Source organism: Myxococcales bacterium (genome assembly GCA_016706225.1).
Lineage (GTDB): Bacteria > Myxococcota_A > Polyangia > Polyangiales > Polyangiaceae > JADJKB01.
The window spans coordinates 804899-857266 of the sequence record JADJKB010000008.1; the positions used below are offsets into that span (position 1 = coordinate 804899).

General features: G+C 67.6%; 44 protein-coding genes and 2 tRNA genes (1 of these 46 running past the window's edge). 24 read left to right on the top strand and 22 right to left on the bottom strand.

The features are described 5' to 3' along the window. From clpP to IPI67_17520, 4 genes are all read left to right on the top strand, one after another. Positions 1-468, top strand: the 3' portion of a protein-coding gene (clpP, locus tag IPI67_17505) for an ATP-dependent Clp endopeptidase proteolytic subunit ClpP (protein ID MBK7581990.1). Its footprint begins 189 nt before the window's first position; the window shows 468 of its 657 coding nt (coding positions 190-657); its start codon lies off the left edge, out of view; its stop codon occupies positions 466-468. A gap of 154 nt (positions 469-622) precedes the next feature. After that, positions 623-1885 (top strand): ATP-dependent Clp protease ATP-binding subunit ClpX, encoded by a 1263-nt coding sequence (clpX, locus tag IPI67_17510; GenBank protein MBK7581991.1) that lies wholly within the window; start codon positions 623-625, stop codon positions 1883-1885. 87 nt (positions 1886-1972) lie between these two features. Next, positions 1973-4465, top strand: a complete 2493-nt coding sequence (gene lon / locus IPI67_17515) for an endopeptidase La (protein MBK7581992.1) — start codon at positions 1973-1975, stop codon at positions 4463-4465. A gap of 61 nt (positions 4466-4526) precedes the next feature. Further along, the gene (locus tag IPI67_17520; GenBank protein MBK7581993.1) at positions 4527-4910 is read left to right on the top strand and encodes a hypothetical protein; all 384 of its coding nucleotides are present in this window, start codon (positions 4527-4529) and stop codon (positions 4908-4910) included. On the opposite strand, the gene IPI67_17525 is transcribed toward IPI67_17520, so the two are convergent. Further along, a complete protein-coding gene (locus IPI67_17525; protein ID MBK7581994.1) occupies positions 4907-6988 on the bottom strand; it encodes a S9 family peptidase in 2082 nt (693 codons plus the stop codon). The two genes, IPI67_17520 and IPI67_17525, sit on opposite strands and share 4 nt — an antisense overlap. A 39-nt stretch (positions 6989-7027) precedes the next feature. Beyond that, on the bottom strand, positions 7028-8260 hold the full coding sequence (locus tag IPI67_17530; protein ID MBK7581995.1) for an MFS transporter: 1233 nt from the start codon (positions 8258-8260) through the stop codon (positions 7028-7030). A gap of 76 nt (positions 8261-8336) precedes the next feature. On the opposite strand from IPI67_17530, the gene IPI67_17535 reads away from it, so the two are divergent. Beyond that, complete coding sequence (locus tag IPI67_17535) at positions 8337-9101, top strand: hypothetical protein (protein ID MBK7581996.1); 765 nt, start codon at positions 8337-8339, stop codon at positions 9099-9101. A gap of 124 nt (positions 9102-9225) precedes the next feature. Here the strand turns inward: IPI67_17535 and IPI67_17540 are convergent, their stop codons facing one another. Then, positions 9226-10848 carry a DUF4114 domain-containing protein gene (locus IPI67_17540; protein MBK7581997.1) on the bottom strand — a complete coding sequence of 541 codons (1623 nt, stop codon included), beginning with the start codon at positions 10846-10848 and terminating at the stop codon, positions 9226-9228. A gap of 139 nt (positions 10849-10987) precedes the next feature. Here IPI67_17540 and IPI67_17545 point away from each other — a divergent pair, with 139 nt between their 5' ends. After that, positions 10988-12229 (top strand): metal-dependent hydrolase, encoded by a 1242-nt coding sequence (locus tag IPI67_17545; GenBank protein ID MBK7581998.1) that lies wholly within the window; start codon positions 10988-10990, stop codon positions 12227-12229. A gap of 16 nt (positions 12230-12245) precedes the next feature. Here IPI67_17545 and IPI67_17550 read toward each other — a convergent pair whose 3' ends face one another. Both IPI67_17550 and IPI67_17555 read right to left on the bottom strand, forming a co-directional pair. Then, positions 12246-14600 carry a hypothetical protein gene (locus IPI67_17550; GenBank protein ID MBK7581999.1) on the bottom strand — a complete coding sequence of 785 codons (2355 nt, stop codon included), beginning with the start codon at positions 14598-14600 and terminating at the stop codon, positions 12246-12248. A gap of 12 nt (positions 14601-14612) precedes the next feature. Further along, positions 14613-16820: a glycosyltransferase gene (locus IPI67_17555; GenBank protein ID MBK7582000.1), complete on the bottom strand. Its 2208-nt coding sequence runs from the start codon at positions 16818-16820 to the stop codon at positions 14613-14615. A 121-nt stretch (positions 16821-16941) separates the two neighbouring features. Between IPI67_17555 and IPI67_17560 the strand changes: the two genes are divergently transcribed. From IPI67_17560 to IPI67_17570, 3 genes are all read left to right on the top strand, one after another. Next, complete coding sequence (locus IPI67_17560; protein ID MBK7582001.1) at positions 16942-18297, top strand: AgmX/PglI C-terminal domain-containing protein; 1356 nt, start codon at positions 16942-16944, stop codon at positions 18295-18297. Between the two features lie 239 nt (positions 18298-18536). Continuing rightward, positions 18537-18908, top strand: coding sequence for a nucleotidyltransferase domain-containing protein (locus tag IPI67_17565; GenBank protein MBK7582002.1), 372 nt, complete (start codon positions 18537-18539; stop codon positions 18906-18908). Continuing rightward, positions 18905-19411, top strand: coding sequence for a hypothetical protein (locus IPI67_17570; protein ID MBK7582003.1), 507 nt, complete (start codon positions 18905-18907; stop codon positions 19409-19411). Before IPI67_17565 ends, IPI67_17570 begins: the two co-directional genes overlap by 4 nt. 431 nt (positions 19412-19842) lie before the next feature. Here IPI67_17570 and IPI67_17575 read toward each other — a convergent pair. After that, a tRNA-Val gene (locus tag IPI67_17575) sits at positions 19843-19914 on the bottom strand. Between the two features lie 63 nt (positions 19915-19977). On the opposite strand from IPI67_17575, the gene IPI67_17580 reads away from it, so the two are divergent. Together IPI67_17580 and IPI67_17585 are read left to right on the top strand one after the other, a co-directional pair. Then, positions 19978-22455, top strand: coding sequence for a VCBS repeat-containing protein (locus IPI67_17580; protein MBK7582004.1), 2478 nt, complete (start codon positions 19978-19980; stop codon positions 22453-22455). Positions 22456-22462: 7 nt separating this feature from the next. After that, positions 22463-23173 carry a phosphatase PAP2 family protein gene (locus tag IPI67_17585; GenBank protein ID MBK7582005.1) on the top strand — a complete coding sequence of 237 codons (711 nt, stop codon included), beginning with the start codon at positions 22463-22465 and terminating at the stop codon, positions 23171-23173. A gap of 25 nt (positions 23174-23198) precedes the next feature. On the opposite strand, the gene IPI67_17590 is transcribed toward IPI67_17585, so the two are convergent. The 4 genes from IPI67_17590 to IPI67_17605 form a co-directional block, all read right to left on the bottom strand. Beyond that, a complete protein-coding gene (locus tag IPI67_17590; protein ID MBK7582006.1) occupies positions 23199-24602 on the bottom strand; it encodes an MBL fold metallo-hydrolase in 1404 nt (467 codons plus the stop codon). A gap of 91 nt (positions 24603-24693) precedes the next feature. Then, the gene (locus tag IPI67_17595) at positions 24694-24939 is read right to left on the bottom strand and encodes a hypothetical protein (GenBank protein MBK7582007.1); all 246 of its coding nucleotides are present in this window, start codon (positions 24937-24939) and stop codon (positions 24694-24696) included. 90 nt (positions 24940-25029) lie between these two features. Further along, positions 25030-25494 carry a hypothetical protein gene (locus IPI67_17600; GenBank protein MBK7582008.1) on the bottom strand — a complete coding sequence of 155 codons (465 nt, stop codon included), beginning with the start codon at positions 25492-25494 and terminating at the stop codon, positions 25030-25032. A 3-nt stretch (positions 25495-25497) separates the two neighbouring features. After that, positions 25498-25986, bottom strand: a complete 489-nt coding sequence (locus IPI67_17605; GenBank protein ID MBK7582009.1) for a hypothetical protein — start codon at positions 25984-25986, stop codon at positions 25498-25500. 153 nt (positions 25987-26139) lie between these two features. On the opposite strand from IPI67_17605, the gene IPI67_17610 reads away from it, so the two are divergent. After that, a tRNA-Asp gene (locus IPI67_17610) sits at positions 26140-26213 on the top strand. 233 nt (positions 26214-26446) lie between these two features. Here IPI67_17610 and IPI67_17615 read toward each other — a convergent pair. Further along, on the bottom strand, positions 26447-27493 hold the full coding sequence (locus IPI67_17615) for a hypothetical protein (protein MBK7582010.1): 1047 nt from the start codon (positions 27491-27493) through the stop codon (positions 26447-26449). A gap of 47 nt (positions 27494-27540) precedes the next feature. Beyond that, positions 27541-28089, bottom strand: a complete 549-nt coding sequence (locus tag IPI67_17620) for a hypothetical protein (GenBank protein ID MBK7582011.1) — start codon at positions 28087-28089, stop codon at positions 27541-27543. Positions 28090-28205: 116 nt separating this feature from the next. Between IPI67_17620 and IPI67_17625 the strand changes: the two genes are divergently transcribed. After that, a complete protein-coding gene (locus IPI67_17625) occupies positions 28206-28751 on the top strand; it encodes a hypothetical protein (protein MBK7582012.1) in 546 nt (181 codons plus the stop codon). A 44-nt stretch (positions 28752-28795) separates the two neighbouring features. Here IPI67_17625 and IPI67_17630 read toward each other — a convergent pair whose 3' ends face one another. Further along, on the bottom strand, positions 28796-29395 hold the full coding sequence (locus IPI67_17630; GenBank protein MBK7582013.1) for a DUF4352 domain-containing protein: 600 nt from the start codon (positions 29393-29395) through the stop codon (positions 28796-28798). Between the two features lie 123 nt (positions 29396-29518). Then, positions 29519-30859: a hypothetical protein gene (locus IPI67_17635; GenBank protein ID MBK7582014.1), complete on the bottom strand. Its 1341-nt coding sequence runs from the start codon at positions 30857-30859 to the stop codon at positions 29519-29521. Between the two features lie 79 nt (positions 30860-30938). On the opposite strand from IPI67_17635, the gene IPI67_17640 reads away from it, so the two are divergent. Beyond that, positions 30939-32150 (top strand): hypothetical protein, encoded by a 1212-nt coding sequence (locus IPI67_17640; protein MBK7582015.1) that lies wholly within the window; start codon positions 30939-30941, stop codon positions 32148-32150. A gap of 78 nt (positions 32151-32228) precedes the next feature. Next, a complete protein-coding gene (locus IPI67_17645; GenBank protein ID MBK7582016.1) occupies positions 32229-33062 on the top strand; it encodes a hypothetical protein in 834 nt (277 codons plus the stop codon). On the opposite strand, the gene IPI67_17650 is transcribed toward IPI67_17645, so the two are convergent. Beyond that, entirely contained in the window at positions 33056-35278 is a 2223-nt protein-coding gene (locus tag IPI67_17650) for a hypothetical protein (GenBank protein ID MBK7582017.1), read from the bottom strand. The two genes, IPI67_17645 and IPI67_17650, sit on opposite strands and share 7 nt — an antisense overlap. A 90-nt stretch (positions 35279-35368) precedes the next feature. Beyond that, positions 35369-36715: a hypothetical protein gene (locus IPI67_17655; protein ID MBK7582018.1), complete on the bottom strand. Its 1347-nt coding sequence runs from the start codon at positions 36713-36715 to the stop codon at positions 35369-35371. A 278-nt stretch (positions 36716-36993) separates the two neighbouring features. Between IPI67_17655 and IPI67_17660 the strand changes: the two genes are divergently transcribed. From IPI67_17660 to IPI67_17675, 4 genes are all read left to right on the top strand, one after another. Beyond that, positions 36994-37893 (top strand): hypothetical protein, encoded by a 900-nt coding sequence (locus tag IPI67_17660; GenBank protein MBK7582019.1) that lies wholly within the window; start codon positions 36994-36996, stop codon positions 37891-37893. Then, positions 37890-39083 carry a hypothetical protein gene (locus IPI67_17665; protein MBK7582020.1) on the top strand — a complete coding sequence of 398 codons (1194 nt, stop codon included), beginning with the start codon at positions 37890-37892 and terminating at the stop codon, positions 39081-39083. The genes IPI67_17660 and IPI67_17665 overlap by 4 nt, the downstream gene beginning before the upstream one ends. A gap of 129 nt (positions 39084-39212) precedes the next feature. After that, on the top strand, positions 39213-39854 hold the full coding sequence (locus IPI67_17670) for a CDGSH iron-sulfur domain-containing protein (GenBank protein ID MBK7582021.1): 642 nt from the start codon (positions 39213-39215) through the stop codon (positions 39852-39854). Positions 39855-39900: 46 nt separating this feature from the next. Further along, a complete protein-coding gene (locus tag IPI67_17675) occupies positions 39901-40575 on the top strand; it encodes a dienelactone hydrolase family protein (GenBank protein ID MBK7582022.1) in 675 nt (224 codons plus the stop codon). A gap of 4 nt (positions 40576-40579) precedes the next feature. On the opposite strand, the gene IPI67_17680 is transcribed toward IPI67_17675, so the two are convergent. Then, a complete protein-coding gene (locus IPI67_17680) occupies positions 40580-41050 on the bottom strand; it encodes a glucosaminidase domain-containing protein (GenBank protein MBK7582023.1) in 471 nt (156 codons plus the stop codon). 1392 nt (positions 41051-42442) lie between these two features. Here IPI67_17680 and IPI67_17685 point away from each other — a divergent pair. Then, positions 42443-43588, top strand: a complete 1146-nt coding sequence (locus tag IPI67_17685) for a hypothetical protein (protein ID MBK7582024.1) — start codon at positions 42443-42445, stop codon at positions 43586-43588. Next, on the top strand, positions 43585-43827 hold the full coding sequence (locus IPI67_17690; protein ID MBK7582025.1) for a hypothetical protein: 243 nt from the start codon (positions 43585-43587) through the stop codon (positions 43825-43827). The genes IPI67_17685 and IPI67_17690 overlap by 4 nt, the downstream gene beginning before the upstream one ends. A gap of 213 nt (positions 43828-44040) precedes the next feature. On the opposite strand, the gene IPI67_17695 is transcribed toward IPI67_17690, so the two are convergent. The 3 genes from IPI67_17695 to IPI67_17705 are packed head-to-tail and all read right to left on the bottom strand — an operon-like array spanning position 44041 to position 46138. Further along, complete coding sequence (locus IPI67_17695) at positions 44041-45315, bottom strand: hypothetical protein (protein ID MBK7582026.1); 1275 nt, start codon at positions 45313-45315, stop codon at positions 44041-44043. Then, on the bottom strand, positions 45312-45683 hold the full coding sequence (locus tag IPI67_17700) for a hypothetical protein (protein ID MBK7582027.1): 372 nt from the start codon (positions 45681-45683) through the stop codon (positions 45312-45314). The genes IPI67_17695 and IPI67_17700 overlap by 4 nt, the downstream gene beginning before the upstream one ends. After that, positions 45680-46138 carry a hypothetical protein gene (locus tag IPI67_17705; GenBank protein ID MBK7582028.1) on the bottom strand — a complete coding sequence of 153 codons (459 nt, stop codon included), beginning with the start codon at positions 46136-46138 and terminating at the stop codon, positions 45680-45682. The genes IPI67_17700 and IPI67_17705 overlap by 4 nt, the downstream gene beginning before the upstream one ends. A 293-nt stretch (positions 46139-46431) precedes the next feature. Here IPI67_17705 and IPI67_17710 point away from each other — a divergent pair, with 293 nt between their 5' ends. Continuing rightward, complete coding sequence (locus IPI67_17710; GenBank protein ID MBK7582029.1) at positions 46432-46575, top strand: hypothetical protein; 144 nt, start codon at positions 46432-46434, stop codon at positions 46573-46575. A gap of 93 nt (positions 46576-46668) precedes the next feature. Here the strand turns inward: IPI67_17710 and IPI67_17715 are convergent, their stop codons facing one another. Further along, positions 46669-47556 carry a LysR family transcriptional regulator gene (locus tag IPI67_17715; GenBank protein MBK7582030.1) on the bottom strand — a complete coding sequence of 296 codons (888 nt, stop codon included), beginning with the start codon at positions 47554-47556 and terminating at the stop codon, positions 46669-46671. 110 nt (positions 47557-47666) lie between these two features. Between IPI67_17715 and IPI67_17720 the strand changes: the two genes are divergently transcribed. Next, on the top strand, positions 47667-48740 hold the full coding sequence (locus IPI67_17720; protein MBK7582031.1) for an NAD(P)-dependent alcohol dehydrogenase: 1074 nt from the start codon (positions 47667-47669) through the stop codon (positions 48738-48740). A 431-nt stretch (positions 48741-49171) separates the two neighbouring features. Here IPI67_17720 and IPI67_17725 read toward each other — a convergent pair whose 3' ends face one another. Continuing rightward, entirely contained in the window at positions 49172-50944 is a 1773-nt protein-coding gene (locus IPI67_17725) for a hypothetical protein (GenBank protein ID MBK7582032.1), read from the bottom strand. Positions 50945-51014: 70 nt separating this feature from the next. Here IPI67_17725 and IPI67_17730 point away from each other — a divergent pair, with 70 nt between their 5' ends. Beyond that, positions 51015-52337, top strand: coding sequence for an MFS transporter (locus IPI67_17730; GenBank protein MBK7582033.1), 1323 nt, complete (start codon positions 51015-51017; stop codon positions 52335-52337). Positions 52338-52368 lie beyond the last annotated feature (31 nt).

The window sequence follows — 52368 nt, forward strand, 5'->3', positions numbered from 1 at the left end:
ATCATCATTGCCCAATTTCTCTTTCTGGAGAGCGAAGATCCGGACAAGGACATCCAGCTCTACGTGAACTCCCCGGGCGGGGTGGTGACGGCGGGTTTGGCCATCTACGACACCATGCAGTACGTCCGCTGCCCGGTGAGCACGATCTGCATCGGGCAGGCCGCCAGCATGGGCGCGCTCCTGCTCGGGGCTGGGCAGAAGGGCAAGCGATATGCCCTGCCGCACTCGCGCATCATGATCCACCAGCCCCTCGGCGGCGCTCGGGGTCAGGCCACCGACATCGAAATCCAGGCGCGTGAAATTCGGCACGCCAAGGACGTCATCACCGACATCCTGGTGCGCTCGACCGGCCGCAACCGTGAAGAAATCGCCAAGGACATCGAGCGCGATTTTTACATGGGGCCGGCACAAGCCAAGGAATACGGGATCATCGACGAGATCTTCGAGCCCAAGAAAAAGGGCGAATGAGACGAGCTCCGGGGGTGGGGTCGTCGGCGGATGGGTGCGCGCTCGGGCTCGGTGCCCGGGTTCCGCGTTTTCCGTCTGCCGTTAGCTTGCGAGGGGCAGCCTCCGGCTCTAGACTTCCTCCGCTAAAAACCGCAATTGTTCCGTAGGTTAAAAAGTGGAACGGCGCCGCGAAGACTCCAACGGTAATCTGTGCTGCTCCTTCTGTGGGAAGTCACAGAAGGAAGTAAAAAAGCTCATCGCAGGGCCGACGGTCTACATCTGCGACGAGTGCATCGCCCTCTGCAACGACATCATCGCGGAAGAGGTCGAGAAGGACGAGCCGGCGGGCGGCTCGGACCCGATGCCGAAGCCGTCGGAGATCAAGACGATCCTCGACGACTACGTGATCGGCCAGGAGCGGGCGAAGAAGGTCCTGTCGGTGGCGGTCTACAGCCACTACAAACGCATCGACTCGAAGGTTGCGACGGAGGACGTCGAGCTCAGCAAGAGCAACATCCTCCTGCTCGGGCCCACCGGCAGCGGCAAGACACTGCTGGCCCAGACGCTGGCCAAGATCCTCAAGGTGCCGTTCGCCATCGCGGACGCCACGACGCTGACCGAGGCCGGCTACGTCGGTGAGGACGTCGAGAACATCATCGTGCAGCTCTTGCAGAACGCAGACCACGACGTCGAGCGGGCGCAGCGCGGCATCGTCTACATCGACGAGATCGACAAGATCAGCCGCAAGAGCGACAACCCCTCGATCACCCGGGACGTGTCCGGCGAGGGGGTGCAGCAGGCGCTGCTCAAGATCATCGAGGGCACCATCGCCAACGTGCCGCCCAAGGGCGGGCGCAAGCATCCGCAGCAAGATTTTCTGCAGATCGACACCACCAACATCCTGTTCATCTGCGGCGGGGCCTTCGTCGGTCTCGACCAGATCGTGCAGCGGCGGTTGGGCCAGAGCCGGCTTGGTTTCGGCGCGGACGTGAAGAGCAAGAGTGACTACAAGCTCGGCGAGCTTTTGAACCAGGTGCAGCCCGAAGACCTGCTGAAGTTCGGCTTGATCCCCGAGTTCATCGGTCGCCTGCCGGTCATCGCGACGCTCCACGAGCTGAACGAAGAGGCGTTGGTCGACATCTTGACCAAACCCAAGAACAGCTTGGTCAAGCAGTTCCAGAAGCTGTTCGAGATGGACGGCGTGAAGCTGAAGTTCAGCAAGGGCTCGCTGCAAGCTGTCGCGAAGAAAGCGCTCGAACGCGAGAGCGGCGCGCGCGGACTCCGGGCGATCCTGGAAGAGGCGATGCTCGACATCATGTACGACGTGCCGACCAAGACCGGCATCAAGGAAGTGGTGCTCTCCGAAGAGGTCATCGCGAAGGGCGAATCCCCGCTCATCGTCTACGAGAAGGACCAGCGCGAAGCCGGCGTCGGCTGACGCGGTCGCCCCGGCACCTGTTTGCCGGGGCAGGTTCGACTCGCGGGCAAGCGCCCGCCCTTTCACCCGCCCGAGACGTAAAAACCCATGTTCTTCAGCAAGAGCGACGACAAGCCCTCCACCGCGCGGCGCCCGCTCCCGGCGCTGCCGCTCCGCGACATCATCGTGTTCCCCCACATGGTGAGCCAGCTGTTCGTGGGGCGCGAAAAGAGCATCGCCGCTCTGGACGACGCGATGGCCCGGGACAAGGAGATCTTCCTCGCCGCCCAGCGCAGCGCAAAAACCAACGATCCGACGCCCGAGGACGTGTTCCAGGTCGGCACCATCGGCACCATCGTGCAGCTGCTCCGCCTTGCGGACGGCACCGTGAAGGTACTGGTCGAGGGGCGCCAGCGGGCGAAGATTGCGCGCTTCGTCGACGGGCAGAACCACTTCCTGGTCGAGGTCGAGGAGCTGGCCGAAGAGGCCCAGACCGGCGTCGAGGTCGAGGCGTTGATCCGGAGTGTGCAGAGCACGTTCGAGGTCTACGTGAAGCTGAACAAGAAGGTTCAGTTCGAGGTGTTCATGCAGGTGCAGAGCATCGACGACCCGGCGAAGCTCAGCGACACCATTGCCGCCAACCTGCCGACCATCAAGCTCGCCGATCGCCAAGGTCTGCTCGAGACGCTCGACGCGAAGAAACGTCTCGAGCGCCTGTACGAGCTGATGCAGGCCGAAATCGAGATCTTGCAGGTAGAAAAGAAGATCCGCTCCCGCGTCAAGAAGCAGATGGAGAAGACGCAGAAGGAGTACTACCTGAACGAGCAGATGCAGGCCATCCAGAAGGAGCTGGGCGGCGGCGAACGCGACGAGTTCAAGACCGAGATCCAAGAGATCGAAGAGAAGCTCAAGACCAAGAAGATGAGCGACGAGGGCCTGCAGAAGGTCAAGAAGGAGCTCAAGAAGCTCAAGATGATGCACCCGACGAGCGCCGAGGCGACCGTCGTTCGCAACTACATCGACTGGATCTTGAGCCTGCCTTGGTACGAAAAGACCGAGGAGCGTTTCGACATCCTCGAGGCCGAGAAGATCCTGGACGAGGACCACTACGGCCTGAAGAAGTGCAAAGAGCGCATCATCGAGTACCTGGCGGTGCAGGCGCTCACCAAACAACTCAAGGGTCCGATCCTGTGTTTCGTCGGGCCGCCCGGCGTGGGCAAGACCAGCATCGCCAAGAGCATCGCCCGGGCGACAGGGCGTAAATTCGTCCGCCAGTCACTCGGTGGTGTGCGCGACGAAGCAGAGATCCGCGGTCACCGCCGTACGTACATCGGGGCCCTGCCGGGTAAGATCATCCAGAACCTGAAGAAGGTCGGCACGGCGAACCCGGTGTTCTTGCTCGACGAGATCGACAAGATGAGTACGGATTTTCGTGGTGATCCGGCGGCGGCGCTGCTCGAGGTGCTCGACCCGGAGCAGAACCACAACTTCAACGACCACTACCTCGATCTGGACTACGACCTGTCGCAGATCATGTTCCTGACGACGGCGAACACCCTGGGTGGGATCCCGCTGCCGCTCCAGGACCGCATGGAGATCATCCAGCTGTCGAGCTACACCGAGTTCGAGAAGCTGAACATTGCGCAGAAATACCTGGTGCCGCGCCAGAAGCACGAGTGCGGCCTCGACGAGGTCGACTTTGCTTTCAGCGAGAACGGCGTGCGCACGGTCATCCACCACTACACGAAGGAGGCCGGCGTTCGCAGCCTGGAGCGCGAGGTCGCGAGCATCTGCCGCAAGGCGGCGCTGCGGGTAGTGAAGGAAGGCAAAGAGCTCAAGATCGAGATCAAGGGCTCGGACGTGCCGAAGTACCTCGGGGTGCCGAAGTACCGCCTCGGCAAGAAGGAAGAGACCGACTCCTTGGGTTTGACCCACGGCCTCTCGGTGAGCGAGTACGGCGGCGACATCCTCGACTGCGAGGTCTCGGTGGTGCCGGGCAAGTGCAAGCTGGTAATCACCGGCCTGCTCGAGAAGGGCATGGAAGAGAGCGCCCAGGCCGCCATGAGTTACATCCGCAGCCGTGGCGGAGCGCTGAGCCTGGAGCCCGAGTTTTACCAGAAGATCGACGTGCACGTTCACTTCCCGGACTTCGTGCGCAAGGACGGGCCGAGCGCCGGTGTGACCATGGCCACCAGCATTGCCAGCGCGCTGACGCGCGTGCCGGTGAAGAGCGAAGTGGCGATGACGGGGGAGATCACCCTGCGTGGGCGGGTGATGCCGATCGGCGGCCTCAAAGAGAAGCTGCTCGCGGCTCACCGCAGCGGCATCAAGACGGTGCTGATCCCGAAGGACAACCGCAAAGACCTGCGGGAGATCCCCCGCCGTGTGCTCAAGGCCATGCGCATCGTGCTGGTCGATCACATGGACGACGTGCTGAGAGAAGCGCTGGCGATCACCGATCCGGACAAGATGTTCGGCTCGCGGCGGCTGTTCCTGGAGTACCGGAACGGCGAGCTGTGGGGCAGCGAGACGGGGCCGACCCCCGAGCCGCCGCCGGTGGCGGACAAAGACGTCCCGGGTGAGCAGCCTGGGATGAGCTGAGCGCCTGAGCCAGCTTGATGAGCATCGACACGATGCGTACGAGCATGTCCTTGCCCGTCTTGTGTCCCGCCTCATTCAGCAGTTCGAGACGGACGCAAACATCGAGCAGCGCCGCGGACTCCGTCGCCGACCCTCGCGCCGTGAGGTAGTAGCGTCGCTTGTCTGGCTTGGAGTGCTTGCCGGCACCTTCGGCAAGGTTCAGCACAATGGAGGTCGAAGCCCGAGCGAACTGATCGACCAGATGGCTCCGCCCACGCGGCAACGCCTCAATCACGCCATTCGCGAAAGCCAGGAAGTCCAGGGCCAGGTGATAAACGTCGAGCCTCTCGTGATCGAGCACCTTGGCTCACCGGTCGGCTCGGTCGCCATTGCAGTTGCCAACGTTCCGGGCACGGGCACGTTTACGGGCAGACTGAGCGTCGGAGAATATGAGGACACGCTCTAGCGCCCCGACAAGGCGTCGCGCAGCCCCTTGATGTGCTCCGCTCCCTCGGGCACCTGCAGACTCGAGCCCTTGAAGCCGGTGCCGAGCGGCTCGGCGTGTCCGCCGAGGCAGCCCGCCAGGAACACCTCGGCGATGGCATTGAAGCTCTGGCGGTTCTCGGGGCGCGCAAAGCCGTGGCCCTCATCGGGATACAGCACGTAGGTCACGGGCAGCTTCTTCGCCTTCATCGCGTTCACGATCTGATCGGCCTCGGCCTGTTTCACTCGCGGGTCGTTGGCGCCCTGCCCGATCAGGAGCGGACGCTCGATGGCGTCGACCCGCGTCAAGGGTGAACGCTCTGCCAGCAGGCGTTTGCCTTCCTCGGTGCGGATATCGCCGACCCGGGTCAGGAACTCTTCCTTGAACGACTCCCAGTAGGGGGGAATCGACTCGAACAGGGTGTTCAAGTTCGAAGGCCCCACGATGTCCACGCCGCAAGCGAAGGTCGTCGGCGTGAAGGTCAGCCCGACCAGCGTCGCGTAGCCGCCGTAGCTGCCGCCCATGATGGCGATCTGTTTTGGGGTGGTCACGCCCTGGTCGATGGCCCACTTCACCGCGTCGAGCAGATCGTCGTGCATCTTGCCCGCCCACTCGTGGGTCGAGGCGTTGACGAAGGATTTCCCGAAGCCGGTGGAGCCGCGGTAGTTCACGCTGAGCACGGCGTAGCCGCGATCCGCGAGCCACTGGTGGTACGGGTGGTAACCGAAGCGATCCCGGGACCAGGGTCCGCCGTGAACGAAGAGGACGAGGGGGCTCGGTCGAGTCGCGCGCTGAGCGTCGCCGAGGTTCGTGCCTCGGGGCAAGGTCAGGTAGCTCGGGAGCTCGAGCCCGTCACGGGCTCGGATGGCGACCGCGTGCATGCCCCGGAGCGTGAAGCGGTCGAGCTCGGGGCGTTCACTCATCAAGAGCTTGGCGCGTTTTTCATTGCGGTCCCACAGGTAGAAGCGCAGAGCAGAGGTGTCGAGGGTGTAGGCGACGACCCAGCGGGTGTCGTCCAGCGACTGGCTGACGATCGAGAAATCTCCGGCCGAAATCAGCCGCAGAGCCTCGAAATCTGCGTTCAGCGCCGTGTCGACCACCAGCCACTCCTTGCGCAGCGGCTCGGATGCGACGGCGCGGGGCGCGTGGGTCGCCGGGTGACTGAAGACCTCCACGACGTCGGCGGCCTTCGCCTCGGCGAGCACGACGGATTTCTTCGTCGTCAGGTCGATGCGCTCGAGCACACTCTTGTCGCGGCCTACGCTGGTGGTCCAGTAGAGGTTCTTGCCGGCGCTGTCGAGCCCGAGCAGGTCGGTGTTGCGGGTGTCTTCGAACGCGATGCGCTTGAATGGCTTCCACGTTTTGCCGGCGCGGACGAGCACCGCGTACCCGCCGCCCTTGGTGTTCTTCACGGTGTACCGCAGGGCCAGTTCGTCGTCGGCCAGGTAGCTGGCGTAGCCGTCGTTCTTCTCGACGAGCGTCAGCTCTCCGGTGGTGAGCTCCGCCCGGTAGACGTCGTGCCACTTCTTGTCCCGGTCGTTGATGCCGAGCAGAAGCTGGCTGGGTTTCTTGGGGCTTGCCTGGACGATTCGGGCCTGAACCCCCTTCATGGGTGTGAGATCGAGCGCCTTCGAGTCGGCCAGACTCACGCTGAAGAGGTGCCAGTTCTCGTCGCCGCCCTCGTCCTGGGCGTAGAGCACGTGGCTGTTGTCGTAGGCCCAGGCGTGCATGCGGATGCCGCGCTTCTTGTCAGCGGTCACCGGCTTGGCCTGGGTGAGGTCGCCGATGGGGGCAACCCAGACGTTCTGTACTCCGTTCACCGGCCCGAGGAACGCCAGCTGTTTGCCGTCGGGGGACAGCCGCGGCGAAGTACGCTCGGGGTTTCCGAACAACACCTCGCGCGGGATGAGTTTGGGGATCTTGCCGATGTGCGGCGCCGCTGCGGCGCTCGCGGCCGCGGGTGGGGCGGTGCTCGGCGGGGCCGGTGTCTCGGCCGGCGGCGGTGCACCGCAGCCCGCAGCGAGCCCGAAACACATGGCGAAACAAAGGCGGCGCGACATGGGCCGGACGATGCTCCGGTCGCGCGAGTCTGTCGAGGGTCAGCTTGGCTGCGCTCGGCGCCGCGGATCGACGGCGATCCAGAACAGCGCCCCCGGCACGACCCAGAGCGCGAGGCCGATCAGTGCAGGCGAGAAGCTCTGCCAGTGATCGACGCTCCTACCGACCAGCGGATTGGCGACGATGTACGAGAGTGACTGGGCTGCCGCGGTGAGCCCGCTGGCCGTGGAGACCAGCCGACCGGGGACACGGGCCAGCATGTCGCTGGACAGGATCGCAAACATGCCGCCGCCTCCGATCAGGGCCACGCCGGCGACGAGCATCGCGGTCAGCGGGGTGGGCGCAAAGGGCATGAAGACCAGGCAGAGTGACAAGACCGCCGCTCCGCCGAGCAGCGCCCGGGCGGGCGAGCCGTCTTTGACTCTGCCCGCGCGGCGGCTGGCGTAGTGGCCGAATGCGACGGAGCCGAAGTCGTACATCAGCGGCGGGATCCAGAAATAGTGGCCGACCTCGAGCTGGGTGAGGCCGTGGTGGCGCACCAGAAACTTGGCGCCCCAGTTCATCACGACTCCGATGAAGGGAGCGACGGCGAGGACCAGCAAGATGGCTCGCAGCATGGCTCGATCGGTCAAGAGCCCCTTCCAGTCGACGCGAGCGTCCGCGCTGGGGCCGGGCTCCGGCGCGCGGTCGAGGGCCGCGTGCGCCGCTCTGCCGCGGGTGAGCAGCAACCACAGCGGGACCCACGACAGACCCACCAGGGCCGTGCCCACGAAGGCCCCGCGCCAACCGAAATGGCTCATGAAGGTCGTTGCGAGCGGCGGCGCGATCATCGCGCCGAACGAGCTGCCGGTGAACAAGATCCCGAACGCGCGCGGACGTTCCTCCGCGGGCAGTCCGCGCTGGATGATCTGCGCCGCGCCGGGGAAGCTCGGCGATTCGGCGAAACCGAGTGCGATGCGCATGGCAAACAGCATCGGGTAACCCGTGACCATGCAGTGCGCCGCGCTGATCAACGACCAGAGGGTGACGGAGAAAAAGAGTCCGCGCCGGGCACCGAAGCGATCGAGCAGGCGGCCGGCGATGGGGGGGCCCACGAGGTAGGCGAAGGAGAACGCGGAGACGAGCCAGCCATAGGCCTGCTCGTCGATGTGCAGCTCCTTCGTCACAGTGGGGGCGAGCACTGCCAGCGTCTGGCGGTCCAGGTAACTCACCGCCATCGTGAAGGTTGCGGCGAGCGCGAGCGCCCACCCCCGACCGCGACTGAGCCCCGTCACCGGTCGGAGCTTGCCACGTAGGCCTCGGAATTGCGCGGCGGCCGTCGTGGGGCTAGGAACAGTCCCGGAGGCAAGGATGCGAAGGTTCTCGGTCTTGGCGGTGTTCGGCTGGGGGATGGTCTCACTCGCGGCCTGTGGCGGAAAGACCGAGGGCGGCACCGGGGGCGCGGGCGCTCAAGCGGGCAGCGGTGGCTCCGGAGCGGGCGGAAGCGGCGCGCAAGGTGGCGTCGGCGCGGGCGGCAGCGGCGCGGTTGCGGGAGGCGGCATGGGCGGCGTGGGCAACACGGGGAACGCCGGTGGCGTCGGTGCGTTCGGCGGCGCGGGTGGTATGGGTGCCGTGGCCGGCGGTGGTTTTGGTGGAACCAGTGTCGGCGGCGCGGGAGGCAGCTCGAGCTCCATCGACGCCAAGGCCCAGAAGGTGTGCGCGGTGATCAGCACGTTGCCGTGCGCGCAGCCGGACTGCAAAAAGCAGCTGAGCGAAGCGGTCGACATCGCGCAGTCGATGGGCTGTGTGGGCGAGCTAGAGAAGGTGCTCGACTGTGCGTTGAGCTATCCCCTGAACTGCCAGGGCGGAGAGCCCGGGCTCGCGCCGCCGTGCAAGAACATTTCGGAGGCGTTCCAGAACTGCATCGGCAATAACCCCGGATGTTCGGGCTGGGCCTCAAGTGACGGCTCCTGCGGTCTCTCCTGCGGATACTACGACGTGACCTGTAAACCGGTGGGTGGTGGCTACATCACGTGCACGTGTGACTCGGGACCGAACGCCGGCAAGTTCTTCAAGCTCCAGAACAACTGCAACTCACCGAGCTTCGAGGACGCTGTCTCGAACGTCTGCGGCTGAGGTTCCGTGAACGAGGTCCGCGATCGGAGAATTTACAGGAAGGGGATTTGAAGGCAGGCGGAAGCGCGGAAGTAGAAGTAGATTGAGCGGAGCAGAGCGAGCGGCGCCATGCTCGGCGCGGGGGTCAGCGCCGCCGGCGTAGGCGCGCGGCGGCGAATGCCAAGAGGCCGAGGGCGCCGAGTGCGAGACCACGGTCGCGCCCGCTCGCGCGGCAGCCGCAACCGCTGTCCTCGGCCGGTGTGGTGCCGGGCAGGTTGCCCGTGCCCGCAACGGAGCCGCCGTCCTTGGCGCCGGAGCCGCCGCCCCCGCTGGCCGCGGTTCCACCACCGGAGCCGCCGAACAGGAGCCCGCCGTCGGCACCCGAGCCGCCGCTGCCCGTTCCCGCGTCAGTGTCCACGACACACGCCCCTGCGCTGCAGGTCTGACCCTTCGGGCAGACCGCGCCCTGGCAATCATCGACGCAGGCCCCCGCCACGCAGTGTGTGCCCGCCGTACACGCGGCAGCCGCGCACCCCGGGTCTTCGCATTTGCCGCTGGTTGCCTCGCACTGTTTGCCCGTTGGGCAGCCATCGCAGTTGCAGTTGATCTTGCACACGCCGGCGACACACACGAAGTCCGGGTCGCACTTCACGCTGGCACATGGGTCCGAGCACACGCCCTCGACGCAGTTCTGCCCGAACGGGCAGGTGACTCCGTCGCAGGCGCCCTGGCATTTGCCCGCGACGCAAACCTCGCCGGGGTTACACGTCAGGCTCTCGCAGGCCGGGTCGACGCAAATTCCATCTTTGCACTTGAGCCCGCCGATGCACTGAAACTCACTCGTGCCGCACTTGGGGACACAGCGACCCTTGTAACAAATCTGACTCGTCGGACACAGGTCACCCTCGTCGGTCTCACCGTTGCAGTCGTCGTCGAGTGCATTGCAGGCCTCCGGGGTGGGCTGCTGGTTCTGCACGCAGGTGAGCTGGCCGTTCTGGCACTGCATGGTGCCGTTGGCGCATTTCCCCTGTTTTCCGGCCACGGTGCAGGGATCACCGCCGCCGGCGCATTGGATCCCGTCGACCCGCGTCAACAGATCGTCGAAGTCGTTGTCGCCGCCCGCGAGGGTGTCTTCCCAGCCAAAGTAGAAGGTGTTGGCGTGGGCGACGCTGTTGTACGTGATCAGGTGGATCCAGCTGTTCGCGCCGGTGTTGTCCGGGTTGTATTTGCGCTCGGAGTAATAGACGTAGCCGACACTGCCGGCGACCGGGCCACCAGCCGCGTTGAACTGCGGGCAGTTGCCGCCGACCCCCTCCGGCGAGGCCATGAAGAATCCGATCTGCCCGCCCTTGTAGTAAGGGCTGGTCTTGATCGTGAGTACCTTGACCGTGCCCGGACCGTCGTTGCACTCCAGGAACGAGTGCAGATCCGAGTCCGGTGGTTTCTGCCCGGCGACCACGTTGTACCAACCGAACGTGTTCTTGAAGCCGGCGCCGCGGGCGATGACCTTGAAGGTCAGACCGCAGATGGGCGTGTAGGTCTCGGGGGTGACGGCCGCCGCGCTGAGGGCGTTGATGGTCTGCCCGCCTTCTTCCGCGTCCAGGCACACTTGCACGTTCTTGTCGCTGCAGGTGGTGACGCCGCCGCTGACGATCGGAATCGTCGTCCCGTTCGGCTGCTGCAGCGCCGACGCCGTCGCTGCGGAGGTGAGCCCGGCCGACAGCCAGGCCAGGCCGAGGAAGAGTCGTGAAGCCAGTCGCCCGCGCATGGGCAAATGATGAGAGGATGCGCCGCCGCGCTCAAGGGACAACTCGGGAGCCGGTCGCTCTCTCGCCCCCTGACAGCGGGAAGCGCGGGATTCTTCCGGGATCCCGCGGCCTGATCGCAGCCCGATAGCCTTCGCCTCCGTGGACAACCTGACCCACATCCTGGCCGGACTCTTGGCGGCCGAGCTCGTGACCCAGGTTCGAGCGCGTCGCGCCGAGCCGCGTGAGGCGTGGGTGTCCGCGGCGTATTTCACCAGCGCGCTCGCCAACAACCTTCCGGACTTCGACTTCGCCTACGTCGGTCTGACCGGACACAAACTCGGTTACCTGTTGCACCACCGGGGGCACACCCACACGTTGCTGCTCGGCGTCCCCTTGGGTGTGCTCGCCCTCGCTCTGGTCTTCGTCTGGTCACGCCGGCGCGGGCATGGGTTTCTGCCCGCGGACTTTCGCTGGCTCGCGCTGCTCGCGTTCGCCGGCCCGGCGTTGCACATCTTCATGGATTTCACCAACAGCTACGGAGTGCACCCGTTCTGGCCCTTCGACAATCGATGGGTGTTCGGGGATCGGGTGTTCATCGTCGAGCCGCTGTTCTGGGCCGTCGGCCTGCCGTCGATCTTCTGCGCGGTGCAAGCTCGTGTCGGCAAGACGCTGCTCGCGCTCTGGCTTTCGGCAACGGTGGTCTTGCCCGTTGCGACTCGCATGGTGCCGCTCGTCCTATGCGGGCTCGTGCTCGCGCTGGTGGTCGGAGGGCTGGTCGTGTCGTGGCGCGCGTCGCCCGCACGACGTAGCGTCTACGCGGTCATGGGCAGTGGGCTGGTGCTGCTGCTGTTTGGTCTCGGCAAACCGCTGGCCGAGGCCCGGATCCGCGCCGCCGTGGCTGCCGCGTTCCCCGACGACCGCCTGCACGACGTCGTCTTGACCTCGAATCCGGCCAATCCCGCCTGCTGGCTCTTTGCCACGGCCCAGACCACCCGAACCGGTGACTACGCGGTGCGGCGCGGGCGGGTGTCGCTCGCACCGGGGCTGCTGGCGGCGGAGAGCTGTGCGCTCTCGTCGGGACAGACCACTGTGCCCCTGCGGGCGATCCAGACGTCGAGCACGTCCAGTGTGTACTTTGAGCGGGAGTTCGTCGCGCCCATCCACGAGCTCGTTGCGCTGACCAAAGAGCGCTGCGAGGTGAGCGCGTTCCTGCGCTTCGCACGCCTGCCGTACTGGGTCGAGCGGCCCGGAACGGGACTGGTAGTGGGCGACGTGCGCTTCGATCGCGAGCCGGGCCTGGGGTTCGCGGAGTTCGTGGTTAGCCAACCCGGCGCCGACTGCCCGAAGTTCCTGCCGCCCTGGACGCCGCCGCGTCAGGACGTGCTCGACATCGGCCGCTGACGCGCGCAGAGCGCGCTCAGGGTTTCCGTACCCAGAACTCGTGGCTTCGGCTGGCGGCAACGCGATCGAACTCCGCGCCGAGCCCGAGCACTCCCGAATCGTGACACTTCTTCTCGACGGCGACGAGTGACACCTTCGATGCCAACGCTCCGACCGGCGTGCCCTTCGGTGGGCCAGGTTCGAGCGGCGGCGGGTACTTCGGTTTGCCGTCGTAGCCGGGCTCCTTCAGCGCCGCGACGTGGTACAGGCCGGAGGTGCTGCAACCGAAGAAGAGCGCAAGATCGTTCCACTCGGCGGGCGGCGGCGCGCTCGGCATCTTGGCCAGGGTGTGTCCGCCGAAGTTCTGGTGATCGGTGGCAAAACGCGCGGCGAACTGCCAGAAAATCAGCTCGCCGGCCAGGTTGTCTGCGCCCTTGCTGCCGCCGGACTCCCAGAACAGGTGGGTGACCCCGAGGGACCGCAAGAGCTCGTACGCGGCGCGCGGTGAGCCCAGCTCGGCGTAGCTGATCCCCGCCTGGTTTCCGGGCGCGTCACTCACCGCGCGAGTGCGGAGACCGGCGCGTGGGCGCGAGTCGTGGACGAGGACCTTGTCACGGCGGTCGAGCACCGAGCCCGCCTCGTAGAACGCTCCAAACGGGCGCAGGCGCTTTTCGTACTGGCGCTCGTGCCCGGTCCTGAGCAGGGTGATCGTGGCCTCGAGCGGCTGATTGGTGAAGACGTGGCCGGTCATCGCTGGCACGTCGCCGCCCCAGATCACTTGCACGGCGACGAGCAAGACCGCAGCCAAGCGCGTCGCCAGATGAGCGCGCCACAGCACCGTCAGCACGGTCGCCGTGGCCGCAACGAACCAGGGCATCGCGGCTTGCAGGTAGCGATCTTGGTGATGGGTCCAGTACCAGGCGAAGACCCCGACGTGTGCCAAAGCAAACAGCCCGAGCAGTCGCCGTGACGGTCGAACGAAGGGCAGCGCCAGCACCGAGAGCGAGAAGAGCGAGCCGAGCACGGGGACCTTGCCGTGGAACTGCGGCCAGTCGTTGGGCAGGAACGAGAACGTGACGAGGACCTTCGCGGTCTTCCAGACTCCCGCGAGCGTGTGGGGTGGTGCCCAGTGTTCGGCCTTGATGAAACCGAGCTCGAAGCGGTCCGTGGCGTCGGCGGTCCACGGGTGTCCACCGAAGGTGTGGTGTCCCAGGGGATAGATGGGATTTCCGTACCAGACCCAGTTCTTCAGCCAGAAGCTCGAGGTGAGCACTAGACCCGTGAGCACACACAGCCCCACGCCAGCGAGCCAGTCGAAGCGACGGGTGCGGAGCGACGCGCCGGCCAACCACAGCGCGCGCAGCCCCACGGCGAGCACGGGACCGGAGACGAGCAAGAACGTCGCCGTGTGCTTGGTCAGGAGCACACCGGACAAGAGCACGCCGAGCAGCACCATCTTGCGGGGCTCGAGGGCCTGGAACGCGAGCACGAGCGCCAGGAACACCGGCACCGCGAAGGCCGCCGCGATGTGGTCGGCCCCGATGATCAGGCCCGAGTCGTAGAGAAACAGTCCTGGGAACGCAAACCGCAGCACCCACGCGTGCGGCGCTCGAGCGCGGGGCAGCAGGCGACGGACCAGGAGCACGACGCCCGGCAGCGTCGTCAGAAAACACACGAACTCGAGGTGCGCCGCCAGCTCCACGCGGTCGAAGAGCATGGACGCCGGGAGGGTGAAGGCCCAGGTGTAGAGCACCGCGGCCAGGTGCGGTTGGGTCCCCACGAACCAGCCCTCCGGGAAGCGCTCGATGCGGCGCGCCACGGCGTAGTGCTCGGCGATGCCGAGGTGTTGCCAGCGCGAGTCGAAGGCCGCGTTCTCCGGGTTCAGGATCGGAAGGTAGACGAGCAGCAGCGCCACGCTGCCGAGGCCGATGGCGAGCCAGGCGAGAGCGGGCAGCGCGGGCGCGCTCGCCCGAGCGCGTCGCGCGCGGATGTGGCGCGCCGCGCGCAAGACGGCGCGGCCGAGGGGCAAGGCGCCCGAGGCGATGGCCAGCGTGGGGAACGCGAAGAAGAAAATACCGCCGAACAAACCCAACACCCCGGCCACGAACGTGCCCGTGTAGAAGATCACCAAGCCGACGGAGAACCCGAACAGTAAACGCTCGCCGAGCCGCAAGCCCGCCTTGGGCAAGCAGAGCCGGAGCGCGCCGAACCCGCTCGAGAGACAGGCGAGCGCGAAGAACAGCGCACCGAGCCAGGCGCCGGCGTAGCGCCAGAACAGCCACTTGTGGATCGGGTAGTGGCCGTGGACTTGCCACAGAAATACTCCGGTCGCGGCGAGCACCGCGAGCACGAGCGCGATGACTCGGAGGCGGCCGAGTGAACCCCTGGTCATTGCCTTTTCGTCTCAGTTGCCGTTGGCGCCCGGGCGCATCACCACCGGTCCCGCGGACTGGAAGTCGACGGGGATGCGGGAGATGGCGGCCAGGTGTTTGCCGGTGCGGATCAACGCGATGTCGTCCACGAACTCGACGTCGATCTCCAGACGTTGCCCCAGGTACTTGCGGAACTCGGCCCGAACCTGCTCGAGCACGTCGTCGGAGAAACGCCCGCCCTTCACCACGCGGAAGGTGATGTGGCCCGCGCGCTCCTGCACGACCTGGAAGCGCTTGATGGCGTGGTCGAGCTCCTTCAGATAGTGAGCGAAAAAGGTGCCCGGCACGTACTGGCCGTCGGCTCCCTGGATGATGGACTGCACCCGGCCCTGAATCGAACCGATGCGCGCTGCGCCGCGCCCACAGGCGCAGAGGGTGTCGCTCATGGCCTCGGCCAGGTCGCCAATGCGATAACGAATGAACGGCATGCAGTAGTTGTTGAGATCGGTGATCACGACCTCGCCGATCTCGCCGGGTTTCACCGGCACGCCGTCGCGCAAAATCTCGACGATGTACCCCTCGGCGACGACGTGGTGACCCGCGTGGGCGTCGCACTCGTACGCAACGCCGGAGAACTCGCGGCTGCCGTATTTGTCGAACACCCGACACCCGAATGCCTCTTCGATCAGCTTGCGGCTGGGCTCGGGCAGGGTCTGGGCGCTGGACATGATGGCCAGGGGCCGCACGCCGGGGTTGCCGGCGGTCTTGACGTAGTGGGCGATGAAGTCGAGGGCTTCGGCGTAGCCGTCGAGCAGGGTGGGGCCGTGAGACGCGATGAGCTCGAGCGTGCGCCGCAGGTTGTCGTCCGTCATCTCGAACACCGGGATGAAGGTGCGATTGCTCAAGATGGCGTCGGCGCGCTCCTTTGCGGCCTGCGCGCCGCTCATGCCGATGGTCTGGTGCCAGAGGCGCACGGTCGGATCACCGAACTGATAGCCGGTCCACTCCTGCGCCCGCAGGGTCGCGGCCCAGCGAAACTCGAGCTGCGCGCGATCCGCGTAACACACGAAGGGCTCGCCGGTGGAGCCGCTGGTCGAGATGCGTAAAATCTGACTCTTGTCGTGGTTCTCGCTCATGATGTCGAAGCACAGGTGCTTGCGAATGTCCGCCTTGCTGAGCAGCGGCAGCTTCGCCAGATCTTCCTGGCCTCGGACGTCGGCGGGGTGGAGCCCGGCCTCCTGCATCTTGGCGCGGTAATAGGGCACGTTGCGGTAGGCGTGGCGCACGAGCCGGCGGAGTTTTTCGTCCTGTAGCTCGCGCGTGGCGCCGGGCGAGAGCCACTGGGTCTTGCGCAGCGTCTCGTAGTAGTGCTCGACCGAGCGCGTGATCATCCAGTGGGTCTGGTTGAAGGCGCCCATGTAGACCCGCCACTGCAGTGTGCGCAGCGGATCACGCGGAGTCGTGCGATCCACGACCGGGTGGCGGCGCAGGAACTGGTGCGCGACATCGGGCGGGCCGCTGGTGCGGTACTCCCACAGCGCCTTGCCCAGATCGTAGATGCTCTTGACGCTGGCTTGGGCGGCCTTCTTGTCCAGGAAACTCTCGCCGGCCTTGCGCTGTTCGAAGAGCGTCTCGATCTCCTTGTAGCTGTAGCCCTTGGCGTGGGCCGCCACCATGATGAAGGACTGCCAGTAGAAGTATTTGCCTTCGTAGGTGAGCAGATCCTGAAACACCTCCCGGGCGCACATCACGAAGCCGCTCTTGTTGTCCTCGAGCTGCATGCCGAAGGCAGAGTTCAGCATCAGGTTGAAGGCGCGGCTGATGTGGTAGCGCTTGTCCTTCTGTCGCCCGACCCAGCTGCGCCAGCCCTGCACCACGTCGACCGAGTGTTCGTAGAGCGCGCGCCGCAGGCGCAGGAGATCTTCCGGCTGGTACTGCAGATCGGCGTCGATGGTGGCGACGAGCCGGCCTTTCGCTGCCGCCGCGCCACTCTTCCAGCCGGCGGCCATGCCGCGGTTTTGTGAGTGGAAGACCCCCTGCACTTGGCCGGGATGCGCCTCCATCATGGCGCGGATCACCTGCGCGGTCGTGTCGGTCGAGCCGTCGTCGACCAGGACCAGCTCGCCGACGAAGCCTCCCATCTCGAAGACACCAAGGATCCGCGCCGTGAGCTCGGGTACGTTCAGCTCTTCGTTCAGACACGGGGCGATGACGGACAGCTCGATGTCGGCGGGGCTCATGACGCTCGAGCAGCGTTCTAGCCTTCAATTGTCGCCCGTTCCAGCTTCAATGGCCTCCGGCGTGCGGGTGTTTCGGCCTGGCGGCTAGGCGACGCGGGCGAGATGGCTCTATCTTGGCGCCGTGCAACCCGGCCTTCATGCCCTGAATTGTGTGCGTTGCGGGGCTCCGCTCGATCCCGGTGACTCGATCTTGGGCGCTGTCGTGCGCTGCGGGCACTGCGCTCAGGCGCATCTCTGGGTCGCGCCGGACCGGGTCGAAGCGCAAGGCGGGGTGACACCAAGGCAGGTGCGACCTGTGTCGCGGGCGCCGTTGGTCCTCGGCGCGGCGCTCCTGGTGGTGCTGATGAGCGTGGGAGTCGGCGCGGCGCTCCTGGTCAGCCGCAGCCCGGCGCGGAGTGCGGCCGAACGGCGTCTGCCCCAGGACGCGCCGGTGGTGATCGGGGATCAGCTCGAGATGTCGGTCGTGACGGCGCGCTCGTCGCAGAGCTGCAGCTTCACGGTGCTCGGCGTGGAGGCCGATGGCCGTGTGCTCGGTGTACCCTGCAACGGCACCGCGCCGGCTCCGGTGAGTCGAGAGCTGCTCGGGAGCGAGAGTTATCGGAGCGCAGATCCCGGGAGCATTGCCCTCGTTCGCGGTGCTGGCGGCTGGGTGCGCGCGGAGGTCCTCGGGCCGGAGCCCGGTGAGCGTGTGCGTCTGCGCGCGCTGGGTGAGACCGAGACGGAGAGCGTCGTGACGGTCGCCGAGGTGTTCGTTGTGCAGCGGGCGGGTCCGGGGCTCATCGTGCAAGCGCCGTTGCCGGCGGCGGCGCCGCTCGAGGTCGGGGATCTGATCACCCGTCGCGACGGCGCGATGCTCGAAGAGGGCAGGGTCACGAGTGTGGGTGAGGCAGTGAGCTACGAACACGGCTCCGCCTACGACGGCACGTTCGAGAAGTTCGCCGGTGAACCCAAGACGGTGGCGCGGGGCATGCTGCTCGCGCGGGTGGTCACGGCTGGCTCGACGCTTCAGCCGGGTGATGTCGTGCTTGGCCCGGATGGCACGGGTTGGAAGCGCTTCCGTGTGGAGCTGGAGGAGCCGAATCACATGCTCAAGGTGAGCGACGCGGGGCAAGCGGCGCGCATCGTGAAGCAGGGGCTGTTCTTGATCCGGGTGGGGGACAAGCTCCCGGCGGTCGCGGCGCTGCCTGCCACGGCTGCCCCTGCGCGCCTGCCGGGCAAGCTGGCGATGCTGAACGCCCGCTTTCGGCGCTGTTACAACGACGCGCTGGCGAAGGACCCGAAGGCCGAGGGCAAGGTGGTGATGACGGTCGAGATCGGAGCGAAGGGTGAGGTGACGGGGGTGGACGCAAAGCCGACCGGAAACCTTCCGCCGAGCGTGGTCAAGTGCATGACGGCGCACGTCAAGGCCATCGAGCTCGAGCCCCCACTCGGTGGCAAGGCGACGTACGTGATCCCGGTGGTGTTTCAGGTGCAGTGACGAGCGGCGGGGCCCCGCCCTGGACGCCACGCTGAAGTGATACGTCGCGGTCGTATTTCGGTGGGCGGGACAGGGCAAGAAGTCGTCGCGCTGGTCGCTCCAGCATCGCTGTAGCGGCGGCGGTCTCACCGCGCTCGGTCAGGCGTTCCAGCTGACGCACGTAGGCCTGCTCGATGGCGCGGAAATCCTCATTCTTGGCAAGATTGTCGCCCTCTGGCAGCTGTCGTAGAATGAAATTCATGCCAGCCGTCGAGCCGCAAACGGATGTCGCCACGTGCGCGGCGACGTTCTTGGCTCGCGTGACCCACGAGCTCGAGGAGACAGCGCGGCGCGCGGATGAGCTCCGGCACAGAGCGCGTGACGCGGCGACGGAACTCCGGCACCTCGGCGCCACGAGCGTATGGCTCTTCGGCTCGCTCGCATGGGGCGAACCCCATCCAGACTCCGACGTCGATCTGCTCGTCGAGGGCGTTTCGCCGGCGAGCTGGCCGGAGGCGGTCCGGGTGATCGAGCGACGCTTGACCGGCACGCGCGTCGACGTGCTGCGCAGCGAGGACGCGCCGCCGTTGCTGAACGACCGCGTCCGCGCCGAGGGGATCCGGCTGGCGTGAACGCCAACGAAACATCTGCTGCGCGCCTGCGACGCACGCTGGCGGAGATCCAGGCGGATCGAGCCGCGTGGACAAAGCGCGTACAGGAGGCGCTGGCCTACGACCAACGCGCATCCCCGTTGACCGCGGAACAGGCAGCCACCGCGGCGCTCGCGCTCGAACGCGCGTACACGGCGTTCGAGTCCGTCCTCGAACGGGCCACGCGGACATTGGAGGGCACGACCCCGTCGGGAGCGGATTGGCACCGGAGGCTCCTCGATGGGACTGTGCTGGCGATCCACAAACTGCGCCCACCGATCTTGAGCCGCCAGTCCCACGACGCCTGCGACACGTTGCTCGGATTCCGGCACTTCCTTCGCCATGCGTACGGTTCCGATCTCGACCCTACGCGGGTCGGCGAAATCGTGCGAGCGCTGACAGCGAGCCGTCCAATGCTCGAGAGCGACCTCGACGCACTCGAGAGCTTGTTGGCATCCATGGCCGATGTGCTGGACCGGGAGTGACCTCCAAAAGAGCGCGCGGCCAGCCCGACCAAAGCGATCGTGCGAAGCTAGCGCGCGGGTGCGGGCGGCGCACGCTGGCCGTCGTTCACGGCACGGGAAGCGGGGAGGGTGCGCGGCATTGGGGGGAGCCTCGGCTCCCGGATACTTAGCATGACAAGCGTTGCGTGGCTCGAGGATTGGCGCTTTCGGCGTCGTTCATCTTCTTGGGCTTGGCGAGCGTGATCGAGCTCGGCAGAGGACTCGGCGAGGCGGATCGGCGCAGCGCGCCGGTATCAGTGGTGCGAGCCTCTGGCCTCGAGTCGAGCGTCAGGAGGCATCCGTCGGCCTCGCCGGTGGCCCCGAACGTGCGCTGCCGCGCATCCGGATCGGGGATCGGACGGAGGTCGTGTCCGAACGTCGATCAGCGAAATCGAAACCAGCATGATTTCCGGTGGGCGGGACAGGGCTTGAACCTGCGACATCCGGCTTGTAAGGCCAGCGCTCTACCGCTGAGCTACCCGCCCCGGGGTCATCGGCTTCGTAGCGGGTAAATCTCGTCAGGGCAAGCCGGTGTAGAATGTCGGGTCATGCGCGCATGGTCCGTCCTCAGTCTGGTGCCGATCCTCCTCCTGCTCTCGCGTTGTGGCTCGGATGACGGCGGCGGGGGCGGGAAGAAGAAACAGGACGCGGGCGCGGACGCCGGCGCCGACGTGAGTGATGCGGGCAACGACGGCGCCGATGCCGCCGACGCCAGCGAGGCGGGGCAGGACCTGCCGAACTCCTTCGCTCGGTACTGCGTGGGAAAATCGTGGCGTGACACCTTCAGCGCCGCGACCCTCGGTGCGTCCTCCGGTGAGTACGTGGGAGTGCTGACCGCCGATTTCGGCGAGGGCATACAAGAAGCCACGAAGATAATCCCGGAGCACCCGTTCGCGGCCAAGAACATCAGGGTCGGCTTCGGCAAGGGCAGCGGCAAGGTGCGCCTGCGCTTGATGCGCACGTTCGGTCACAGCTACCCCGCCTCGTTCGCCCAGAGCGACTGGCCAGACTACTCGGACCTGATCGACCTCGTCCCGCCCATCGAGCTCGACGTGACGAGCTCGGGCAAAGACACCTGGCTCGACGTGCCGATCCCCGAGACCCTGCTCATTCCCACCGAGCCCGTCATGCTGGTCTACGAGCACATCGGCATCGAGCCGCGGCTCGCCGTGGAGAAGGTTGCGACGGGCGACATGAGCCGCTCGCTCGTGTTCGACCCGTCTCAGCCCGGCAACCCTCCGACCGGCTTCGACGGAAACTACCGCCTGCGCCTCGAGGGTGATCATTTCTGTGAGTGGACCGACGCGGAGCGCTGGTTCGCCCGGGACGACAAGGCCTTCGGTGACACCGTCGCTGGCTGGGCCGCCTGGGCCGACGTGAACGGCGACGGGCACGACGACGCCGTTTTCACCACCAGCACCGGGCCGCTCGTGCAGCTCGGCGACGGCAAGGGCGCGTTCAGCACCTTGCCCGGCGTTTTTGCGCCGGACACCCCCAAGGCGAACTTCTTCGTGTTTGGTGATCTCGACAACGACGGCGATCTCGATGCGTTCGCCTCTCAGTACGTTCAGACCGATGGGGACGGCGATGGCGTTGGCGTCGACAAGGACTGCAACGACGGCGATCCCGCGGTGAAACCCGGCGCACCCGAGGTCCCGAACGGATACGACGACGACTGCGACGGCAAGGCCGACGACGGCACGGACACCAGCGACGCCGACAAGGACGGCGTCAGCATCGCGGCGGGCGACTGCGACGACACCCATGCCGACACCAAACCCGGCGCGCCGGAGCTGCTCGACGGGCGGGACAACGACTGCGACGGCAAGACCGACGAAGACTTCGTCCCGAAGCTGCTCAGCAACGACGGCAGCGGCAAGCTCACCTGGAGCCCGAGCCCCGACGTCGAGATCCTGGGCCCGTCGAGCGCCGCGGCCCTCGGTGATGGCAACGGCGACGGGCTGCTCGATCTCTACGCTGGCTACTGGCTGGTGCACTACCCGGACTCACCCACCGTGCCCAGCCGGTATTACGAAGGGCAGGCCGGCGTGAAGATGCTCGACGCCGCAACCAAGGCCGGCATCAGCATCACCCCCTGGCGTCCGGTGTACGGCGTGCTCTGGACCGACTGGAACAACGACTCGCTGCTCGACGTGTACGTCTCGAACTATCAGCTCAACGAGAACCTGTTGTGGAAGAACCTCGGCGGCGGAAAGTTCGACGAAATAGCCGTCACCGTCAACGCCGCCGCCGACGACGTGCCGATGTTCGGTTACACCGGCGGGCACAGCTTCGGCAGCGACGCGGGCGACATCGACAATGACGGCGACATGGACCTCTACGTCCCCAACATCTCCCACCCCCGAGTCCAGCCCGGCTCGGATCCGAGCATGCTGCTCGTCAACGGCGGTGCGCCGAACTACGTGTTCGCGAACCAGCGTCGGGAGTACGGGCTCGCTTACGACGAGGGCGACGTCGAGTCTTCGTTTGCCGATTTCGACAACGACGGGGATCTCGACCTGCTCGTCATTTCGACCTACCCGAGCCACTATCCGCGGCTGTATCGCAACGATTTCCCCGACAAACACTTCACGGACGTCACCTACGAGGCGGACACCCACCTGCACCAGGCGCAGACCGGGATCTGGGCCGATGTGGACGAGGACGGGGATCTCGACCTCCTGCTGCTCAGCCCGGGACCGGGGCCGCGCTTGCTCTTGATGAAGAACCGCGGCGTGCCGGGCACCCACTTCCTGGAGCTCGACTTGCGGGGCACGACCTCGAACCGCTCTGCAATCGGTGCGCGGGTCAGCGTGACCAGCGGGGCGGTCACCCGCATCCGTGAGCTCCAGTCCCAGGCGCGGCATCCGGGCTCCCACTGGGTTCACTTCGGCCTCGGTGCGGGAGCCAGCATCGACAAACTCGAGGTGCGCTGGCCGAACGGTACGACCGAGACCATCACCGGCGCGAGCGCCGACAAACGCTGGCGCATCGTGGAGGGCAGCGGCGTGGCTGTCGCGCCCTGAACCGCGCATGAAGTCCGATGCGCCTTCGGCGCCGCCTCCGCCGTCACGCCCATCACGGGCCTCGCGGCCCTGGATCCTGGCGGGTCAGATCTCGTCGGTGCTCTTTCTGCGCTGGCTGGTGCTCGTGGCGGCGGTGTTCGTGTTTGCGTCGCTCGCGGCCGCGGTGCTCGCCGGCTCTACGGACTGGCTCGATCTGCCGATCATCCACCTGATGGACCGGGTGCGAGGCCCGACGCTGACCGCGTTGATGCGGGCGGTGACGTTCTGTGGCAACGGCCCGACGCTGACCGCGGTTGCGCTGGTCGCGACGCTCGGGCTGATGGCGGTGGGGCAGCGGACTCCTGCTCTCTACGTCGCAGTCACCGCGGCAGGCGCCGGGGCCCTCAACTCGCTGCTCAAGCTGGCTTTCTCTCGCCCCCGCCCGCTGATCCTCTCGCGGCTGGCGGACGCTGGTGGGTTTTCGTTTCCGAGTGGACACTCGATGGCCGGGGCCGCCATCTACGGCGCGGTGGCCGTGGTCGCGGTCTTGCGTTTTCCGCGCCAGCGAGTGGCGGTCGTCAGCCTGTGTGCGCTGTTCGTGAGCGCGATCGGGCTGTCGCGGATCTACCTCGGGGTCCACTACCCAAGCGACGTGCTGGCCGGCTGGGCGCTGGGCATTTCGTGGCCGCTCTGGCTGCGGCCGCTGCTGCTCACGCGGAGCTCCGTGTCGAGCCGCTGAGGGTCCGTGGTCGGGAGCGACAGCGTCAGACGCTGAGCTTGGTGGCGGGGTCGGGGCTGTGCACCTTGCGGAAGCCCTTTTCGCCCAGCAGATCCGAGAGCACGCGCATGGGCGTGGGATCGCCGTGCACCAACACCACCTGCTCGAGCGAGCCGCGTTTGCGCGCCTCCAGCGAGTAGTCCACGAGATCACGCTGGTCGGCGTGGGCGGAGAAACCGTTCAGCACGTGAACTTCGGCGTGAACCGGCTGCATGGTGCCGAAGATCTTCACGTCAGTGCGGCGTTCGACGAGCCGCCGCCCGAGGGTGTGGGGCGCCTGGTAACCGACGATGAGCACGGCGTTCTTCGCGTCGCCGACGCTGGCCCGGAGGTGGTGGAGGATGCGCCCGGCCTCACACATGCCGCTGGCGCTGATGATGACGGCCGGATCCTTGGAGCCGCTGAGGGCCTTGCTGTCTTCTCTGTCGGAGATGTAGCGCAGGCCGTCGAACTCGAAGGGTGAGTTGCGCCCGTCGAGCAGCTCGAGCGCCTCCTGGTCCAGGCACTCGGGGTGCAGCTTGAAGACGTCGGTGATCTTCACTGCCAGCGGTGAGTCGACGTAGACGGGAATTTGCGGGAGGCGGCCCGCGTCGCGCAGACCCTTGAGGGCGTAGACGATCTCCTGGGCTCGCTCGAGCGCGAACGACGGGATGATGACCTTGCCGCCGCGCTCGTAGACCTTCTTGACGATGGTGGCGAGCTCGTCGTCCATCTGTTCGATGGGTTTGTGGAGGCGGTCGCCGTAGGTGCTCTCGGTGATCAGGATGTCGATGTCCGAGGGGATCTCCGGATCGCGCAGGATGGGCATACGCCGGCGACCGAGATCGCCGGTGAAGACCAGGCGCTTGGTGTTGCCCCCCTCCTCGACGTCGAGCACGGTGATGGCGCTGCCGAGCACGTGGCCGGCGTCGAAGAACGAGAGCTTCATGCCGTCCGCGATGCTCAGCTGCCGGTGGTACGGGATGGTGACCATCTTCTCGAGCACTCCGAGCACGTCGCGTTCGTCGTAGAGCGCCTCGACCTTCTCCATGTCGCTGTCGCCGCGGTCGATGAGTTTGTTGATGAACTTGGCGTCGCTCTGCTGGATCATCGCGGCGTCCGTCAGCATCGCGGCGCACAGATCGCGCGTGGCGCTGGTGGCGTAGATGGGGCCGTCGAAGCCATTTTTCACGAGCAAGGGCAGGGCGCCGGAGTGATCGATGTGGGCGTGGCTGAGGACGACGGCGTCCACGGCGCCCGGGTCGAGGCCGAGCTCGCGATTCTTCGTGATCGACTCTCGGCGTTTGCCCTGCCAGAGCCCGCAGTCCAGGAGCACGGTGGCGTGCTTGGTGCGGATCAGATGCTTCGAGCCCGTGACCGTCTTGGCAGCGCCGACGAATTCGATCTCCATGGCTCGTACGCTAGTCCCGCGCGCGGGAGTTTTCCCCAGCAAACGTCGCTGGCCGTTCCGATTGGCGACAAAGCCCTGGAGGGCGCGCGTCTCAGTTGGCGTTGGCGGCGTCGACGAGGATGGATTTCAGGGCGGCGAAGTTGTTCGGATCGGCCAGATCGTGGACGGTCAGGTTGTAGACCGCGATGGGTCGGTTCTCCTTGTCGAGCACGACGACGTCTCGGTACTCGACCATCCACTTGTTCCAGACGTCCGCAGCCAGCGTGTCTTGCAGCCAGGGCAGGGTGCGCCCGGCCGTGATGGTGGAGTTGCCGGACTCGAGCGCGATGCCGTTCACGCCCAGGATCTGGATCTTCTGCTTGGTGGTGACGGAGCCGAGGTCTTTCTGGAGCGAGTCGAGGTAGCCAAACTGGCTACTGCAATAGCCTCAAGTGGAGTGTCCGAAGTACCAGGCGGACACCTGCCCGAGGTAATCTCGGGGCGAGACCTGTTGTTTCGAGAGCGCTGAGCTCGGGTTCTCGTCCACGAGCTTGAAGTCTGGAACGACGGCGGCCATGGCGTCGCCGGAGTCCGCGGCGGCGTCGCTCGCGTCCGCGAGCGCGTCGCTGGAGGCGTCGTTGACTGAGCCCGCTGAGCCTGCGAGGCCGTCCGGGCTGGCGTCGTTCGCGGTGCCGCTGACGCCTCCGCTGGCGGTGGTGCCTCCGCTTGCGGCACCCGCGACGCCGCCGGTTGCGGGGCTGCCGCCGGTTGCGGCGCCGGCCACTCCGCCGGTTGCGGTGCTGCCTCCGGTTGCGACGACGCCGAGCAGCTCATCGTGGCCGCAGGCAGCTCCGAGGGAGGCGGTCAGTGCCAAGCTGAAGAGAGAGAGGGTCAGGGTTCGGAAGTTCGACATAGTTCAGTCCGGTCCGAAGTCGATGCAGGCATCACCGCCTGCGCCTGGAGCATTGCTTTGGCAGCCCCCGCCCTGGGGTGGAATGCAGGCGATGGCGGGGCAGCCGCGGCCTTCGGCGCACTGTTTGGCGCCCCACTCGGCCTTCAGAGCTTCGAGCTTCTGCACGGCGGCGGTGTTCGCGGGGTTGACGTAGGTGGTGCAGGGGCAGGCGAGCTCGGTGTCGACCGAGAGTGTGCACTGGAGCGAGTTGATGATGGCGCTGCAGGCTTTGGCCTGCTCGACGGCCGTTGCGTACTGCTTCTTCAGCGCGTCGCAGGACAGTGAGCTGCCGCCGCTGCCACCGCTGCCGCCGCTGCCGCCGGTGGAGGTCCCACCGTTGCCGCCGGTGGACGAGCCTCCGCTGCCGGCGGAGCCGTCGTCGCTGGACTTTCCAGCGCAGCCGAGCGTGAGGGCCAGGCAGAGTAGGGAGGTGACGATGGCGGGGCGGGTCATCGAATGATGGAAGGGTAGCTTGTCGGGGCGGGAAGGGGTTGCGCATTCCTAGCGGGGTCGTCATCGCCGCCCCCCCGAACCCCCGCGCTTTCCCCGGATTTTTCCTGTTGATCGCCCGGGCCCCTGTGGTACTAACCGCAGCCTTACCGCTTCGGGGCGGTAGTTAAGTTGGTTATAACGCCGGCCTGTCACGCCGGAGGCCGCGGGTTCGAGTCCCGTCCGCCCCGCTCATCTTCCTTCGACATTACGAGGCGTGCCGCGCCGTGTAGCAGCGCGGTAGCAACGGGCCCGTGAGCCTGAAGCTTCGCGGGCTTTGCCACATTGGGGTTGTCACCATCGTGGTGCCCACCACGCTGGTGGAGGGCCATTGTCCGGCGCAGCCAAGCCGAGCGCCGGCTCATCGTCGCCCCCCTGGTTCCGTGCTCGTTGTCCCGTGCCCTTCGTGAGCCTCGTGCCTGGCTCACTTGGCGACGCGCAGGGCGTCGGGAGCGACTTGGTAGTTGCCTTCCACGGTCACGCTGTCCTTGTCGAGGGTCTCGACTCGGACGGCGAACCACCTCGCCGCCAGTGACTCCGCACGCGACTTCGGCGCGCGGTACTTGTTGCCGCTCTTGATGTCGGGCGCGAACACCAGCTGCCCCTTCTTCAGGTCAGCTCGCTTTGCGATGCGGGTTTGCCAGGCATGGGAAGTGAGCAAGATCTTGCCCGAAGTGGTCAGCACGAAGCGGCCTTCGCCGCCCTCCATGGGCGCCGCTGGTTTGGCCGGCACGGCAGGGTCGACGTACGCGTGGTTCTTCTTGGGTAACTCCGAGCGTCCCGCGAACCAGTGTTCCTCTGCGAGGAAGTGCGCGTCCTCTTTGCCCTGCTTCTCTATGCTCGGTGACGTGTCACCCTCGAGCACGCGGATGGCGTCCGGCGCAGCGCGGTAGTTGCCCGCGAGCAGCACGAAACCTTCGGCGAGCGGGCGCACGCTCACGATGCGCGTGATCCACCAGCGCAACGAGTAGGCTTCTTTGACGGAGCTCGGCGCGACGTACACCCCTTCGCCGTTCTTCTTGTTCAACATGAGCGCCAGTTGGCCGACCGCCAGCTCCTCCTTCTTCGCGGCGCGGGTCTTCCAAAAGTGCTGGCTCGTCGTCTCTTTCTTGGAAAAGAAGCTCCAGAACTTGGCGTTGCCGTCTTGCCCGGGCGGGGTGAGCTGTTTCGCCGGATCGGCGTAGATGAGGTTGGCGTCGTAACCGGCGTTGGAGGTGAACCAGGTCTCGGCGTCGAGGAAATGATTCGCCGGCTCGCCTTGTGTGGGCATGGCCGGCGGCGGCACCGCTGCCGCGCTGGGCGGAGCCTCGGCCGTCGGTGCGGGGGTCTCTGCCGGCGCGGCAGGCGCTGAGGGCGCAGCGGTCGCAGCCGGTGCAGCAGGCTCTGGCGCGGCCGCGCCACCGCAGCCGACTGCCAGCCAGTAGGACACAATGATGAAATTGGTGCGAACGAGCTGCGAACGGTGTTGCATCGCGAATGGGCTCCGTGGCGAGGGGTCGATGAGCAGAGGTGTGGGGATCACTCGTCGCCGCTGATGGCGAACTTGCGGAACTTGCCGGTGTCGGGCGAGTACTCGACGCTGAAGAAACAGTCGCCGCCGTGGTCGGGGCGGACGACCTTCTTGCGCCATGTGTCACTGCCGGGACGCCCGGGGTTGGTGCACATGAAGTTGCCCCAGATGAAGCGTGCGCCGCCCGCCTCGACGAAGGGGACGTACTGCCGTTTGTACGTGTTGACTCGCTCCCAGAGCGGCGGAGAAATCACGGCTTGGCCCTTCAGCTCCGCCCGGATCATCGCCGGCAGCGCGGCTTCCAGCTTTTTGATCTCCGCCTGCGTCGGTTCGAAGTAGGTCGCTGACGCCGCACCCGCGAAGCCCGACATCGCCTCCTTGGGCAGCAGCACGCGCAGTTCATCGCTCACCATCGGCGGCGATTCGGGCTCGGCGGCGGCCACCGGCGCGGCAGCGTGCTCGGGCGCGGCGGAGGCAACTGGCGTGGGGCTCGCCGGAGTGGGCCCCGTGCCCCCGCAGCCCGCGGCCAGGAGCGCAAACAGGACTTTGAGGGACACGGCGCGCATGCTCGCTCCGAGCCTACTACAGCGTCGCCTGTTCACTCGACCGTGAACGGCACAGGCATCGAGAAATCGAGGCGCCCGGCGGCCGGATCTTCGCTACGATGAGCACGATGCAGTCCACGCGCATGCGGCCGGCGTTCGTCATCACGTTTGCCACGCTCGTCGCGAGCTGCTCTCGCCACCCACCAACGCCCGATCCGGACTCGCGGCCCGTGGTCGGAAATCCGCCCGAGCCGACGGCCACGGCGGCGCCCGAACCGACGGCCACCGTCGCGACGGAGCCAGCGCGAGCCTCAAAAAAGCGGACCGTGCGCAGCCCGGTGCCCCAGACGGAGTACACAAAAGGGCGGATCGATTTCGCCAACTCGAAACGCCTGAATCCGAGCGACGCCCAAGGTCGCATCGTCTTGGCGCGCGCCGACGGGCACTGTTACGTCCGCACTCCTCCGCCACCGGGCACTCCCATCGGGCCGCCCGGCATGGATCAGTCCAAACCCCTGGTGGTGGACTGCCCGGACTCGATGCAAGACCCTGCCTGGGACACGTGCCTCCACGAAGAGCTGACGTTGCTGGCGAGCGGAGAGTGTATCTGCCCCCACACGGGCAACCCTCCGCCGCCACCTTCGCTCGCCGAGTGTCCGAAGTCGAAGCCGTAACCCTGGCTCCGACGCGCGGGGAAGCCTCGCGTGGCCCCGGGCGCTCAGCCCCCCGGGTTGATGTCGACCTTCTGCTCTTGTTCGCCCGCGGGTGTGCCGATGCGGAAGGGGCGGCGGTTGCTGAAGACGACCTTGAAGCCCTTCGCCTTCTCGGGGACCTGGAAGATCACCCAGCCCTTGGTCTTTTCACCCTTGGCCACGCGCCCGGCGTTCAGCGTGGGGCTGCAGTTGGAGCCCGAGCGGAAGGTCGAGCGATAGGTCATGCCCTCGGGGTCGACGACCTTGAAGTTCGTGTACGAGATGTTGTGGTCCTTGTCGCCGTTGCCTTCGAAGGTGACGTTGGCGCCGACCAGCTTCTCTTTCTTCCGGGTCACCGCGCGACGACTGTAGAAGTTGTCGAGGCGGCAGTCCTTGAACTCTTCCACGGTCAGCGTCACGCCGTCGAGCACTGCCGCATCGTTCAAACCGAAGGTTTTGGTCGGAGTGGCCGGCAGCGGCGCCAGGGTGGGCGTCGGGGCGGGCGCCGGGGCAAGCGATGGACCCGCGGAGGTGGTGGACGACGACTTCTTTTTGCACGCCAGCAACGCCATCGAAACGACCATCACGACCAACACCAGCGACTGTGCCCTTCGACCTAAGCGCATGCTCGACTCCTTGCCTTTCGGCGCGCGCCTGCCCGCGCGCTCGCGGTCAGCCTACCACTCGATGCAGCGGGGGTGACGATTTGTGATGCAACGAATCGGAGATCTTGGGTTCTTTTTCAGGTTTCACGGGCTGCAATCGATGCGTGTGAGCTGCACTCGGAAGGCACCGTTCACGTTCTGGGTCCAGCCGACCACGAGACTCTCGCCGGTCGGGGAGCCGAAGACCGCGCTTGGACCGATGTTTTGACTCGCGACGATGCTGACCTCCGACACGAAGGTCAGCGACTCGTCGAAGACGTCGACGGTGAGGGTGTCGAACGCGCTCCTGCGCGCCACGATCAGCTGAGTGCCGAGAGAGCCGACGGCGAACGACTGCTGGGTGAGCGCTCCAGGGAAGAGCTCGAAGGGGCCCACGGTCTCGCCTGTGTTGGCATTGACCCGCAGCGCTTGGATGCTCTTGGTGAAGCTGGACGCCCACCAGACCAGGTAGAGTCCCGCCGGGTGCTGCGCGCTCTGTACGTCGACGATCGTGCTGCCATCCGAGTAGGTCGTGAGCGGAGTGATGCTGCCGTCCTTGGCTACCGCGAGCACGTCGAGGGAGCTCGGCGGAGCTGGCGGCGTCGCACTGCAGCCGCTGACACCGGCGGAGCGACTCAGCCCTACCAGCCAGTGATCTCCGAACGCAACCGCGCTGGAACGCGGTGCCTGACCGCTCGCGCACCCAAGCGTCGGGAGCTCGCTCGTGTTGCCCGCGGCGTCGATCCGCGTCGCGCGCAAGAGCTGGCCAAGCGCTCCAACGTCGAAGGTGCCCGCGAGGTACCCGGCACCATCGGGGCTCGCGAGGAACATCGGATCGATCCCCGGCAGCGGGACCGGCTGCGGGCCGACGCCAGGGACGAAAGCATCGAGGTTGCGATGGAGTACGGGACCATTTCCGTTGCGCACCAGCACGCTGAAACGCCCGGAGCCGGCGGGGGCGAGCTGGAAGCTCGAGTCGGTCCCCACACCGGAGTTGTGCACGGAGCCAAGCACACCGTCGCTGGGCCATGCACTCCAGGGGGAGAGTGTCGCGTGACGCAGCGTGAGCTTGCCCGCCGGGTTCTTGCGCACCCACACGGCGGTGAGCTGCTGAGCGTCGGGGCTCGTGGGCACGAGTCGCAGGCCATCGTCGAGCGCCGGTGCAGGCACGTTGTCCGGGGTCAGGACCGGTGGGTGCTCGGTGAGGGTGGTGCACGGACCGACCACGACACCACCGCTCCCGCCGCTCGGGCCACCGCCGCTCGGACCGCCGCCACCGGGGTTTCCGCCGCTCGAGGTGCCGCCACTCGGGCTGCCGCCACTCGAGTCACCCCCGCCGCCTGGACCCGCGTCGAGGCCTGGATCGAGCAAACCCGAGCGTGAACCGCAGGCGAGGGCGAGGGCGCCTCCGAGCAGCGTCGCCGAGATCCGAAACCGCACCCACATGCGGGCGAGCATAGTCCGAAAGAAGTGCGGGGCAGGATCAGAGGCGCTCGGGCGGAGACTGGGCTAAAGTAGTGGGTTGATGGGCCCTCTAGCACGCGCGCTCTGGTGCCTACCGATGTTGGTCGGTTGCGCGGCGTTCGATGGTGCCGAGGAGCTGCTCGATTCCGATGCCGGCGCCGACGCCAAGAGCGGAGGCGGCAGCGGTGGGCTGGTGGGGGACGGGGGCTGGGTCACCGGCGGAAATTCGGGGGATGGCGGGGGAAACGTCGGCGGCACCGCGGGCACGGGCCCGAGCGGTGGCAACGGCGGAACACCAGCGGGCGGGGGCAGCGGCGGCACGGTTGCGGGGGGCGGAAGTGGCGGCACGCCAGCGGGCGGCGGCGGCACGCCAGCGGGTGGCGGCAGCGGGGGCGGCACGAACTGTGCGACCGCCGCCGACTGCGCCGATGGCAACCCATGCACCAGCGAGGCATGCACCGCTGGCAAATGCACCAAGACGTTCGTCAGCTCCGGCACCGGCTGCGGCAACAGCACGGTGTGTGACGGCGTCGAGACCTGCGATGGCAACGGCAACTGCAAACCCGGTACACCTCCCGCGGTCAGTGACAACAACGCGTGTACGACCGACAGCTGTGATCCCGTGAGCGGGGTGAAGCACACGGCCGTCAGCGTCACCGACAACGACGCCTGCACGACCGACAGCTGCGACACGAACACCGGCGCCATCTCTCACACGCCGGTGAACATCGACGACGGCAACTCGTGTACGACCGACAGCTGTGACCCCGTGAGCGGGGTGAAACACACGCAGCAGTCCAGCTTCAGCCAGTGCGGGTCGAGCTGCCCGAGCGGGTTCCACGTCACTTCATTGGGGACCAGCTGCTCGTGTGGGTCGTGCAGCGCGTATCAGGCGGGCTGCGCCCCGGACTGTGGCAACAGCTTCAGCACCTGCGGCTCGAGTTGCCCGAGCGGCTACCACGTGACTTCGCTGGGAACGAGCTGCTCTTGCGGGTCGTGCAGTGCGTATCAGGCGGGCTGCGCCATCAACAGCGGCAACAGCTTCAGCACCTGCGGCTCGAGCTGCCCGAGCGGGTATCACGTGACATCGCTCGGAACGAGCTGCTCGTGTGGCTCGTGCAGTGCGTATCAAGCGGGCTGCGCCATCAACAGCGGCAACAGCTTCACCGCTTGCGGCTCGAGCTGCCCGACCGGGTATCACGTGACGTCGACGGGCACGAGCTGCTCCTGCGGGTCGTGCAGCGCATATCAGGTGAGCTGTGCGAAGAACTGAGCCTCCGCAGGGGCGGAATATCGGAGGAGAAGCTTTCCTTCTTCCCCTGTGTGCCGAAATAACCTACATTGTCGCCCCATGAGGCTCTGGGCCGGAATTATCGGGATTTCCTTGGGCCTCTCGGCCTGGGGCTGCAGCGGGCAGACCGAGGACGAAGCCGCACTGGGCGTGGCTGAGCCCGGCTTCGACGGCCCGCTCGGCAAGGCGGACAGCACCGAGGGTGAGGTCGAGCTGAAGGTCACGCTGCGCCCGGAGCAGATCAGCCGCGCCAAGAAGAAGTTCGGATTGAAGACCAGCGTCGCCGCGACGCGGGACGTCTGGTTCTACGACACACCAGAGCTCTCGCTGTTCGAGGGCGGGCTGATCCTGCGCGCGCGCGACAAACACGGCGAGCCGGACGACTCGACCGTCAAGCTGCGCCCGATGCTCCCCGAGGACGTCGACGCGAGCTGGTTCGAGCTCTCGGGGTTCAAGTGCGAAGAGGATCGGTCCGTCACCAAGAGTGTTTCGTCGTGTTCGTTGACGGTGATCCAGGACGAGGGCGAGATCGGCGATGTTGCGGACGGGGTGCGGGACATCGACAAGCTGTTCTCGAGTGACCAAGAGGCGCTGATCGACGGGTACGCCTCGGTCGTCGTGGACTTCCCGGGGCTATCGCTCCTGGGTCCGGTGGACGCCAAGGTGTGGAAGGTCACCCCATCGGGCTTCGATCAGAAGCTCACGATGGAGCTCTGGGAGTTGCCAGACTCGACGCGGCTGCTCGAGGTCTCCTTGCGCGCATCGCCCGCGAAAGCGGACGCGACGCTGACGGCGCTGGTCGACTACCTGACCTCGCGCGGCTTCGACACGAGTGAGCAGCAGGAGACCAAGACCCGCGCCGCCCTCGAGTTTTTCGCCGGCGCGGCTCAGTGATACGAGCCGACCACGGTCGCGTCGATGCCGATGGAGCGGCGCACCCGCGCGCAGCGCGCTGAGACCGAGAAGGGGATGAGGTCTCGGATGCGATCGGCGGCGGTGAGCCCGCCGACCACCCGGCCATCGACTGCCAGCATGCGCGCGGCGGCCGTGATGTCGCCGCAGACGAGCAACCCCGCTCGACACGAAGCGAGCTCGATGGCGCGGATCCAGGGCTTCAGATCGAGGCGTCCGTCCCGAGCCTTGAGCTTCTCGACCGCCTGACCGAGCTGGGCGCGGTGCGCCGGGTCCAGCTTCTGCTGCAGGCCATCGCGGAGCTGGAGCACGTCGGACGGCAGGCTCGACGGCATGACCTGGGCGACGGCGGCGACCAGCACCGAGCGCAGCTCGGGCAAGGTCGGGTGAAACGTGACCAGGCGGCCGGTGAGGTGCTGGCAGGCGAGCTCGCGTCCAATCGCAAACGCGAGCTCCGGCACCGAGCGCCCGGTGAGCAGTGATTTTCCGATCAAGAGCGCGGGCTCGGCGGACGGCAGATGCGCGATCCCGCCTGGAAGATCGTCATTCTTGGCGTAGACACTCGGGACGGGAATGCCGAGCACGGTCGAGGCCCAGCCCACGGTGCGCGCGGCAGTGATGGTGGTCTTCTCGACGTCCAGCCGATCGGATTTGTTGGGCTCGACCAGGCGATTGGCAGCGCGCAGCTGCTCCACTCGCATGCGGATCGCGGCCGGTGCGATGGCGCGCACGATCTCCGAGACTACCTCGTCGTGCTCGGGGGCGTAGAGCTCCGTCCAGGTCGCGGCGTCGAGGGGCGCCTTGGGTCGGGGAGTGGTCTCCGGTGCGAACTGCCGGTACACGGTCTGCTCGTCCACGTCGGCTTCGCCCAGGTGAACGAGCACCGCGCAGGCGCAGTACGCGCGATCGATGTCGCCGATCTCGTTGCAGATGCGGTGCAGGTGGCGGAACGTGGCGGGCCGTGCCGGGCCCCACTCGGCCGCGGCCTCGAGGCAGCGGGCCGCGAGCTCGAGCTCGTTGGTCTGTTCGAGGAACGAGGCGAGGCGGGCGCGTGCGTCGACGTTGCTCGGAGCGAGCACTACCAGCTGATCGAGGGCGGTGATGGCGCCGCGGACGTCGTACAGGCGTTCCGACCGCAGGGTCGCGAGGCGCTCCAGCATCGCGGTCGCGGCGGCTGTCTCACCCCGCTCGGTGAGGCGCTCGAGCTGGCGCACGTAGGCCTGTTCGATGCCGCGAAAGTCCTCGTTCTTGAGCAGCACCGCCTCGATCGCCTCGAACGCGCCGGGGGCTGCCGGATCGTCGGCGATCGCGGCTTCGTAGAGGGCGACGGCGCGGGGCACGTCGTTGGTGCGCCGGGCACACATTCCGGCGGCCGCGGTGAGGGAGCGCGCGCGATCGCGCGGACTCGGGATGGTCTCCGACAGCGCGACCTTCGCGTCGACCGCCTCGCGCCAGCGGCCCGCCGCCTCGAGGGTCGCCTGTAGTCGTTCGAGCAGCCGGGGATCTTTCGGGCGCAACGTGAGCGCTTGTTCGAGCGCTTCCGTGGTCGCCGTCAGCGAGTCGTCGGCGATGGACGACAAGAGGTCCGCGCGCTCGGCATCGCTCGCTGCCTGGTTCAAGAGTCTGCGACGCAGCGCGGCCGCGGTCGCGGCGTCGTGGGTCTTGCGCGCTAGATCGATGCGCTGCCTGAGCGCGGCCAGGTGGTCGGGAAAGATCGCCAGCGCGCGGTCGAGCAGCGCGGTCGTTGTCTGAGTCGCGCCGCGCGCCGCTTCGATGTTGGCCAAGCACACGAGCACCTCGGCTCGTCGCGGGCCGTGCTCCCACGCCAGCAGTGAGTCCGCGGTGGAGTAGGCGCGGTGCGCGCGCTCCCAGTCGCCGCGATCGAAGTGCTCGCGTCCCTCGCGGATGGCGCCTTCGACGGCGGGATCTTCCACGGGCTCGATGCGCCGCACGCGTTTGTGCAGGCCCAGCTCTTCCCACTCGCGGGCGTCGCACAGCCCCGTGCCCGCGCGCGCGAGCACGATGAACCCGTCATCACCGGGCTGATGCGCGCCGAGTGCCTGCGCCAGCGCGCGGGTCAGCGGGTCGACCGCGGGCAACGAGACGAGGGAGACCTCTTTTGCGTCGAGGGTCTCGCGCAACCAGGCCGTGGGGCTCGTTTTGTAGACCGGCGGGTCGAGCACGAGGACGATGCGCATGAGTGCGATCATTACCCGCTCGGGGGCCGCGCCGGGGGGAGGTTTTGGCGGAGCGCGGCATCCGGCGCTCCGCCAGGGCGAAACGAGGCGTCAGGGCACGTAGACGTACTGGAACTTGTTGGCCGTGTCGTCGTAGTACATCTTCCCGTTCTGCACGCAGTACGGGATGCTGCCGGGTGCGCCGACGGTGGGGGTCAGGGTCAAATTCGAGCCGGCTGTCGAGTAGGTGCCGGTCTTGACCACCGAGTCCCCGCCGCTCTGCCAGATGTAACACTGGCAAGAGACCGCCCGATTGCCGGTGCATGCGACGGCGTCGTTGAAGGCGGTGCTGAGCGTGGGTTCGAGGGCCTCACAGGTCGCAAACGTGGTGCTGAAGGTGCCTTCGAGCCCATCGACGCAGGCCTTCTGCAAGACCATTTCAGTGCGCGTGGCGGCGGTCAGACCGTAGAGGAAGGTGCTCGCGCCGCTGTTGAAGTCGAGGACGCCCGCCGCCCGGATCCCGCCCGTCGACGTGGAGTTCGTGGGGCAGAACGGGAGAGAACCGCTGCTGAACGTGCCGGTGTAACAAAACCCACCGAGGTCGTAGTGTGACGCGAGGGTTCCGCCGCAGGCCGCCGGAGGATTACAGCCCGCCGTCACGTCCGCGCCGTTGGTCTCGAGGATCGCGAACTTGGTGAAGTGGGTGACCGGTGCGGCGACACGATTCGTGAGGCTGAGGGTCGGCAGCGTGATCCAGGTGTTGTTCGCGGTATCGAGGTACGCGACGTACCAGAGCTTGCCGCTCGGGAGCGTTCCGGTGGTGGGCAGGATGAGCATGCCGGGTTTCAGGAACTTGGTGGCGTCCGGGGAAAACTCGTAGATCTTGCCGCGCAGGTCGCTGGCGCGGGGCAGGCCCGATGTCGAGCTCGAGGACGCGCCGTCGATGGTGATCGTCGCCGAGACGGCGCTCTTGCCGAACTGGAGCGACGCTCCGTCGATGTCGAGCTTGCCACCCTTGGCGGCGTCGATCTGAGCCGAAGCCTTGGTGCCCGAGTCGCCCGTGCTGCCATCACCGCCCGCGTCGCTGGGGGTGCCGCCGGTGCTGGCGTCGTTGCCCGCGTCGTTGGGGGTGCCGCCGGTGCTGGCGTCGTTGCCCGCCGCGCCACCGCTTCCCGCGCTACCGCCGCTGCCTGCCGATCCGCCGGAGCCAGAAGCTCCACCGGTGCCCGCAGCACCGCCGCTGCCAGCGCTGCCGCCGCTGCCTGCGGCGCCGCCGCTGCCTGACGTGCCTCCGGTCGTCGTGCCGCCGCTGCCGCCGGTCGAGGTCCCGCCGCTGCCCCCACCGGACGTGCCGCCGGTCGACTTCTTGCCGCCGGAGCCGCCGCCGCTGTCGTCACCGCCACAGGCGGTCATTGCTGCAAAACCCACGATCACGGCCGCGATCCACGTATTTTTCATCGGTCCTCCAGGTACAAGCCGACTAACGTAGCTGAGATTGCGGCGCGTTTCACCAGGGATCTGCCGCGCGTCGGGCGTGAGCCGCCGGCCGGGGGACGGCCAGAACCAACACACAACTGAAGCGTCGGCGCGCCGACGAGGCGCGCATGCCCATCGATGCGGCTTCCCGGGTTCGCGCCTCTCGTCACCCCGACCCTCCTCCCTCAGTCCGCATTGGCGGCACCAGAGCGAGCTCTGTGGCCCAGGCACCGAGCTCGGCCCAGCGTCTGCCGGCCGGGGTGAGCCGAGCGTCCGTAGCGGCGCTCTCCTCGCCTCGACGTGATGCCGGATTTGGGGCGCGGCTCGAGCGCTTCTTTCAGGACATGCACGGGCCGTACATCGTCGCGGGCCAAAAGGTCCTGGTCCCGACCCATTTCCGATCGAACGGGGACGCAGGCAAAACGCGCATCAGCGCGGCCGATGCCCAGCGCAAGATCACGGCTCTCATCGGCCCAACGAAGTCCAAAGAGCTCGCGGTCGCGATCCGCGCCGCGACTACGTCCACCGGCGGTCCATCCCAGATCCGCGCGGTCGTTCAAGCGCTGCTCGATGCGGGAGCCGTCTCCAAGTCCTCGGGCACGCCCGTGGAGCCAGCGATACGCAAGCTGATGTGGGATCTCGGTATCGGGGTCGACTGCCGGCGCTTCGTTGCGCATGCGTTCCTGTATTCACGGGGCGAAGGGCTGAAGCCCGCGAACCTCGGCCGTTACAATTTGGACCTGAGCCGGTTCGCGTTCGAGCAAGCGTTCAAGAAGGTCGAGGTCGCGGGCGCGCGCGCCGGTGACATCATTCACCTCGATCCGCTCGGCGGACGCGATCACAACGTCATTGTGCGCTCCAACCGCCTTTTGCCCGTCGAGGGCAAGGGGCTGGTCGTCTCGGGGCGGCTCATCCCGCCCAGTTTCGCAAAGTCCGGCTGGCCGTCGGGCGCGACACCGAGCGTGCGCGTGTTAGAGGTCGACGCCTGCTGGGGCGGAGGCGAGCGAGGCGAATTCGGCGGCGTCGAACGCCGCGTGTGGGTTCACAATGAAAAGGCCAATGTGTGGGCGCACTGGACTCCAAGTGGCGAGCTGAAGATTGGCAGTGGGCCCTACGGCCACGGCCTCGGCGGAGTCTACCGACCTCACGGTGAACCATGACCCGCCGCGCCAAGCTCTTGTCGGCCGTCTCACTCGTCGGTGTGGCACTGGTTACCGCCGTCGCCGTGAGCTGCTGCGCCGGCGCACGGGAGGCTCGGGCGCCGACGACGAACGTCGCAGCCATCGCATCCGTCGCATCGAGTAGCCCGGCCGCACAGGCTCCAACGGAGCCGGCGGTGCGTTCGGCGGAGATCCTCGACGGTCAACGCGTCAGCGATGCCGCGCCCTGGAAGCCCCCGAGCGCTGAACACCCGCGCGGGACCCTGCTACTCGCAGCAACGAAGGCCATCTACGAGGTGGACCTCGAGTCCCTGAGCCCGGTTCGGCACGTCGAGCTCGGCGCAGCTTCGTACGCCGTGCGTTTGGCCGCCACCACCTCGGGCGCCATTGCGACCTGGGATGCGGGCCAAGGCGCGCTGCGCATCGAGACGTTCGATGCCGAGCTCCATCGCACCCACTCGCTCGAGCGTCCGGCAGTAAGCTGCTCCGGCGTGAGCGCCGAAAGGGACCGCGCCGCGGTCGTCGTGCAAGGCACGAGCGGCGATCACACGCTGGAGCTCTGGGAAATCTCCACCGGCCGAGTGCTGGCACGCCGCAGCTTCGCGGGGGGTGTCTGCGCCCCGCTGAGCGAGCGCGCCCATGTTCTCCTGCGCAACGGGCGTGTCTACTACGTGAAACAAGGACACGAGGTCGAGCTCCGCGCACGCAGCCTCGATCTCAGCAAGAGTCTCGGTTCGTTTTTGGTCGTCACTGAACCCGAACCGCAGACGATCTCGAACTACACCGCGCTTCGAGCCTGGGACGACGACGTGTTCTTCTCGCTTCGACAGCGCCAATTTCGCTTGACCCCAGATTTGAAGCTGGTGCGAGAGCTGCCGGCGTCCAACGCCGTGCCGTCGTTCGAACCCGGTACCGGCCGCGCGCTGTACCGTGATGGTTCGACCGCCGAGCGGCACGGTCAACGGCGCAAGGTTTTGTTGAAGTTCGAGAGTGACACCTTCAACCCGGAGTCCGAGACGCCGGTCGCGAAGAACGAGTGGGTCGCGTTCTTTTTTTGGGGTGGGCGCGCGATCTTCGTCAGCCAGCCGCCGTCGGTGCGTTTGACCGTCGTCGACGTCGAAGCCAAGCGGCGCGCCGGGCCCAGCGAGTGGGCTGCCGAGTTCGACCAGGCGCCGTATTTCTGGAATTGAGCGGGGAGCTCGAGGGCGGAGTCAGGCACGATCGGCGGCGCGGGCGTCCTGAGCTCGAAAAACGCGGGCATCCACTGTCAGCGTTCGGCTTTGGTCCTATGCACACCTCCCACGACCTAGAGAGGGAACATGAGCGACGGAGTCGACGAGATCCGAGGCAAGAACCTGTTGATCCGCTTCGAGGGTCAGCGCTGCATTCACGCGCGGCAGTGTGTGCTGGGGCGGCCCGACGTGTTCGTACCGAACGCGGAGGGTGAGTGGATCCACCCCGACGCAGCGCCGGTCGAGACAGTGGTCGCGCTCGCGCACGCCTGTCCGTCGGGGGCCATCCGCTACGAGCGACTCGATGGCGGTCCCGCTGAGCAACCGCCGCTGGTTAACCTGGTGCGCGTCCGAGAGAACGGACCGCTGGCGTTGCACGCCGAGCTCGAGGTCGAGGGCCACGGCTCGATGCTGCGGGCGACGCTGTGTCGCTGTGGCGCGTCGAAGAACAAACCGTTCTGCGATGGCAGCCACGTCGCCGCGGGGTTCCAGGCGACCGGCGAGCCAGAGTCCCGGGAGTCGACGGCGCTCGCCGAGCGCAACGGCAAGCTGACCGTGACTCCTCGACCCGATGGGCCGCTGATGCTCGCGGGCAATCTGGAGCTCGTCAGCGGTACCGGGCGCACGCTCGGGCGCACCCAAAAGACGGCGCTCTGTCGCTGCGGACACTCGAACAAAAAGCCGTACTGCGACGGCACTCACAGCAAGATCGGCTTCAAGAGCGGCTGAGTCGTCCGTGTCGCCAGGCGGCCGCAAGTCAGATAGGAGTGTGAGGATGTGGAAGAAGGTCGAGCTGAGCGCTCGGGGTGGTGGAAAGTCTCAGGCGGTGTTGGCCGAGCCCGCGGAGCAACGAGCACCGGGATTGGTGCTCGTTCACGAGTGGTGGGGGCTGAACGACGACATGCGCAGCCTGGCCGAGCGCTTCGCAGGGCAGGGATTCCTGGCGCTGGCGGTCGATCTCTACGACGGCGAGTCCACGGCCGACGGCGGCCGCGCGATGGAGCTTGCAGGCGCGCTTCAGACCCCGGCCGCGGTCAAGATCATCGAGGGCGCAGCGGATTTTCTCCGGGCGCACCCGAGGGGCAACGGCAAGGTCGGCGTGACGGGGTTTTGTCTGGGAGGAGCGATGGCGCTGGCGGCGGTTTGCTCGGTCGAGGAGCTCGCTGCGGCAGTGCCGTTTTATGGCATCCCGAAGCCGGAGTACGCCGACTTCACCCGGGCGAAGGCGCCGATCTTGGCGCACTTCGGCCGCCAAGATCCGGTCATCGCCGTCGAGCGCGCCGAGGCGCTGGCGAGTGCCGCGAAGGCTGCGGGCGCCGCCTTCGAGCTGTGCCTGTACGACGCGGGACACGCCTTCATGCGCGCGAGTGATCCGAGTGCGCATCACCCGGAGTCGGAGGCGTTGGCGTGGTCGCGGACGCTAGCATTTCTGCGTCGCCACCTCGTGTGAGGGGTCACTCGCGGAAGAGCACCGCGTAGCCGTCGCGACGAAACTCACGCGCCAGGCTCACCACCGAGCGGATGTAGTGCTCGGGGCGCTCGGTGAAGAACCCACCTTGATCGAGCTCGAGCACGTAGTTCAGGGCGTCACCCCGCTTGGCCGCCGCGGCGGCCTTGGGGTATCGGCGGAGCAACATCTCGACGTAGTCGAGGGCGCCGTGCTCCGGGGCCTCGTAGCTGCGGAAGCGTGAACGAATGCGGCGTGAACCGCCCTCTTCTTCTTCCCAGGTGTACCAGTTTGCGGTTCCGCCGTCGGGGGCCCGACCCTTGAGACCGGCGTAGTTGTAGTCGACCATCCAGCGACCGCGTCCCGTCTCGAGCGCCCACTGGCCCCAGAGCACACTGATGACCTCTTCGGTCGGGCGTTCACCGGAGAGGCGCTCCCATGCGTCGGCGAGGTAGCGCGTTGCATCGTTCGGCGACATCGGTGTGGGACGTCGGGGGCGATCGATGCGTTTCGGTTTTGGTGGATTCGCGGCGCGCTCGGCGGCTTCGCTACGGCGGCGTTCCGAGGGGCGGAGGGAGGAGAGATCGACGGGTGCGGATTTTGGAGAAGGAGCGGGAGCGGGAGTGGGAGCGGGAGTGGGTGCGGGAACGGGTGCGGGTGCGGGTGCGGGTGCGGGTGCGGGGGCGGGGGCGGCCTTCGGCGCGGGACTGGGAGCGGGAGCGGGAGCGGCAGCGGGTGCGGCCTTTGGCGCGGGTGCGGGCGCGGCCTTTGGCGCGGGTGCGGGAGTGGGTGCGGGCTTCGGCGCGGGGGCTCGTTCGCTCGGTGCGGCGCTGGGAGTGGTCGCGGTCAAAGGGGCAGCCGCGGGCTCCACGGAAGGCGAAGCGACCGCCTTCTGGGTCGCAGCCAATTCCTTGGCGCGGGCGCGCGCCGCGTTCTCTGGGGTCAGCGCTGCGCGGACCGCGGGCGCCGGCGAAGCGGAGATCCCTGCCGGCTTCGCCGCTGCGGCGGTGGGTTGCTCTGCGCTCGGTGCTTCATCGGGCCGAGCGATGGTCGGCGGGAGATCGGTGTCGCGCACCAGGGGAGGGCGCCACGTCTGCGCGACTGGATCGACCGCGGGGGTCTCTGGGAGCTGGAACGCCGCGGCGATCGTGACCGGCGCGGCCTTCACGCTCGCTGGCGGCGGGGTCGGAGCGGCCGCGCTGGGCGTGACTTCTGCAGGGGCTGGCTCGGCGGGCGCCGCGGCTGCTTTTGCCGCGTGCCGTTCCTCGACGGTTCGAGAGCGCAGCGCAAGCCGCGTCGCAGGTGGGGCTTGCGGCGCCGGGGCGTGCGCTACCGGACGCGGGCTCGGGGGCGGGGAGGCACTCTCTGCGGGCTCGGGCTCGATGGGATCGACCCGCGCCGGCGCGCGTGCGACGAGCACGAGACTGTCGCGCACCGCCGCTGGCATGCGCAGGCCGCGCCGCAGGCGCAGGCGTTGGCTCTCCGGTTTCGTCACCGCTGCGGTTGGCTCCGGAAGAGCATTGCTCGGTCCGAACGTGGTCACGAGCCATGACGGTTCCGCTTTGCCCTTCGGGCGCTCATCCGGTTCGCTCGCGCAGGCGTGGGCAAACAAGCCGACGCTCAGCGCACACACCCCGATGCTCGGCCCGGCGTCGGCGACCGTGGAGCGCACACGCGCCCAGAAGCCGGGGCTTCGAGGAGGTGCGGGCCAACGTACCGAGCGAACGAACACGAGCGTTTGCCATTCAACCGTGTGCACGGCGGGACGGCCAACTCCGGGCGGCAGTCGGCCCGAGAAACTGGGCGGTGGTGAGGGCGCACGTGCGCGCGGGGTCACGCGGGTCCGGCCGCCCGTGCTACGTCTTGCCACGTGAGCGACGCTGCGCCTCGAGGCCGCTTCCTGCCGCGCTTCGCCGCCGTCGTGCTGTGTTTCATCGCAACGCTGGCCGTCGTTCCGCGGCAGCTGTGCGGCGCAGGTGCAGCGCGCTGGTTGGCCGACGACGTCGACACCGAAGACGAGCTCGCGCGGGCCGTTGCGCGCAGTGTTCTCAGCCAGAAGGAGCCGCTCTTCTATCACACGGGTCAGCTGCGCTTCGACGGGCAGAGTGCGATCGCCATCTATCAGATGACTCTGCTCGGCCTGGGTCAGCTCATCCTCGCGCACCCCGAGCGACGCGAGGTGTACCTGCCCGCGATGCGAGTGGCCGCCGATCGGTTGGCCGACCCGCGCACGCTCGCCTACGCGGCGAGCGTCTACGGACAGCACGGGGTGGTCCGCATGGATCCGGGCGAGGGCCATGCCTATCTCGGCTACGTGAACCTGGGGCTCGCCATGCTGCGCCTGATCGAACCCGAGACGCAGCACGCGGCACTGAACGATCGCCTGACGGCGGAGCTGTCGCGGCGCGTGTTTGCGGCGCCCACCGGCATGACCGAGACCTATCCCGGGGAGACCTGGCCGCCCGACGTGACGGCGGTCATCGGCTCCATCGGGCTGACGGCGCGGGCGACGCGGGTCGATCGCAAGGCCGAGCTGGACGCCTGGGCGGAGCGCTTTGGCAAGTGCGCGGTGCACGCATCGGGTTACCTGGTGCAACGCTCGCGCAGTGGCACCTGCATTCCACTCGACGCACCGCGGGGCTCCGGCACTGCGGTAGGCTCGTACTTCACGAGCTTCGCTCACGCGGGGCTGTCGGCTCGGCTCGAGCAGGGCTTGCGGCAGACGGGGCGGCGCAGCCTGCTGGGCTTCACGGCGCTCCGAGAGTACCCGGACGGCTTCGACGGTCGGGGGGATGGCAACGCGGGTCCCATCCTGTTTGGGGTGTCGGTGGGCGCGACAGGTTTCGGGATCGGCGCGGCGCGCGCACACCGAGACACGGAGCTGTTCCTGGGGATGTTCCGCACGGCTACGCTATTCGGGCTGCCGGTCTGCCGCGGAGACGAGCGAACCTTCGCGGTGGGCGGAGTGCTGGGCAACGCGCTCCTGCTCGCCATGCTGACGGCGAGGCCGGTATGAAACGACGCCTCGTGTTGCCGCTGATGGCGCTGATGGTGCTCCTCGGACTCGAGCTCTCGTTGGCTCGCGCGTTGGCGACGCGCGAGCCGTTTCAGGCGATTCTGCGCGGAGAAATCTGGGTCGCCGCGCTCGCGGCCGTTGCGCTCGCCGCGCGCCTCGGCCTCATCTTCGTGGTGCCGGGCTGGCTCGCCGCTGCGCTGGCCACGAGCTACCTCGAGCGCCGCACGCCCCGGGCGTGACCGGGCTTGCCGGCCGACCCAGGTCACGAGCTCGAAGGAGTGGTCGTCGACCCAGGCCGCCAGCTCGACGTGCGGAGCGGCGACGGTGTCTCCCCCGGCCTGGGCAACGCGACCGAGGCCGGCCGAAGAGCTAGCCGAGCAGGGACTCACCGACGACGTGGTCAAAGCCACGCTGAAGAAGGAGTTCCCCAAGTAACTGCTGGCGGGCGCTGACTAGAGCTCGCCGGTCACGACGAACCCCGTCTCCCACGGGTAGTGGGCCATGGGGAACAGGGCCAGCGTCTCGGGATCGGAGTAGCGCAACGTCAGATCGACCGCGAAGCGTCCGCCGTCTCCCTCCCCCGTCTGCACGCCGGCATCGACGCGAAACGACGGGAGAATGACGGCCTTCTCGCCGTAATAGGGGCGGTTCGGCAGGCCGGCGACGCCGCCGGTGAGAGCCAGGCGCGGCACCGCGTTCCCTTCGCGGCGGCCCGAACGGGCGTCGCGCACGCGGGGGTCGGCGGTGTTGAAATCGTACGTGTGCACCGTGGCGCGCGCTTCGTGCAACGCTCCCGTCGGAGCGACCGCCGCCGCGACGGCCGCGTCGAAGAACTCCACGATGTCCTTCTGCTCGGCGTGCAGCGTGAGAAAGCCGAGGCGATGCGGCTTGTCCTCGATGGGTTCGGCGGTCGTGACGTCGTAGCGCGGCGGGAGCCGCCAACCCATGCGGCGCACGTAGGCGTTGGTGTACCCAGCGGGGGATGGCACCATGTCCGCGCCCGCCCGCACGTAGGTGATGGCCGAGAATTCATCTCCCAGGACGCCGGTGGCGCTGACGTGCGCGTCGGGGACGGCGACGTTGGCGATCAGCCCGGAGAAGCGCGCGTAGCCGACGCGGAATGCCACGGGGCCGCCCTGTGCCGCCAGCCCGAGGGTGTAGTCCGCGACCAGTGACTGCTTGGGCGTGCGCTGGTCGTAGCGCTTGTACTGTCCGTAGATATCGTAAAACAGGCCGACGAAGTACGGAAACGCCACGTTGACGAAGGCGCGCCGGGTCGCGTTCCCCATCGTCCCGCCGTTGTAAAGGGAGAACGACGCGAACGCACCGATCCACTTGTACTGAAGCCCGAACCCCATGGTTGCCATGCCCATGTCGAAGTCGCGCAGCGTGTAGCGGTACTCGTCGGGGCAGTTCTCTGGGATGTCGATCTCCAGCACGGGCAGGTGGGCGACGTCGGTGACCCACTTGGTGTCGCCCACCGCAGTAAACGAGAGCTCGCGCCCTCTCTCGACCTGGACCATGTAGGGCATGACCCGGCGGTCGAGCAGCATGGGCATGCCGAAGTCCGCGGCGTGATCGATGGCGACCCGGGCGTTGCGGTAGCCCGAGGTGTTGGCGATGACCCGGCTATAGACGCACTTCTCGGTGCTGGCGGCGCGCGCAATGCCGCTATCGAAGAGCGCCGTGAGGCAGCAGGCGACGGCCCAGCGGACTCGACGTTTCACAGCGGGCTCCCATCAGCGCGATGGATGATGAGGGTGCAAGCGGTAGAAACCGTGAGCCACTGGTCGAGATCGTCGCCAGCCTGCTTCACTTGCTCACAGTTCATGCCGCCGACGGCCGACGAGCAATGGTAGAGATTGCCGACGTCGTCCTTTGCGACGTCGACAGGGACGCAGGAGTAGCGCTCGTCGAAGGCGTGCAGGCGCTCCTGCGCTAGACCCGCGTCGTCGGTGCAGTCCATGGTGCGCTGAGCGATGCTGAGCGCGACGTCCTGGCAGGGCTGGTCCTTTGGTAGCTCTTCGATGCCGCTGCACGAGAGCGCCAGGAATGTCGCCCCGATCAGCGTGAACGGCGCATGGCGAAGCTTCATGGCACCGACACCTGGTTCGCACCCGGCTGAATCACGAGCTCTTTGATCAGCGCCCCGGACGGGATCGAGCGCACGCGCCAGACGTGGCCCACGAAGGTCTGACCCGAGTAGGTGCCCCCAGGCGCCACCGTCCCATATGGGACCTCGGCACATGCGTAGCCCACCCAGAGCACCTGGTAGGTGACGCTACCTGAGGTGTTGACGACCGAGAGGGTCGCGACGGTGCCGCTGCCTTTGGAGCAGCCGGCATCCGATTCAATGCCCCCGCTGCCGGTCGTGCCCGCGCTGCCGCCGCTTGCCGTGCTGCCCGCAGTTCCCCCGCTTCCCCCGCCTCCGCCCGCGACTCCGCAGCCGGCGTCGGGGCACGGTGGCGCGACCGGGATCAGCAGCTCCTCGTCCTGGCCCGCACAGGCGAAGGCGAGAGCGCACGCAAGCGGCACAAGGCGGCGCATCACCTGAGACCTCCCCGCATGATCTGCGGTGATATCACGAGTGCCGCGGCTTTGGGAGGCGCATGACGAGTCCCCCGTCGAGGACCACGAAGCGCGTCGCCTTGAGCTTCATGCGGCCGCCGCATTTGCGCCGGTCCGATGCGTTGGGCGGAGGTCGCCACGAGTCGCGCGGCAATCACGCGGCTGATTGCGGAGCACGAGGACGGCCAAGGCTCGAGAGCGCCGCCGAGGGTGGCCGCTTTCAACCGCGTGCCCGAGCAATTGGGGATGGGGTTCGGGGAGAGGTGAGGCGACCGGTGACTTCGCTGGGGGCGGAGGTGTGTGTCGCGCGCGCTTGGCGAGGAGGAGCGAGCTCGCGGGCGGACGCGGCGTGGCTGATCGGCGGCGGGGGTTGGGGTGCAGGAGGTGATCTCGACCCGAAGCCGTCGAGCGCTGCGTAGCCGTGGTCGGCCCGCCGCGGCTGGGCTCAGACGTCGCCGCCGACGCCACGAACAATCAGGCAGCTGCAGCTGCGGCTTCCGCCGCCCAGATCGTCATGCGCTGAGCGCGTCCGCCAACATGTCGAACACCACGCGCACGCGGCGGCTGGTGCGTACTTCGCGATGACTCGTGAGCCACGTCGCCAAGGGGAAGGTGATGAGGTCCGGAAGCACGCGCACCACACGACCATCGGCGTCACCGATCCGATCCACCATCACGCCGATCCCCGATCCTTGGGTGATGAGCGCCCACTGCACTTGCTGGTTGGACGATACCCAAGGGAAGCTCGCAGGCGTCACGCGCAGGCCCAGCGCATTGAGGCCGTTCATGAAGGCCTCGGTGTGATCGAAGGCGACGAACTCGGCCCGGGAGAGTGCCTCCAGGGTGGTCGGGCTCCCGATCGACTCGAGGTACGCGGGCGTCGCGTAGAGGTACGCCTTGTCTTCGCGGATCTTGCGCGCCACCAGGTCCGGCTGTGAGGGGCGAAAGCTGCGCAATGCGATGTCCGCCTCGCGCCGCTCGTGGTCGCTGACCTGGTTGGTCGCGATGATCGCGATCTCGATGCCAGGGTGGACGGCGCGAATCTCGGCGAGCACCGGTGGCAGCAAGTGGGCCGCGACCACCTCACCGGCGCTGATGCAGATCGGACCGTCCAGGGACAACGACTGACCGGTCGCCACCCGCGAGAACCTGAGCGCCGCCTCGGCCATCGCTCGCACCTGCTCCACCAGCTCGAGCCCCGTGGGCGTCAGGGAAAGGCCGCGACCCACCCGCTCGAACAGCACGACACCCAGCTCTTCCTCCAACGCCGTCACCTGCCGGCCGATGGTGGGCTGCGAGCCCCCCAACGCTCGCGCCGCCGCGGAGAAAGAGCCCTCGTCGGCGGCAGCGAGGAACGCGCGCGCCCGGTTCCAGTCGAAGTTCACGTGGCGCCAATCCATGCATTAATGCATATCACAGCAACACAATTGGTGGATTTCAAAAACGCAATCGTATGCCGATACTTCGGGTGTCGGCGCTGGAGCCGGCACCAACCCACGAGGAGCACACCATGCGAGCTGTAGCGAACCGCGTCTACGGAGCCCCGGAAGTCCTGACCGCGACCGAGGTCGAGCGGCCCACAATCGGCGCCCGGCAAATCCTCGTCCAGGTCCACGCCAGCGCGGTCACCCATGGCGACCGTCGGCTGCGCGCCGCCGACTTCCCGGGGATCTCGGGCGTCTTCGGTCGGTTGGTCACCGGCATACTTCGACCTCGGCACCCGATCGGCGGGTCGAGCTTCGCCGGCCGGGTGGTCGAGGTCGGCGCGGAGGTGACCCGCTTCGCGGTTGGCGACGAGGTCTTCGGCGGCGCAATGCATGGCGCCTATGCCGAGTACCTGGCCATCTCCGACGAGGCCGTCGGGAAGATGCCCGAGAACACGACCTACGGCGAGGCCGCGGCGCTCCCTTACGGCGCGGTGACGGCCCTGGTGTTTCTGCGGGACATGGCGAAGGTCCAGCCGGGCGAGCGCGTGCTCGTCGTTGGCGCTTCGGGCGGTGTGGGGCGCATGGCGGTGCAGATCGCCAAACATCTCGGCGCCCACGTCACCGGCGTGGGCAGCCGCGACCAAGACCTGGTGCGCGCCCTGGGGGCCGACCACTTCATCGACTACAACCAAGAGGATTTCACGCAGCGCGACGAGCGCTGGGACGTGATCTTCGACACCACGGAGGGCAACCACTTTCAGGCTTTCCGCCCGTCGCTGACGACGGTGGGGCGCTATCTGTCGCTCTACGTCACGCTGCGGGTGCTGCTCGAGATGGCGGTCACGGCGCTGCGCGGCGGGCCGCGCGCGATGGCCGGCGTGGCGATGGGCAACGGCAAATTGCTGGACGACGTCCGCACCCTCGTCGAACGAGGCGCCGTGCGAGCGGTGATCGCGAAGCGTTATCCGCTCGAGCAAATCGCGGACGCTCACTCCTTCTTCGAGGCCTCGCGCCCCCGCGGCAGCGTGGTGATCGACGTGGTCGACATCGACGCCGCGCCAAGACGCACGACGACGCGAGACCGACGAGATGGCCGTTTCTCTCTGACGAACGAGCACGCTCCCCACGGTCCGCGTCAACCTGTGCTCCATCACTGACGACGGCGCGCGGCTGCCGTCGCGCCGCGCTACGGGGAGCCCATCCGCTTCTGCTTGGCTCGCTCTCGTGCGCGGGCCCTCGGTGCCCGGGGGCGGGGGTGCTGCGGGGGTCGCCTTCCCGGCCCGCTCGCGCTATCGCCGTGCTGAGGCTCGAGTGGCTCCTCGCGCTTGCCTTCGCTCTCTTCGTGGCTGATCCCCCGCCTCGGGGGGGGGGGGGGGGGGGGGGGGGGGGGGGGGGGGGGGGGGGGGGGGGGGGGGGGGGGGGGGGGGGGGGGGGGGGGGGGGGGGGGGGGGGGGGGGGGGGGGGGCCGGTGGTGGGGCCGGGTAGTTCGCCTTCGTGGTGCCGGGTTGGCTCGCCGCTGCGCTGGCCACGAGCTACCTCGAGCGCCGCACGCCCCGGGCGTGACCGGGTTGGCTCGCCGCTGCGCGCATCAGCTCGGTCTTCTCCAGCGCTTGCGCACGCGCGCGCGGACCTCTGGATCTTGCCAGTTCGCCTCGAGCCACGCGCTCCCGGCACCGCGAGCGCGTGCATACTCCTCGGGGCCGAGCGGCACGAGCGCGAGCACGGTGATGGGTGCGCCCTTCGGCATCACGACGAACCCGCCGTCAGCCAGCACGAACCCGGCGATGCCGAGCTCGGACATGGGAGCGAGCAGCGTGTCCCCGGCCTTCCAGGGTTTGGCGTCGGGTCCTCGATCGTGGACCATGCGGGCGAGCCGGCCGACCCAGGTCACGAGCTCGAAGGAGTGGTCGTCGACCCAGGCCGCCAGCTCGACGTGCGGAGCGGCGACGGTGTCGCCCCCGGCCTGGGCAACGCGACCGAGGCCGGCACTCAAGATGAGGAACCCCGGATCACCCTGGGGTTTGCGGACCTCGATGCTGTGGGGGATCACCTCCTTGGCGACACACGGCACTGACGCGAGCACCTCGCTCGGGTAGGCGTCGGAGAAGCGCCCGCTGAAGAGCGCGCGGTAGGTGTTGGGGGCAATGGCCTCGGGATCGCGCGCGTCGGGACGCGAGGCACGCTCCCACGCCGCGACCGGATCGACGGCGTCCGGCAGCGGTTCGAGCTCCACGAGGCCGTCGCGGGCGGCGACCTGGTAGTGAACCGCGTCGCCTTCGACGGGCTCGATGGGGTACGCGCCGACCCGCACTCCGATTGGCACCACGAGCTCGGTGCCCGCCTCGAGCTCGGCGTTTTCTCGCACCATGCGCGAGCAGGCCAAGAGCACGGCCTCGTGCCGGCGTGAGCGCTCCCAGCGGTCCCCGGGGTCGACGGCAACGCGCACGTCGGGCAACGCGAACGCGTCCATGCCCCAGCTGCGATACACGGGCGGCGCGCCTTCGATGGTGAAGTCGAGCCAGGCGGCAAAGGGCACACACTCCGGATCGTCCAGATCGCCCATCTGGCGCTCGAAGGTGCTCTTGTCGACGACCAGGTTGCCCGCGCGATTGAGCACGACGCCACGCCCGTGGGCGAGCAGCGCGAGGGCGAGCGTGGACAGGGCGCGCGCCGCGCCCTTCGGGCCCCACACGTCGGGCATGCGACCCAGCGCGCGCGACGCGCGGTAGAGTCCCGGCTCACCGAGTCCGAGCGAGACGAAGCCAGCGCCCAGCGCAAACTCGTCACCGACGTCCCGCAGGTCGAGCGTTTCCTTCGGGAATGGCTCGTCGCTCGTGTGGGTGGAGATGTCGTGGCCCGCGAGGCGGAGGGCGAGGCGGGCCTCGGTCGAGACCTCGATGCCGCGCTCTTCGAGCCCGAGCTCCCCGGCCCACATGCGCAGGGCCTGAGTTCCCTGCGGCACGGGGCGCTCGAGCAGCACGGTGATGAAGCCGAGCACCCGAGCCGCTGCCGCTGCTTCCGCCGGGAACTCGGACGCACGAATGCCCGCTCTTTCGTCGCGTTTTCGCAGCAGGTCGTCGTAGTCCGTGTCCCCAGCGTCCAGCTCGATCTGCGTCGCGCGCGGGCCAAAACGGCTGGGTTCGACCGCCGTCACGCGGACCCGCGCGCCGACCACCGGTTCGAAGCCGCGGCACGCGGAGCGACCGAAGCGGATGCGGGAGCTCGCATCGAGCATCAGGCTGCCGACGGCGTCGGTCACGTCGAAGCTGACGATGCGCGCCGCGACCGGCAGCTCGAGGGGCGGCAGCATCGCGGGGGGGGGAGCCGTCGGCTTGCGGGAGAAGCGATCGAAGAGGCCCATCGACCAGAGGGCATACACCGGATCACTCTGCGCCTCTAGGCAGCGCCCCGACCTGCTAAAACTCGGGGCAATGACCGGGGACGGCGGCGCTCGCCTCACGCGCTACCAAATGCTGGTGCTCGGAGCTGCTTGGCTCGGCTGGGGGTTCGACGCCTTCGACGGCATCTTGTTCAACTTCGTCTCGGCGTTGTGTGTCCCGAGCCTGCTCGGGATCCCGTACTCCGACCCCCGCGCTAAACCCGCCATCGTGTTCTGGACTGGCGCCCTGTCGAGTGTGCTGCTGGTCGGCTGGGCAGTCGGCGGTGTGATGTTCGGAAGGCTGACGGATCAGCTCGGTCGAACGCGCACGATGCTGATCACCATGCTCGTCTACGCGATTGGCACCGCAGCCTGCGCTTTTGCGCCCAACATGGCCGTTTTCGCCATCCTGCGCTTCGTGGTTGCGCTCGGGATCGGGGGCGAGTGGGCGGCGGGTGCCGCGCTCGTTGCGGAGACGATGCCGGAGAAGAAACGCGTGCTCGGCGGCGCGTTGCTCTACACGTCCGCGCCCGCCGGTTTCTTTCTGGCGACCTTCGTCACGGACCTGTTCACGCGGCAGCTGGGATTCTTTGCACGGAACCCGGAGCTGGCTTGGCGCGCCGTGTTCCTGACCGGCGCGGTGCCAGCGGTGTTTGCGCTCTTGATTCGCATGAAGTTGAAGGAGCCCGAAGACTGGAAGCCGCAGGTGCGGCCGAAGCTCCGGGAGCTGTTCGCGCCGGCGCTCTGTCGCGCCACGCTGAGCGGTCTGGTGCTGGCTTTCATTGCCATGTGCACGTGGTGGAGTTGTTACGCGTTCATCCCGATGATCGCGCGATTCTTGACCGACGAGCTTCCCATCAAACCGAGCGGAGTCGAGCTCGCGAAGTTGAAGGCCAGCTTCGTGACGCTCGGGACCAGCGCGTTCAACCTCGGAGGTATCGTCGGCACGCTGCTGACCGTGCCGATCGCGACTCGACTCGGTCGGCGCCCGATGTTCCTCGGCTTTTTCTTGGCGAGCGCGCTGGCCATCTGGGTCGCGTTTGCGCTGCCGCTGCCACCCGAGGCGCGTCTCTACTCGCTGTTCTTCGTGGGGCTGACGGTGTTTGGGGTGTTTGGCTCGTTCACGTTTTACCTGCCCGAGCTGTTCCCGATGCGTCTGCGCGGGACGGGCGCGGGGTTCTGTTACAACTCCGGCAGAGTGATCACTGCGCTGTTTCCCTTCGGCGTCAGTCTGGCCGCGCAGAGCGGAACGAGCCCGCTCGAGATCATCAGGTGGGCCGCGATCTTGCCGGTGTTGGGGGCGCTCGCCGTGGTCTCGGGCCTGGCGGTCGAGACGCGAGAGCGGGTGTTCTCGGGCCTGGGTCGCGGGAGCTGAGGTCCCCGCAAAACCTGCCACCGTCCCGCTC

What these genes read in the sequence shown, in the direction of transcription:
- lon (MBK7581992.1), top strand. Translation starts at nt 1,973, where the DNA reads ATGTTCTTCAGCAAGAGCGACGACAAGCCCTCCACCGCGCGGCGCCCG.
- IPI67_17525 (MBK7581994.1), bottom strand. Translation starts at nt 6,988, where the DNA reads ATGTCGCGCCGCCTTTGTTTCGCCATGTGTTTCGGGCTCGCTGCGGGC.
- IPI67_17535 (MBK7581996.1), top strand. Translation starts at nt 8,337, where the DNA reads ATGCGAAGGTTCTCGGTCTTGGCGGTGTTCGGCTGGGGGATGGTCTCA.
- IPI67_17540 (MBK7581997.1), bottom strand. Translation starts at nt 10,848, where the DNA reads ATGCGCGGGCGACTGGCTTCACGACTCTTCCTCGGCCTGGCCTGGCTG.
- IPI67_17550 (MBK7581999.1), bottom strand. Translation starts at nt 14,600, where the DNA reads ATGACCAGGGGTTCACTCGGCCGCCTCCGAGTCATCGCGCTCGTGCTC.
- IPI67_17555 (MBK7582000.1), bottom strand. Translation starts at nt 16,820, where the DNA reads ATGAGCCCCGCCGACATCGAGCTGTCCGTCATCGCCCCGTGTCTGAAC.
- IPI67_17565 (MBK7582002.1), top strand. Translation starts at nt 18,537, where the DNA reads ATGCCAGCCGTCGAGCCGCAAACGGATGTCGCCACGTGCGCGGCGACG.
- IPI67_17580 (MBK7582004.1), top strand. Translation starts at nt 19,978, where the DNA reads ATGCGCGCATGGTCCGTCCTCAGTCTGGTGCCGATCCTCCTCCTGCTC.
- IPI67_17585 (MBK7582005.1), top strand. Translation starts at nt 22,463, where the DNA reads ATGAAGTCCGATGCGCCTTCGGCGCCGCCTCCGCCGTCACGCCCATCA.
- IPI67_17590 (MBK7582006.1), bottom strand. Translation starts at nt 24,602, where the DNA reads ATGGAGATCGAATTCGTCGGCGCTGCCAAGACGGTCACGGGCTCGAAG.
- IPI67_17600 (MBK7582008.1), bottom strand. Translation starts at nt 25,494, where the DNA reads ATGTCGAACTTCCGAACCCTGACCCTCTCTCTCTTCAGCTTGGCACTG.
- IPI67_17605 (MBK7582009.1), bottom strand. Translation starts at nt 25,986, where the DNA reads ATGACCCGCCCCGCCATCGTCACCTCCCTACTCTGCCTGGCCCTCACG.
- IPI67_17615 (MBK7582010.1), bottom strand. Translation starts at nt 27,493, where the DNA reads ATGCAACACCGTTCGCAGCTCGTTCGCACCAATTTCATCATTGTGTCC.
- IPI67_17625 (MBK7582012.1), top strand. Translation starts at nt 28,206, where the DNA reads ATGCAGTCCACGCGCATGCGGCCGGCGTTCGTCATCACGTTTGCCACG.
- IPI67_17630 (MBK7582013.1), bottom strand. Translation starts at nt 29,395, where the DNA reads ATGCGCTTAGGTCGAAGGGCACAGTCGCTGGTGTTGGTCGTGATGGTC.
- IPI67_17635 (MBK7582014.1), bottom strand. Translation starts at nt 30,859, where the DNA reads ATGTGGGTGCGGTTTCGGATCTCGGCGACGCTGCTCGGAGGCGCCCTC.
- IPI67_17640 (MBK7582015.1), top strand. Translation starts at nt 30,939, where the DNA reads ATGGGCCCTCTAGCACGCGCGCTCTGGTGCCTACCGATGTTGGTCGGT.
- IPI67_17645 (MBK7582016.1), top strand. Translation starts at nt 32,229, where the DNA reads ATGAGGCTCTGGGCCGGAATTATCGGGATTTCCTTGGGCCTCTCGGCC.
- IPI67_17650 (MBK7582017.1), bottom strand. Translation starts at nt 35,278, where the DNA reads ATGCGCATCGTCCTCGTGCTCGACCCGCCGGTCTACAAAACGAGCCCC.
- IPI67_17655 (MBK7582018.1), bottom strand. Translation starts at nt 36,715, where the DNA reads ATGAAAAATACGTGGATCGCGGCCGTGATCGTGGGTTTTGCAGCAATG.
- IPI67_17665 (MBK7582020.1), top strand. Translation starts at nt 37,890, where the DNA reads ATGACCCGCCGCGCCAAGCTCTTGTCGGCCGTCTCACTCGTCGGTGTG.
- IPI67_17670 (MBK7582021.1), top strand. Translation starts at nt 39,213, where the DNA reads ATGAGCGACGGAGTCGACGAGATCCGAGGCAAGAACCTGTTGATCCGC.
- IPI67_17675 (MBK7582022.1), top strand. Translation starts at nt 39,901, where the DNA reads ATGTGGAAGAAGGTCGAGCTGAGCGCTCGGGGTGGTGGAAAGTCTCAG.
- IPI67_17680 (MBK7582023.1), bottom strand. Translation starts at nt 41,050, where the DNA reads ATGTCGCCGAACGATGCAACGCGCTACCTCGCCGACGCATGGGAGCGC.
- IPI67_17690 (MBK7582025.1), top strand. Translation starts at nt 43,585, where the DNA reads ATGAAACGACGCCTCGTGTTGCCGCTGATGGCGCTGATGGTGCTCCTC.
- IPI67_17700 (MBK7582027.1), bottom strand. Translation starts at nt 45,683, where the DNA reads ATGAAGCTTCGCCATGCGCCGTTCACGCTGATCGGGGCGACATTCCTG.
- IPI67_17715 (MBK7582030.1), bottom strand. Translation starts at nt 47,556, where the DNA reads ATGGATTGGCGCCACGTGAACTTCGACTGGAACCGGGCGCGCGCGTTC.
- IPI67_17720 (MBK7582031.1), top strand. Translation starts at nt 47,667, where the DNA reads ATGCGAGCTGTAGCGAACCGCGTCTACGGAGCCCCGGAAGTCCTGACC.
- IPI67_17725 (MBK7582032.1), bottom strand. Translation starts at nt 50,944, where the DNA reads ATGGGCCTCTTCGATCGCTTCTCCCGCAAGCCGACGGCTCCCCCCCCC.
- IPI67_17730 (MBK7582033.1), top strand. Translation starts at nt 51,015, where the DNA reads ATGACCGGGGACGGCGGCGCTCGCCTCACGCGCTACCAAATGCTGGTG.